This window comes from Roseixanthobacter pseudopolyaromaticivorans (genome assembly GCF_043195145.2).
Taxonomy (GTDB): Bacteria; Pseudomonadota; Alphaproteobacteria; order Rhizobiales; family Xanthobacteraceae; genus NCEH01.
This window is the reverse complement of sequence record NZ_CM195539.1, coordinates 4,252,255-4,295,000: the sequence shown is the minus strand read 5'-3', so window position 1 is coordinate 4,295,000 and position 42,746 is coordinate 4,252,255. Positions and strand designations below refer to the sequence as shown.

Below are 42,746 nucleotides of genomic sequence, written 5' to 3'. Positions count from 1 at the left end.
GCTCGACGGCTATCGCCGTTGCCTCACCGCCCCCGATGCACAAAGCGGCGACCCCCTTCTTCATCCCGCGCCGCTCCAGCGCGTGCAGCAAGGTGACGATGAGGCGCGCACCCGTGGCACCGATGGGATGCCCGAGAGCGCAAGCCCCGCCGTTCACGTTGAGCTTTTCGCGTGGAATGGAGAGATCGCGCTGTGCGGCCATGGCGACGGCGGCGAAGGCTTCGTTGATCTCGAACAGGTCCACGTCATCAACGGCCCAGCCCGTCTTCGCAAGCAGTTTGCGAATGGCAGGAATTGGCGCCGTGGTGAACCAAGCGGGATCCTGAGAGTGTGTGGCGTGGGCCTTGATCTCCGCAAGGATCGGCAGGCCCTCGCGCTCGGCGATCGAGCGCCGGGTCAGGATTAAAGCTGCCGCCCCATCGGCGTTGGCGGACGAGCTCGCGGCGGTGATGGTGCCGTCCGGCCGGAAGGCCGGCTTCAAGCCGGGAATCTTCTCGGGCGAAACCTTCAGCGGGTTCTCGTCATCGGCGACCAGGAGGTCGCCCGCTTTGGCCTTGAGCACATAGGGGGCGATCTCCGCCTTGAAGTCGCCATCGGCAATGGCGCGCCGGGCGCGGGTCAAGGTCTCCACCGCATAGGCATCCTGGTCGTCGCGTGTGAATTGATAGGCCTGCGCGGTTGCCTCACCGAAATCGCCCATGGGTCGGCCGCCTTCATAGGCATCTTCCAGCCCGTCGAGCAGCATGTGATCGAGCACCTGGGCATGGCCGGCGCGATAGCCCGCGCGCGCCTTCGGGAGCAGATAGGGCGCGTTCGACATGGATTCCATGCCGCCCGAGACCACGATCTCCGTCGATCCGGCGGCGATCAGATCATGTGCCAGCATGGTCGCCTTCATGCCCGAGCCGCACACTTTGTTGACGGTGGTCGCGCCGGTCGAATCCGGCAGGCCACCGCCGCGCGCCGCCTGGCGGGCCGGAGCCTGGCCCTGACCCGCGGGCAGCACGCAGCCCATCAGCACCTCATCGATGCGGTCGGCTGAAAGGCCGGACCTTTCGAGGGCGGCGCGGATGACATGCGCGCCGAGCTGCGGCGCCTGGGCGGGCGCGAGCGCGCCCAGGAAACGGCCGAGCGGCGTGCGCACGGCGGCAACGATGACGATGGGATCAGTAAGCGCTGGCATGATGCTGCCTCCGTTGCGAAACGAGGTCCTACTCGGCGGGAACCGGGGCGGGCACGGTGTCCGCGCTCCGGCGTTTGAGGGTGACGAGCAACGCGGCCGCGATCAGGCACAGGGCCCCCGCGATGAAGAAGGCCGGCAGATAGCTGGAGAGCACGGTGCGCGAGAGGCCGGCGCCGAACGCTGCGGTCGCCGCCCCGATCTGGTGGCCGGCGAAGATCCAGCCGAACACGAGGTTCGCCTTGTCCCGCCCGAAGCGCTCGACGGTGAGCTTCACCGTCGGCGGCACGGTCGCCACCCAATCGAGCCCGTAGAACACGGCGAAGATCGAGAGGCCGTAGAAGGTGAAGTCGGAGAACGGCAGATACAGCAGGGAAAGGCCCCGCAGGCCGTAATACCAGGCGAGCAGCCAGCGGTTGTCATAGCGGTCCGACAGCCAGCCGGACCCGACTGTGCCGATGAAATCGAAGACGCCGATCACAGCGAGGATTCCGGCGGCGCTCACCTCCGGCACGCCGAAATCCGCGCACAAGGGAATGAGGTGGGTCTGGATCAGGCCGTTGGTACTGGCCCCGCAAATGAAGAAGGTGGCGAACAACACCCAGAACACGCGGGTTTTCGCGGCGGAACGCAGGGCATCCACCGCCGCCACGGCCACCGATTGGGGCGGGGTCACGAGGGTCAAGGCGGGGGCCTTGTCACCATAAGCCACAAGGCCGAGGTCGGAGGGGCGGTCGCGCATCAAGGCGAGGGCTACGACCCCCACGATCGCCAGCATGATGCACAACAGCGCCAGCGCGACCCGCCAGCCGTAATGTTCGGAGAGCATGGCGAGGGCGGGCATGAACACCAATTGCCCGGTGGCGGAGCTTGCCGTCAGCAGGCCGATCACCAGCCCGCGCCGATGGGAGAACCAGCGGGTAGCGACCGTCGCGCCCAGGACCAGAGCGGTCATTCCGGTGCCGAAACCCACCACCACGCCCCAGAGCAGTATCAGTTGCCACACCTGCGTCATGGCCAGCGAAAGCAGAAGGCCGCCGCCGACGAGGCTCAGTGAACACAGGATGATACGCCGCAAGCCGAAGCGATTGAGCAGCGCCGCCGCGAACGGGCCCATGAGGCCGAACAGCAGCAGGCGCACCGCCATGGCGGCGGAAATCTCGGATGTGGACCACCCAAACTCGCGCTGAAGCGGTAGGAGCAATACGCCGGGAGCGCCCACGGCGCCGGCGCCGCTCAGCATGGTTAGGAAGGTGACGCCGGCGACCACCCAGCCGTAATGAATGCCGCGGGCCGCGAGGAAAGCCGCGAGACGGTTTGACAACATCAGATGGGCTCCGCGACGCCGACAGCGGGTCGGAATGGATTAATGATGACAATCGTCATGTTTGAAGATACAGTATGATCATCATAATTAAAGTCAAGCCAAGTGCTCCTCGAGCCGCGCATCCCTGCCGCCCGAGACATGCAAACGAGGGGAGGGGTTTCGCGTGAAGGTTTCCAAGGAAAAGGCGGCCGAACATCGCGCCGCGATCATCCGCGCCGCCTCACGCCTGTTCCGCGAACGTGGGTTCGAGGTGGGCGTCGCGGAGATCACCCGCGCCGCGGGGCTCACCCATGGCGGCTTCTACGGCCATTTCGCCTCAAAGGACGCGCTCGCGGTGGAGGCCTTCGACGCCGCCTTCGCGCGCAGCATGAAGCGGATCGCCGTGCGCGCCGCCCCCGATGGCGGCGGCTTGCCGCGCTATCTGGAATCCTACCTCTCGGCGGCGCATCGCGACGCCCCGCAGGAGGGCTGCCCCATGGCAGCCGTTGCGACCCAAGTCGGTCACCAGGATACCCAGGTGCAGCAAGGCTTCGCCTCGGGCATCGGGGCCTATATCGCCGCCTTCGAGAGCCTCTTGCCGGAGGATGACGGAGGGAAAGGCTCGAACCGTCGGGCGCGGGCCATCCTCATGGTTTCCGCTTTGGTGGGCGGCATGGCGCTCTCCCGCGCGGTCGCGCAAAGCGATGCGGCCCTCTCCGAAGGGATCCTGGAAGACGTGCACGCGCAACTGCTGGCCCTAGCAGAGCCGGAGATCTCCGCCTGAAAGCCGCACCGGCGGGCCTGGAAAGCGGCCTGCCTCAGGCGGCCGCCGCCAGTTCCTCGTCTTCGTCCGTGGTGCCGGCGTCCACATTCTCGCCTTCCCATTTGGCGACCACGGTGGTGGCGATGCCGTTGCCGAGCACATTGGTCGCCGAGCGCCCCATGTCGAGAAACTGATCCACGCCAAGCACCAGCAGCAGGCCGGCCGCCGGCAGGTGGAACATCTCCAGCGTCGCCGCCACCACCACCAGCGAGCCCCGCGGCACGGCGGCCATGCCCTTCGAGGTGATCATCAGCGTCAGCAGCATGATGATCTGCTGGGTGGTGGAAATTTCCATGCCATAGGCCTGGGCGATGAACATCACAGCGAAGGTCGAATACATCATCGACCCGTCGAGATTGAACGAATAGCCGAGAGGCAGCACGAAGCTGACGATCTTCTCGCTCACCGGCACCTTCTCCAGCTGGCGCATCATGCTGGGATAGGCGGCTTCGCTCGATGCGGTGGTGAAGGCCACAACGAACGGCGCGCGCACCAGGCTGACGACGCGCAGCGCGGTTTTGCCGAGGATTGCATAGCCCACCGCCACCATGACCAGCCACAGGATGAACAGGCTGAAATAGAATGAGGCCATGTATCGGCCGTAGCTCAACAGAATGCCCGGCCCATGCTCGGTGACGGTCGCGGCCATGGCGGCGAACACCGCGATGGGGGCCAGCGACATCACATAGCCCGTGATTTTCAGCACCACGTGGGAGGCTTCCTCGATCAGGCCCACGAGCACCTTCGCCTTGTGCCCGGCTGAAGCGGCGGCGAGCCCGAACAGGATCGCGAACACGACGATCTGCAGCACTTCATTGTTGGCGAGCGCGCCGACCGCGCTGTCCGGCACTGCGTGCTTGATGAAATCACGCAGCGAGAAGTTTGCCTCCTGCACGCCTGTGGCCGTGTTCACGGCCGGCAGCGGAATGTTCAGCGCGTGGCCCGGTTGAAGCAGGTTGACCATGATGAGGCCGATGAACAGCGACACCAGCGATGCGGTGATGAACCAGATCATCGCCTTGCCGCCCACCCGGCCGATGGTTTTCATGTCGCCCATGTGCGCGACGCCGGCCACCAGCGAGGTGAATACCAGGGGGCCGATGATCATCTTGATCAGCCGCAGAAAGATCTCGGTGATGAGGGAGATGTGATCGGCGATCTGGCGGGCCGTGTCGGGGTCGGGCCAGAGCATGTGATTGGTGTAGCCAACGACGATGCCCAGCACCATTGCGATGCCGATATAGACCGTGAGTTTGTGCTTCACGTCGCCCCCCAATCCCGGCCGGCGTCCGCGCGCCAGCTGCCCCCCACAGGCCCGCCGAAAGTCGCATTCCCGTTGAATCCTGTCGAGCCGTTTGCACGCCGAATGTGCCCGCGCCCCGCATTGTCCCGGCGGGGGTGGCGAAAATGGCACGCGAGCAATTCCAGAGCTTTAGCTTCATCAAGCGTTAAGCGCGATCGTCCCCTGCGGATGGACGCGCGCCGCCCGCCCCGGTACACTGCACGGGAAAAGGGAGGCGAACGGGCGAGACATTTTGCGGGATGCTCCACGGCGGCCAATGTCGCGAAACATTGCCCCTTGCGCGGCGGCGCTCCGCGGGTCTTGCCTTTCCAGCCTCTTGTTGCTGGGGTGCCTCGCCGCGCCCGCAGCGATGGCCCAGCCGGCCTCCTCCTCCGGGGCGCCGCCCGCCCAGCCTCCTCAAGCTGCCGAGCCAGCGCCAGCGGATAATGCCGCCACTTTCTTCGACCGCGCCATGGCCTGGTTCGATCCCGATCGCGCCAAGGACGCGGCGCCGGCCGCCGATGCGGTGCCCTATAGCGTCACGTTCGACGTCACGGGCGATGCCGCCCTTCGCTCCAACGTGTCGGACGCTTCCAATCTGGAATCCCTGAAGCGCAACGCCCCTTCCGGCGCCGCCGGCCTGGTGCGGCGGGCGCTGGCGGATCGGGACCGGATCATCGCCGCCCTCTATGCGGAGGGCTATTATGCCGGCACGGTGACCATCCTCGTGGCCGGTCGGCCGCCCGACGCGCCGGACGTGTTCGCCGCCGTGGATGCGGCGCGCGCCGCAGGCCCCGTGCCGGTGGTGGTGAAGGTGGCCACGGGCCCGCGCTTCACCTTCGGCACCATATCGGTGCTGGACGCGGCAACCCGGCGCCCCCTCGCCGAAGCCCCGCCGCCGCGCCGCCTGCGCCTGATCGCGGGCGAACCCGCGCGCTCCACCGCGGTGCTCGGCGCCGAGGGGACCATCGTCGCGAGCCTGCGCGACAGCGCCCATCCCTTTGCCAAGGTGGTGGACAAGGATGTGGTGGCGGACCATGCCGGCCATACGCTGAACGTGACCTTCCTGGTCGCGCCGGGGCCGGTTGCGAGCTTCGGGCCGTTCACCGTGTCCGGCACCAAGACGCTGAAGCCGGAGTTCGTGTCGGAGCGCATCGAGATCCGCCCCGGAGAGCCGTTCTCGCCCGAGCGCCTCGCAGCGCTGCGCAAGCGGCTGCTGACCTTCGAGATCATCGGCGGCGTACGCTTCAAGGAGGCGGATCGCCTCAACGCGCAAGGCCAATTGCCCATCGAGGTGGAGATCAGCGAGCGCGACCCGCGCTATGTCGGTTTCAGCGCCAAATATTCCAACACCGACGGTTCGGCGGCCAACGTCTTCTGGGGCCACCGCAATCTGTTCGGCGGCGGCGAGACGCTGCGGCTCGACGGGCAGGTGTCCTGGTTCGGCAAGGAGCCGGATTCCGTCCCCAATGCCGACCCCTTCGGCTACCGCTTCGCCGCGACCTTCATGAAACCCGGCATTATCACGCCGAACGACGATCTCGTGGCCCAGGCGGCGATCCTGCGGGAAGTGACCAACGCCTATGTGCGGCAGGGCGAGACTTTCGTCGGTGGCATCCGCCATCGTTTCGACGATACGCTAAACGTGCAGGTGGGCGTGGACCTCGAGCAGTCGCAGGTGCAAAACGCCATCAACCTGCGCGACTACACCATCGTCGGCGTGCCGGTCGAAGCCAATTACGACACCACGGATTCGCTGCTCGACGCCTCGCGCGGCATCCGCGCCAGCGCCACCATCGAGCCGTTCGCCATGTTCGGCCAGTCCGGCGCCGGCCCCATGCTGATGAAGGGCTCCATCGCCGCCTACCATGCCCTCGACGAGGACAAGCGCTATATCCTCGCCGGCCGGGTCCAGGCCGGCTCCATCGTCGGCGCGGATTTCTACGACGCGCCGCCCCAGCGGCTGTTCTATGTGGGCGGCGGCGGCACGCTGCGCGGCTATGATTATCAGTCGGCCAGCCCGCGCGATGCGTTCGGCGATATCGTCGGCGGCCTCAGCTTCTTCGCCGCCTCGGTGGAGGCGCGCATCCGCGTCACCGATACCATCGGCATCGTGCCGTTCCTCGACATGGGTGCGGCCTTCGCCTCCGAGACGCCGGACTTCGGGGAGCTGCAATATGGCTACGGCATCGGCCTTCGCTATTATACCGCCATCGGCCCGATCCGCCTCGATCTGGCCTTCCCCGTGAATCCGCAGGTGGCCGGCACCCATTACGGCCTCTACGTCAGCCTGGGGCAGTCCTTCTGATGGCGATCTTCTCCCGCATCCTCAGAGGCCTCGCGCTGGCCGTGGCGGTCGTGCTGGTCGCAGGGGTGGCGTTCGCCCTGCTGGCCTTCGGCATCGTCCAGACCCCGCCCGGCAAGGCCTTCCTCGCCCGCTTCGCCTCCGAGCTTGCCTCCGCCAACGGGCTGCGCGTGACACTCACCGGCCTGACTGGATTCGTGCCCGGCGACATCGCGCTCGCGCGGGTGGAACTGGCCGATCCGAAGGGCAATTTCCTTGAGCTGGAGGACCTGCGGCTGCGCTGGTCGCCGCTCGCGCTGCTGTCGGGAACGGTGGATGTCGCGCTCGTGCAGGCGGCGCGGGTGAACGTGCTGCGGGCGCCCGATCTTCCCCCGCCCGCCACGCCGGCGGCGCCGTCGGGTCCGGGGGGCGGCATGGCCTTGCGCGTGATCGTGGACCGCCTTGCGCTCGACCGGATCGATCTCGCCGAGCCGGTTCTGGGCCGCAAGGCGCAATTGCAGTTCGAAGGTGGCTTGCGCCTGATGGAGCCCGCAAAGGGCATTTCGCTCAAGTTCGATCTGGAGCGGCGCGACGAGCCGGGCTCGGTGGCCGGCACCATCCGCTATGTGCCCGACGGCCGCACGCTCGACCTCGACCTGACCGCCCGCGAGCCGGCGGGCGGCCTCGTCGCCCGCATGGCGGCCCTCGAAGGCCTGCCGCCGCTGGATGCGCAGGTGAAGGGGGCCGGGCCGCTCGAAAAATGGAGCGGAACCCTCAACGCCACCGCCGGTTCGGTGCTGCGGCTGGACGGCACCGCCGATATCGTGGCGCAGGGCACCTCCCATCTCGCCACGCTCGCGATCACGGGCGATCTGCAAAAGGCGCTGCCGGCCAATGTTGCGCCCCTGTTCGCGGGCCGCACGGCGCTTGCCGCCACGGTGCTCGTCGATCCGGCGCTGACCGTCTCGATCCGCCGATTCACGCTCGCTTCCGCCGGGCTGGCCGCATCCGTGGGCGGCACGCTGCAGACCGCCGAGGGGACAGCGGATCTGAATTTTTCCGCCACCGCCGGAAATGCGGCCGCATTTTCCGCTCTGCTTCCCGGCATCGGTTGGGACGCGCTGAAGGCGGACGGCACGGTGAGCGGGCCGCTCGCGGCGCCCCGCGCCAGGGTCACCGCCTCCGCACAGGGCCTGACCGGCGCGGGCTATGGCGCGCAAACCCTCACCCTCACAGCCCGTACCACCGACGATGGAGCGGGGGGACTGACCTTCCGCGCCGACGCGACGGCGGATGGCTTGTCCGCCGCCGATCCCGCCGTCGCCAAGGCGCTCGGCCCGCGCGGCACGCTCGCGCTTTCCGGCGTGCTGCCGAACGCCGGCGCGCCCGAAGTGCGCGACCTCGCGGTGGCGCTAAACGGCCTCGACCTGAAATTCACCGGCCGCGCGGGCGCCGACATGATCGACGGCACGGTGCGCATGCCGCGTCTCGATCTTGCCGCCCTCGCCCCGCTCGCGCATCAGCCGCTGCGTGGCGTGATCGCCCTCGATGCCGAGGTGAAGCGCGCGGGGCCGCGCGGGACCATCGCTCTGAAGCTGAACGGCTCGTCCCGTGACGTGGAGACGGGCATGGCCGCCGTGGACGGTCTCGTGGGCGGCGCGGCGCAGGTGGCGGGCGGCCTCTCCTATGCGGGGGATGGCGCGCTCACGGTGCAGGACCTCAAGCTGGATGCCCCCGGCCTCGCCCTTGCGGTGAACGGGAAGGTGGATCGCCGCGCGGCGGACCTCATCGGCGAAGTGGCGCTGCGCGACCTGTCGCGCCTGGATTCCCGGCTCGAAGGCGCAGCCAACGGGCGCGCGGCCTTCTCCGGCACGCTCGATGCGCTCAATGTGACTGCGCGCCTGGCGGTGGATCAGGGCAAGGCCATGGGCCAGCCGATCTCCGGCCTCACATTGGATGCGGACCTGAAGGATCTCACCGGCCGGATCGGCGGCAATGCCCGGCTCGCCGGCCAGGTGGGCGGCAAGCCGGCGCGCGGTTCGGCGACCCTCGCCACCGGTGCCGATGGCAGCCGCGCCTTGAGCGGCCTTGATTTCGCGGTCGGCTCCGTGAGCGCCCAAGGCGCGCTGACCGCCGCCGCGAGCGGCCTTCTGACCGGGCAGGTTTCGTTCTCCGCCGGAAATCTTGCGGACGTTTCCGCCTTCGCCCTCACCGAGCTTGCCGGCCGCGCGGAGGGCACTGTCGTGCTCGACGAGATGGCGGGCACCCAGCGCATCGCCTTGCGGGCGGATCTCGACAATGTCCTGGCGGCCGGGCAGCGGGTGCAGGGCGCCCGCATCGACCTGTCCATCGCCGACCCGCGCGCCGGCACCGGCGCGCTGCGCGGAACGGTAGACGCCACCGGCATTTCCGCCGGCTCGCTCCAGGTCTCGCGGGCGCGCATCGTTGCCAGCGAGGCCGGCGGCGGCACCGCATTGACGTTGAACGCCGATGCCCAGGGCGCCACCATCACCGCCGGTGGGCAGCTGACCGCCTCGGCGCAGGAACAGGCGTTCCGCCTCGATACGCTGCGCATCATCCGCACCGGCACCAATGTCACGCTCTCCGCGCCCGCCACGCTGACGGTCCGCGGCGGCACGGTGGCGGTGGATCGCTTCGCGCTCGCCACGGGCGGGGGAAGCGTTGCGGTGCAAGGCAGCGCGGGCGATACGCTCGACCTTACAGTCGATATCCGCGCCTTGCCCCTGGCGCTGGCTGCGCTGGCCGACCCCGCGCTGAACCTTTCCGGCACGCTGAACGGCAGCGCGCGCATCACCGGCCCTGCCACAGCCCCCACGGGGCGCTATGACCTTGCCGTGCTGCGGGCCACCAGCCCGGACATCACGCGCGCCGGCGCCGGCCCGTTCGATTTGCGGGCGAACGGAACGCTCGACGGCGGCAGCGTGCGCATCGCATCCACCATTTCCGGGCCCGCGCTCTCCGGTGTTGCCATCAATGGCACCGTGCCGTTCCAGGGCAATGGGCTGGATCTTTCCATGCGCGGGAACATCTCGCTCGCCATCGCCAACGCGGTTCTCGCCACCTCCGGGGCCCGCGCGACCGGCACCGCGACGGTGGACGCCAATGTGCGCGGCAGCTTGGCCGATCCGCGCGCGGGCGGCACCGTGCGCATCGCCGGCGGGCGCTACGAGGATGCGGTGAGCGGGGTGACGCTGGACAAGATCCAGGCCGTGATCACCGGCACTGACCGGTCGGTCACGCTCTCCTCCTTCCAGGCGGCGACGCTCAACGGCGGGTCGATCCGAGGCAATGGCAATGTGACGCTTGATGCCCGCGCCGGCTTCCCCGGCCGGCTCGACCTGACGTTGAACAATGCGGGGCTGGTGAACAGCGAGATCGTGCGCTTCGTCGCCGACGGGCAAATCGCCATCGGCGGCGCGTTTGCCACCCGGCCGACCATCGGCGGCCAGATCAATGTGCGGGCGCTGGATATCAATATTCCCGACCGTCTGCCGGGCGGGGCGCGGGCGCTGAACGTGAAGCATGTGAACGTGCCGCCGGGCAAGACCTTCACGCAGCCCCCCGCGCCGCCGCGCCGGCCGGCTGGCCAGGGGCAGGGCGCCCGGCCCGGTGCCTTTCTGGCGAGCCTGGACCTCAGCGTGAACGCGCCCAACCGGGTGTTCGTGCGCGGCATGGGTGTGGATGCGGAACTCTCCGGCACGCTGAATGTACGCGGCACCAGCGCGGCGCCGGTGACGGTGGGCGGATTCGAGCTGTTGCGCGGGCGCTTCGACATCGTGGGTCGGCGTCTGGATTTCACCCGCGGCCGGCTGACCTTCAACGGCACCACCGATCCGGACCTCGATTTCATCGCCGAGAGCACCGCCAATGATGTGACCGCGCGCGTCACCATTTCCGGCCGGGCCTCGCAGCCGGAGATCACGTTCTCCTCCACCCCGACCCTGCCGCAGGACGAGGTGGTGGCGCGCCTGCTGTTCGGCCGTTCCGCCGGCCAGCTCAGCGCGGGGCAGGCTTTGCAGGTGGCGCAGACGGTGGCGACGCTTTCGGGAAGCGGCAATGCCGCGCTGTCCAGCCTGCGCCGCTCGCTCGGGGTGGACAGCGTGGATGTTGGCACGAACGCCGCCGGCACGGGCGGCCAGTTCGGCATCGGCAAGCGCTTGAACGACCGGATCTATCTGGGCGTGCGGCAGGGCACCACCTCGGGCTCCAGCGCCGCCACGGTGGATATCGACATCACCCGCAACATCCGCCTGCAGGGGGCGACGGGGGCGGATGGCGGCACCGAAGTGGGCATCGGCGCCCAATGGGATTATTAGCGAATGTCCCGCAAGCGACGGTCCTGGGCGCGTGTGCCGTCAAAATGTTTCACGTGAAATAATGGCTTAGAGAAGACGAACAGCGGTTTTGTGCGCCTTCTCCATGCCTTTCCGGCGGATGAAACCGGCATTTCGGGCGAATGTTCGGACCAATGAATCCGAACGCGCGGGAAGGCATGCGGCGCGCTTGCGCGGCAGGTCCGGACCTTCGATCGAAGCTGGAGGAGCGCCCACGGCGCGAAGCGCCGGCGCCGGCCGATGGCGCTCAGCTGGCCATGTTTCCGCGAACCGCCCGAGGCGATGCGCGCGCCTGCGCTTGAGGCGGCGCGCCGGGATTTCGATCGCGCGGGCCCCTGCGCCCGCGCTTTTTCGCAGTCAGGCAGCCCGGCGGTCGTGGTTCGCGAATACGGGGGCACTCGGGGTGGGCGCGGGCAGAGCGAGGCGTTCCGCCGGGGCCTGATGGGGCCGCAGCAGGCGCGCCAATGTTTCCGGCACCTCGTCGCCGAAGACGTGCACGTGCACCTCTTCCGCGTTCATGCGGCGGGCGGCCCGTCGCGCCGGTTCACCCGCCGGGCCGGCCCACATGGCAATGGGACCCGCCGGCGTGCGCCGCGCGACGATGGCGAGCGCGTCCGGATAGTCCGGCACCGCATCGGCGTCGTAGATGGAAAAGATGTGGCGTTGCCCGTCCGCGTCGCGCCAGAATCGATAGCGCGGGCCCAAAGGACCACCCGTCAGCCCGGAGAGCCGGCCGGCATCGAACAAGGGGATAAGGAGCGAATCAGTCGCGTTCATGAGAACGAAACTAGAACAGCCCGAATCCGCGATCAAGAGTTTTCCACAGGGCCGAATTATGGGGATAAATCGTCCGCCCCGGCGGCCGCGCTGCGGTCGATCTTCGGGGCGTTCGGGCCAAGCTCCTGCAATCCCTCTTCGAGCAGGCGATCGGAGGCGGTTTCGATCACCTCCTGCATGCGTTTGAGGAACACGCCGCGCGGCAATCCCGTGGGGATAACCGGCAAAATCTCCACCCGCACCGTGCCCGGGCGGCGGATCATCTGGTTGCGCGGCCAGAACAGGCCAGAATTGAGCGCGATCGGCAGGCAGGGCGCTTTCAGGGTCGTATAGAGGTGGGCGACGCCGAATTTATAGGCCGGGGGCGCGCCGGGCGGGCGACGCGTGCCTTCGGGGAAAATCAGGATCTGGCGGCCCTCGCCGATCTTCTCCAGCGCCGCGTCGGTCATGCCCCGCAGCGCCGAGGAGCCCGCGCTCCGGTCGATGGGGACCATCTCGGCCTTGGCGAGGAACCAGCCGAACAGCGGCATCGACATCAGCTCACGCTTCAGGATGAACACCGGATCGGCGAACAGCGGCAGCAAAGCGATGGTTTCCCACGCCGACTGATGCTTGGCGACCACCAGGAGCGGGCCTTCGGGAATGTTCTCCCGGCCGGTGATCTCCACCTTCATGCCCACCACCACGCGCAGCAGCAGCATGACGATGCGGACCCACAGCATGATGAAGCGGTCCCACAACACCCGCCGGGGGAGAATGGCCATCAGCGGCAGGAGCAGAAGCATGACGATGATTGTGATGCCGTAAAACAGCACCTGAAACAGGATGGACCGCAGAACAATCACGCTTCGTCCCCTGGCCCCGTCGTGCGTGCCTTTCGGCGGATCAGCGATTGGCCGAAACCTGCGCGGGCGCGGGCGGCGGCGAATCGAGGGGCGCAACCGCCTGAGCCGGGCGGATCTTGGCCTTCGCCATCATGTACTTCAAATATTCCTTCACGAGGAGCTTCACCATCTGCGGATCGCTCCACCATCCCCGTTCGCTCATGCGGTCGCTCACCACGGGATAGGCGACCAGCTCCACATCCGGCAGGGCGCGCGAGAGCTCGAACAAGGCGCGCGGCATGTGCCAGGTGGAAGTGACCACCATGAGCGAGCGGAAGCGCTTGGCCCGCGCCCATTCCGCGGCCTCGATGGCATTGCCCCAGGTGTTGAGCGCCTTGTGGCCGAGATCGACGCAGCATTCCAGCAGGGCTTCGCTCACCGGCAGCGCGCGCCGCAGTTCGCCGGGCGAGGTGCTGCGGTTCACGCCCGTGATGAGCAGCCGCTTGCCGTGCCCCTCCGCGAGCAATTGCACGCCGTCCGACACGCGCGACTGGCCGCCGGTCAGCACCACGATGGCATCCACCGGCTTCAGCGCGACAGGCTCCCGAGCGGCGATGCGGGCGGTGAACAGAAAGAAGCCCCCGGCAAGGGTCAAAGTGGCGCTGCCGATCAGCAGGCCGATCGCGAGCAGCGCCATGCGGCGCCGCGAGCGCCGCCGCCTGCCCTGGGCAGCCGGGCCGATGCTGGAGTCTGGCGCTGCTTCAGAAGCCATCATCAGCGCAGCATGTCTGTGGAATAAGGCGTGGGCGAGGAGAAATTTTGAGCCGCCTCACTGGATCGTCCTCAACGTCCGGTAAACGGTCATGCGCGAGGTCAAGGCGGTGACGCCCGCGACCAGCAGCACCAGCACCGCGATTCCGGCGAATCCCAGCAGGCCGGGATAGAGCCAGGTGAGGATGGAGGGATTCTCCGGATCGCCGCCGAAGCCGAGGCGCGGCAGGCTGGCGATGGCCAGGAACACGGCGCTGGCGCACAGGCCGCCCAGCAGCCCGCCCTGGGTGCCGATCTTCAGGAAATGGCGCTGGAACTGGGCGGCGATGAAGCCGTCGCGGGCGCCGACGAAATGCAGCACCTCCACGATGGTGCGGTTGGTCGCCACCGCCGCGCGGGTGGCGAACACCACCGACAGCACGGTGGCGATGGCCACCAGCACCAGCAGGCCGATGCCGGTCGCCATCACGCCTTCGGCCATGGAGCCGAGCCGCCGCGACCAGGAGCGGTGGTCGTCGAGGCTGGCGGTGGGGATCTTGTCGGTGAGCGTGCGCCGCAGGCGCGCGAGGTCCGCCGTCTGGCTCGGATCCAGCCGCAGCACGATGATGCGCGGCACCGGAAGGTCGGAAAAATCGAGCCCGGTGCCGAGCCAGGGTTCCAGCAGCCGCCCCGTCTCGTCCTGGCTCAGCACATGGACCTCGCCGATGCCGGGGGTGCGCTGGGCGATCTCGGTGGCAACCTTCACCTGGGCATCCACCGCCGCCGGGTCGCCGGCGCGGATCTGGATCGTCACCTCGCGGGCCACGTCACTGCGCCAGGTTTCCGCCGTCGCCCGCACCGCCATGACGGTGCCGAGCGTGAGGCTCGCCAGGAACGTCATGATCGCCACCACCGCCACCAGCGCGCGGCCGGCAACGGTGGCGCGCGGCACGATGGAGCCCTGCGCCTTGCGGCTCGCCTTCCTGCGGGCTGGGGCGGGTGGGGTTTTCGCCTCCTTCTCGGCGGGCTGCGGGCTATTCATAGACATAGAGCCGCCCGTCCGCGATCACGAGGCGCCGCGCGTCGAACTGGTCCATCAGCGCGATGTCGTGGGTGGCCAGCAGCACCGAGGTGCCGGATTTGTTCAATTCCACGAACAGACGCAGCAGGCGGCGCGCCAAGGTGGGGTCCACATTGCCCGTGGGTTCGTCGGCCAGCAGGAATTCGGGCCGGCCGATCAGCGCGCGGGCGATGGCGGCGCGCTGCTTCTCCCCGCCCGAGAGCACGGGGGGCAGCACGTTCATACGGTCGCCGAGGCCGACCCAGTGCATCAATTCCGTCACTTCGGCGCGGTAGCTGGTCTCCTCCTTGCCGAGCACGCGCAGCGGCAGGGCGACGTTCTCGTAGGTGGTGAGATGGTCCAGCAGGCGGAAATCCTGGAACACGATGCCGATGCGCCGGCGCAGCACCGCCACCTCGTCGGGATCGAGCGAGGATACGTCGCGCCCGAACAGGGTGATGAGCCCCCGCGTCGGCTTCAGCGAAAGGAACAGCAGGCGCATCAAAGTGGTCTTGCCGGCGCCCGACGGCCCGGTGAGGAACTGAAACGAATTGGGCTCGATGCCGAAGGTCACATCCTTCAGCACTTCCGGACCCATGCCGTATCTCAGGCCGACATTCTCGAAGCGGACCAAAGCCCCCACCTTAAGCGAATCGGACGTCTTGCGCCCGCCAACCATAGACCGTGCCGGCGGGCGAGGCGAAAGGCCCCGCCGCATCCGGCGCTTGCAGGCCGAGTCTGGACGCTTGCCCGCGCCCGGTCCATGCTCGCACGAAATGAGAGGAACCATGTCGCTCCCTACGGTTAAAGTTCTGTTCGATGAGAACCGCATCGCCGCCCGCAATCGTGAGCTGGCGTTCGAAATCGCCGCCCTGGAACCGGAAAAGCTGCTGGTGGTGGCGGTGCTGAAGGGCTCGTTCATGTTCGCGGCGGATCTGCTGCGGGCGCTGCATGGCTCCGGCCTGACGCCGGAAATGGAATTCGTGCACCTCTCCTCCTATCGCGAGGCGACCGTCTCCTCCGGCCAGGTGCAGATCCTGCGCGATGTGGAAAGCGACGTGCGCGGGCGCGACGTGCTGCTGGTGGACGACATTCTGGAATCCGGCCGCACCCTGGCGTTCGCGAAGGACCTGCTTGTTGCGCGCGGCGCGCGGCGCGTGCTGGTGTGCGTGCTGCTCGAGAAGCCCGGCAAGCGGGCGGTGCAGATCGAAGCGGATTTCGTCGGCTTCGAGAGCCCGGATGTGTTCGTGGTGGGCTACGGCATGGATGTCGCCCACGCGTTCCGCCAATTGCCGTTCATTGGCCATATCGAGGGCTTGGAATGATCGCTTCGCCTTCGCCCGCCGACAGCGAGGGGGTGCGCAAGTTCGATCCCGCGCGGGCCGGCGAATACCAGGCCCAGAGCCGGATCGCGCTCGCGGGCTATGACGCCTGCCACGAATTGTCCGCCTGCATGCTGGCGGCCGCCATCGGCACGGGCGGGGCGGCGCACATTCTGGTGGCGGGCGCGGGCGGCGGGGCGCAGGAGGTGCTGAGCGCCGGCGCGCTGGAGCCGCACTGGCGCTTCACCGCCATCGACCCCTCCGCGCCCATGCTGGAGCTGGCGGTGGCGCAGGTGCTGCGCGCCGGCCTTGCCGAGCGGACCACCTTCCGCCTCGCTCTGGTGTCCGATTTGCCGCCCGAACCGCAGTTCGACGGGGCGACCTTGATCGGGGTGCTGCACCATCTGCCGGGCCGGGAGGCGAAGCGCGCGATCCTGGCCGACCTCGCGCTGCGGCTGAAACCGGGGGCGCCGCTGATCCTCGCCGGCAACCGCTTCGCTTATGCCGAGCATCCCTTGCTGCTGAAGGCCTGGGGCGAGCGCTGGCGCATGCATGGCGCATCCGCGCTCGAGGTGGAGGCGAAGCTCGGCAAGATCCTCCAGGGGGCTGATCCGCCGCATTCGGAAAGCGAAGTGGCGCAGCTGCTGGACGAAGCCGGGTTCGAACCGCCGACCTTCTTCTTCTCCAGCCTGTTCTGGGCCGCCAGCCTCTCGCGCCGCAAGATGTGAGCCACCCCGCGCAACGCGTCGGGGACTTGCGGAACGGCACTCCTCCCTCACCCGTCCGCTGCGCGGCCGACCTCTCCTCGTGGGGGAGAGGTGAAGGGGCGGCTCAGCTCGGGACGTGAACGGCGAATCCGGGAAGATTCGACCTCTCCCCGGCGGGGAGAGGGCTGGGGTGAGGGGGCAAGCGACCTCCCCTCAGGCGCGGGTTAGAAATTCTCCAGCAGCCGCTCGATATAGTCGAGTTCGAGCTGCGGCCGGTTGGTCTGCTCCAGGCGGCGGCGCAATTCCTCCAGCACCTGGCGGGCGCGCTGGACATCCACCTCCTCGGGCACTTTCACGGAATAATCGTCGCCATAATCCTGGCTGCGCAGCGGCCGGCCCATGGGGTCGGTGCGCTGGGCGCCCTGGCCGGACGGGCCACCGGGGCCCTGGCCGTTGGGATTGGACTGCTGGCCTTCCGCCATGGCCTGGGCGCCCTGGCGCAGGGCCTGGAGCGCGCGGCCCTGGGAATCCAGCGCGCCCTGGGCATTGCCCTCGCCGAGCGCGCGCTCGGCATCGCGCATGGCCTGTTCGGCCCGGCCGAAGGCGCGGCCCGCGCGGCCAGCGGCGCTCTCGCCGCCCTGGCCTTCGCCCGCCTGCCCCTGGCCCTGGCCTTGTCCCTGACCTTCGGCCTGATCCTGCCCCTCGCCTTCGCCCTGTCCCTGGCCGCGCTGCTGCTCCATGCGGCGCATCTCGTCGAGCATCTGGCCGAGGCGGCGGCGCAGGCCCTCCTGGCCTTCCTGAAGCGGGCCGAAGGCGCCGTTCTCGCCCTCCTGCCCCTGTTCGCCGCCTTGCTGCCCTTGCTGTCCCTGGCCCTGCTGCTGGCGCTGCTTATAGGTGCGGTCGCGCAGGCGCTGCTGCTCCTGGATCATATTGCCCAGCTCGCTCTGGCCCTGCTGCCCCTGCTGGCCGGCTTGGCGATTGCCCGGCTTGAGATTGTCCATCATGGCCTGCAGCTCATCGAGAAGCTGCTTGGCGGCATCCTTTGCGCCGCTGCGGGCAAGGTTCTCGATGCGGTCCAGCATGCGCTGGAGGTCCTGCGGGCGGATGACGCGGCTGTTCTGGTCGAGCGGGCGGGCATCGGCATTGCCGTTGCGCTGCGCTTCCTCGGCGAGCTGGCGCATCATCTTGTCCATGGCGGCGCGCAGATCCTGCGTGAGGCGCTTGATTTCCTCATCGCTGGCGCCACGCTCCAGGGCATCGCGCAGGGCCTGCTGGGCGTCGCGCAATTCCTTCTGAGCGGCGCTGAGATCGCCGTCCTCTATGGCGAGCGCCATGTCCCACAGATAATCCACCACGCCGCGCAGATCATCGTCCGAGCGGGCATTGTGCAGCCGCCAATAGGCGCTGCGCAGGCCGAGATATTGCCCCGGCTCGATGCCGAACTGGTCTGGCGCAAGCGCCAGGGCGGAGAGAATATCCTGCACCCGCCGGCTGGCGCCCGCATCGAGCGCGAGATGCTGGCGCTCCTCGATCAGCGCGCGGGCGAGCGGCTTGGTGAAGGTGCGGGCGGGCAGGCGGAAGGTCTTGGTCTCGCTCTCGCCCGTGTTGCCGGCTTCGTCCGTCACCTTCAGCGTCAGGCGCACCAGGGCGCCGGCCCAGGGATGGGCCACCAGGTCCTTCTGGGTCTGCGCCGCGCCGGTCTTGCTGCCGGCGCCGGGCAAGGCGAGGTCGAAATCGGGCGCCTCCACCAGGGGCTTTGCCGCCACCGGGGCGGGCGCGCCGGGACGCGGGAAGAAGGGCGGAGGCGGCGGCGCGGCCTGGAACACGGCGCGCGCGGACTTGGCGCCGTAATCGTCCTCGATGCGATAGGCGAGCACCAGCTGGTTGCGCTGGCCGCCCTGGGGGTCCTTGGCGAAGGTAATGGTCGGCTTGGCGTCCGGCAGCGCCGTGAACTTCCACGTCACGCTGCGCCGGTCCGGCCCGGCGAGCGAAACGGTGCCCGCCTGGCTGATCTCGAACCGCCGTTCCGGCGGCGGGGCCGCCGGGCCCTCGGGTGGCCGCTGCGCGGCGTCCTCCTGCGGCTTCAGTTCGGCGATGCCGCCTTCGGTCTTGAGCGCGGAGGCATCGAGCCCGACGGCGCGCACCACCAGCACGCTGCCGGCGGGCACCGAAAGGGCGGCGGCCTGGAAGGTCGTGGGATCGTCCGAACGCAGGCCGGGCAGCACCACCGGCGGGCGGCCGGTATAGGCCGGCGGGTCCACCCAGGCATCCAGGCGATAGGGCGTGCGGATGACGGCGCCGGACCAGTCGAAGGCGCTTTCGATGCGGCTCCAGCGCTCGCCGCCGGCGAGGAAGAAGGTGGCGAACAGCGCCAGCACCGCCAGGGCCCGGAGCGCGCGGGGATCACGCGCGGCAAGCCCCGGCGCCGGCAGGCCGGCCTTGAGATTGCGTGCGGCCGCCAGCGTCTTCGCCACATGGGCGCGCCACAAGGCGGCGCTGATGGGATCGTCGGCGCGGGTGGCGAGGGCATCGGAAATGGCAGTTGCCGGGCGATGCGCGAGATGGCTCTCGCGGTCGAGGCGGGAGAGCGCCTCCTCGCGGCGCGGCCAGCGCATGCGAACGAGCGGATACAGGCTGGCCAGGAACGCGAGGGCGAACAGCGCGAAGCCGACCATGCGCACCAGCGGTGGCACGACCAGCCAGAAGCCCGCCCAGGACACGGCGAGGAACGCGGCGAGCACGACCAGGGCTGTGGCGATCACCGGCCAAGCCCGTTCCCAGGCCAGCACCCTGCGGGCGCGCATCACCGCGCGATCAAGAAACGCCGTCGCGTTGCCGTCCGCCTCGGGTCGCGCGGGTCCGCGCGGCTTCTTCACTTCCGGTGTCCCGCTCACGCGACCTCCGAACACCAGCCCCAAAGAACGGAGCTTAGCACGGCTGTCGGTCCTGGCCAGCGTGAGCGCCGCGCTCGGTGCTCACGTCTCGTTCAGATCGCGGGCCGGCGCGGCACGATGGGGCGAAAGGCCCGCAATCGCTCAGAAGCCCCGCCGTGCGGGCCGCGTCGCCGCGGTGGTGGAGACGATGCGCCGCACCGCCTCGGCCCGGCTGAAGAACGGTCCTTCCAACGGGGCGCCTTCCGGCGACATCACCCACCAGCCCGCCTGCGCCTGCGGCGTGTGGCGAAAGCGCGGATGGGAGAAGGGGAGGCTGCCGGCCGGCGGCTGCACGGGGCGGGGATGCATGGCTCACATCCCCCAATAATAGGGCGCGCGATAATAATCGTGCACGCGGGTTTCATAATCGCGGTCCCAGGTCGGCTGGTCCTCGACGCCATAGGTCGGGGCGCCTTCCATCTGCGTGCGGCTGAGGTTTACCACATAGCCGCCCTGGACCGGGTCGTAATCCAGCGTGGACCAGGGCAAGGGATGGTATTTCTCGCCGATGCCCAGGAAACCGCCGAACGACATCACCGCATAGGCCACCTGGCCGGAGCGCTTGTCGAGCATGAGATCATGGATCGAGCCCAGATGGTCGCCCGCCGGATTGTAGACCGCCGTGCCGGAGACCTTGTCGCCGGCGATCAGCGAAGTGGTTTCGTCGCGAATGTCCATGACATTCTCCTTGAAGACATTTCTCCATTATGAAACGTCCTGCGCCCGCCAATGTTCCGCTGCGGCTTGCGCGCGTGGTGCAAGTCACGACAAGAAAAACCCGGCGTCACAGCGCCGGGTTCTTCATTTCATCGCAAAAGAAAGCGTTGGTCAGCCGACCCAATAGCCCTGCAGGCCGTAATGACCGTGCAGACGCTGCTCGGCGGCGCGACGGGTGTCGAAATCCTGCTCGTCGGGCCAGGGCGGGGCGTCCTGCAATTGGGCGATCGTCACGCCGGTGACATAGCCGCCCTGGCGCGTATCGTATTTCAACGCCGCCCAGGGGACGGGATGATGGTCGCCGCCAAGGCCCAGCACCGCGCCGAAGGTCAGCACTGCATAGGCCACCTTGCCGCTGCGCTTGTCGATCATCACATCGCTGATGAACCCGATGTGCTCGCCCTCGGTATTGTAGACGTCGGTGCCGCTCACCTTGCTGGTGGAGATCAACGACGTGGTTTCCTGCCGCGTGTCCATGGAGCTCTCCTCTCGGATATCTTCCCCAAGGAACACCGCAGCCGGCGCCGGAGTTCCGCTTCCCCTCACGCGATGCGGGACACGTGATTGTCAAAACGCGGGCCGCCGGTGTGGCGGGCGAGGATGCGGGGCGCGCGATCCTCCACCGCGATCAGGATCACCTCGCCATAGCCGCTGGTGGCCAGGAACCGTCCGGCTTCGGCGGTGGGGGCAAGGCCGCAGCCGTCCGGGAACGGCACGAAGCCGAGATAGCGTCCCGTGCGCTCCCAGAATGCCACCCGCCCGCCACGCGGGCTCGCCGCCGCCGCGATCCGCCCCGAGGCATCGAGCGCCACCGAGCCGATATAGCCGCGCAGGCCCATCCAGGCCTCGTCCGGCGCCTCGTAGGCGGTGAGGCCCCGCCCTTCGTCAATGGCGAAGAGGAGCGGCTTGCTGGAGGGCACCAGGGAGATTTCCTGCGCCGCCACCACCGCGCCCGCCGCATCGCGCGCCAGATGGCGCAGCGAGAGCGAGGCGAGATCGCCGCCGGGCGCGAACACGGCGCGCGCGCTGCCGTCCGGGCCGAGGAGGGCGAGATTGGCGCCGGTCTCCTCGCAGCCCACGGCGGCCGGCGTGCCCGGCTCCACGCCGCCATTGGCGATGATGAGGCTGTCGCCCATGTGCAGCATGTCGTGTGGGCCGGGGCCGCGGGTGGGCCATTCGGCGACGATTTCGAAATGCCCCGCGATGCTGCGCAGGGCGAGCGTGCCCTGGTCGCTCGCGGGGTCGATCTCCACCGTGAGGAAGCCGGTGCCGTCGGGTGTGAAGCGGCCGTGGCCGGAAAACACGCGGTCCCCGCCGGGGGCGAAGCGCGCGATCTCCTTGCCGGCCGCGCGGTCGAGCACCAGCGCCACCTTGCCGGGCCGCCGGCCCACCGCCACGGCGAGCGGGCCGTGGGCGGCGGGCTCGATGGCGTGCAGGCGGGCGGGGCTCAGGGCAAGCGGGTCGGCGTCCAAGGCGCTGTCGAGGGCGAGCGGGGCAAATCCCCCCTCCACCTGCCCGGTGGCGAGCCAGCCTCGCGCCAGGGACTCCGCGAGGGTCCGCGCCTGCGCGGGCGAAAGATCTTGCGCGTGGGACAGCTCATGGGCACGGGCGAGGTCGAGGCGGGAGGCGGCGGCGAGCGCGCCGGCGCCCAGCAGCAAAGCGCGGCGGGAGATCATGGCTCAATCCCCATCCAGCGCATTGAAGCCGAGCGGCACGCCGAGCTTCGCCGCGAGCGGGTCCACCACCGCTTTTTGCGCCGCTTTCACCTCGGTGACCGCGCTTTCCAGCAGCTTGCGGCGCTTGGGATCCGCGGCGGCGGCGCCGAGATCGGCGGGCAGGGCATCCACCGCCTTTTGCGCGGCGGCGAAGCGGGCGAGCACTTGGCTTTTCGCCGGCTCCTGAAAGTCGGCGGCAAGGAGGGTGCCGAGCGCATTGGCGCTTCTGACCATCTGCTGGAGAACGGCCGCCTCGCGGCCCGAGCGGCGGCCTTCGCCCGCCTGGGGCTTGGCTTCCTCCAGCGATTTGCCGAGCACGGCGATGAGGCCCTGGTCCACCACGCGCTGATAGGCGCCGGCGAGATCGGTGAGGATCAGGCTCGGCACCTGGGCGGGATCGGGCAGGAACACCTTGTCGCCGGTGCCGCTCTTCACCTCCGCCAGCAGGCCGGAGGTCTCGCTGCCCCAGCCAGTGCGGATCTCCTTGGCGATGGTGGCGAGATTGAGCGCGATGGCCGCGCCCAACTGGCAGCGCCGGGCCGCCTGCGGGCCGCTGACCAGATCCTGCGCCGCGTTCGGCTCGAACAGCACGCGCTCCAGCGCTGGCAGGCCCTGCACGGCGGCGCTCAGGCGGGGGAAACGGTCCGTCTGGAGGCGGCTGTCGTCAGGGTCGGCCAGCAACTCGGGGATCGAGCGGGAGACCGCGTTACGCTTGTCCGGAAACAGGTTGAAGCGGTCCGCGCGCAGCGCCAGGATCACCGGGCCGAAGGTGATGAAGCTCACCTGCGCCCAGGCATCCCCGGTCGCGCGGAAATCGCTGACGAGGGTCGCGACGCCCTCCGCCGCGGGCTTGGCGCAGAAGGCGCGCCAGTCTTCCTCCTGCCGAGCGGTTGCGGCGGCGAGCGCGTCATAGCGCGGCAGCAGCCAGGTTTCGATCACAGGCATGGCATTGGGCGCCGCGCCGGCGGGCACGCTGGCGCCGAGCACGCCTATGGCGGACATGAGGGTTCCGCAGACGAGCGCGCGAACACGCGATGGGAAGAACGTTCGAGGCATCGGCGCACCTTCGGGCAAGGAGACTGCGGGACCAGGGTCGTGTCCCGGATCAGCGGGACTAAACGCTCTAACTTATTGTATTGTCGCATTTTCTTCACGCGAGCCGGGGTCCGCTTCGCTCGAAAATGCTCTAGAGACCGGAAACATAGCGGATGAGGGCCTCGCGGTCGTGGGCGGGCAGCTTGCCATAGCGCGCGAGAGCCGAGGATGCCTCCCCGCCATGCCAGGCGAGCGCCGCTTTCACGTCCGCCGCGCGCCCATCGTGCAGCAGGCCGGTGCCGCGCGCGAGCGCCTGCGAGAGGCCGGCGAGCGGCGCGGTGCGCCAAGCCCGCCCGGCGGCGGCGGGTGTGTCGAGCCCGTCGTCGAGCCCGGGGCCGAGATCGTGCAGCAGCACGTCGGTGAATAGGGCCGCCGTGCCGCCGCTCTCCAGCGGCAGGTTCGGCCGGTGGCAGGCGGCGCAGCCGGTGGCGGCGAACAAGCGGGCGCCGGCCGCATCGGCCCGCGCGCCGGGCACGGGAAGGTCCGCCACATAGGCGACGAGGGCATTGAACAAAGCGGGGGAAATCTCGCTCTCCCCCTCGCGCGTCACGCCGTGCGGCGCGGCCCGGCACAGGGGCTGCGCCGGGGTGCAATCGCCCCAAGGTTCCGGGAGGAGCGGCGTCGAGAGGCCGAGATCCAGATGGAACGCCTCGGCGATCTGTCCGGAAAGCGTGGGCTGGGCCGCTTTCCAGCCGAACCGGCCCAGGGTTTCGCGCCCGTCCGCGCCGATGACACGATGGGCACGGCCACGCACGCTGTCGCCGTCGCGGTCGTCCGGGTCCTCCAGCGCCAGGATGGCGGCCTGCGGCACCCGTTCCAGCAGCCCGCGTCCGCGCAGGTCCGGCGCGACGCGCAGGCGTGGCACCGTGTCGGGAGCAAGCGGGCCATAGGCGAGCGCGCTCAGCACCGGCATGCGGGTGACCCGCCCCGCATCGTCGCGGCCCTCGCGGATGCGCACGATCGCCTCGGCATCGAGGCCCTGCACCGCTTCGGTCTGCAGCCGGGCGCCATACACCGGGTCGGGCGCCCCGCCCGTCCGCGCGAGCGCCACCACCAGCCCGTGGCCGAGCGGCGCGCCATCGGCGCCGAGGCGCGCCGTGCCGCGTCCGTCCTTGGGGTGGCAAGCGCTGCAGGAGCGGGCATCGAACAGCGGGCCGAGCCCGTCATTGCCGCGCGTGGAGGAGGGCGCCGGCACCCAGGGCCGGTCGAACACGGCTTTTCCCACGGCGATGTCGAGTTCGTCGGCCCGGCCCGTGCCGGCACCGAGCAGGCAGAGAGCGGCCGCGAACAGGGCGCGGACCAGCGCCCGACGCATCAGGCGATGCTCACATAGCCCATCATCCCCGTCTCCATATGGTCGAGGATGTGGCAATGGAGCACCCAGTTTCCCGGCGCCGCGACGAAGGCGATTTCGGCGGTCTCGCGCACCGCCAGCAGCACGGTGTCGGCATAATGGCGCGGCCGCTTGGACTTGCTGGCCGAGATCACGTCGAACACATGCCCATGCAGGTGGATGGGGTGCAGATGCTGGGTGGGATTGGTGAGCGAGAGCACATAGGAGCGCCCCGCCACCAGGCGGGCGAGCGGCACCGGCATGGGCTTGGTGCCGCCGGTGGGCCAGGAATTCTGGTTGATGGCCCAGAAGGTGCGCGGGCCGGTGCAATATTGATCCACCAGCGCCTTGGCGAGCGGGTCGTCCGGGGACAGGCCGGCGGCCACATTGGCGGCCTCGTCGGTGGCCTGCTGGAGGCTGAGGGCGATTCGCTCGGCCTTGCGCAGGTCCGGCTTCGGCACGTTCGGCGCCGGCAGGGCGATGGGCTTGAACGGGCGCTTGTGGAACGTCGAGGCCGTGGCCTCGATCCGCGCCAGCAGGAAAGGTTCGCCGCCGGTTCGGTAGTCGTAAATCGAGACGCTCTGCCCCTCGGCGGGCATGCGCACGTGCAGGTCCAGCCGCTGGGAGGAGCCGAGGTCGCAGGTATCGAAATCCGCGGGCGGCACGGCGTGGCCGTCATAGGCGATGATGTAGCCCTCGGCCTCGCCGGTGCCGACCTGAACGGTGCGGGTGGAATCCAGATTGAGGATGCGCAGGCGCAGGTCCGCATGCGCGGGCGCGGACAGCAGGGCCGGGCCCACGCCATTGACGCCGCGCACGGTGCCGTAGGTGCCGGCCTTGGAGGCGCCCTCCTCGGTGAGGAAGGGCAGGAAGGCGCCGTCCGGCGACAGCCGCCAATCCTTGATGACCAGGATATGCTCGGCCTGGAAGGGGAGCTTCTCCTCCTCCTCCACGATCAGCACCCCGGCGAGGCCGCGTCCCACCTGGCCGGTCTCGTCGCAATGGGGGTGGAAGAAATAGGTGCCGGCATCGGGCAACGGCACCTCATAGGTGAATTGCCCGCCGTTCGCGGGGATCAGCGCCTGCGTCAGCCCCGGCACGCCGTCTTGCGCATTGGGCAGGCGGATGCCGTGCCAATGCACGGTGGTGCCGACCGGCAGGCGATTGTCCACGGCGACCTTCAGCCGGGTGCCGCGCCGGGCGCGCACGACAGGGAAGATCGTGTCGTTGAAGAGAAAGAGATCCTGCGCCTGCGTGCCCGGCCCGAGCAGGGTGCGCGGGCTGATGCGCGGCGTCAAAGCGAGCGGCTGGATCGGCGCGCGCGGGTCGGTGGCCGCGGCGGCCTGCCCAAGGCGCTGCGGCAGGAACCCGCTGAGGGCTCCTGCCGCGAGGCCGGTCAGAAGGGTGCGCCGCGTGAACATCTCGTTCAGTGCGTCTTCACCTTCGAGGGATCGTCCAGGCTCTTGGAGCCTTCCACCTTAATCTTCACGCCGAGGGCGGCGACCGCCTGCTCCAGCGCGCGGGTCTGGGCCACCAGGGCATCGATGCCGCGCTGGATGCGGGCGTTGCCCTCGGTATTCCCCTCGCCGATCATCTGGTCATAGGCTTCCTTGCCGCTGTCGGCGGTGTCCTTGATGTCCTTCAGGGCAGCGAGCGCGGCGTCCATGCGCTCCTTCACCGTGGCCGCCACCTTGGGGTCCTTGGCGGCGACGAGATCGGCCACCGAGGGACCCTGCACCACGCTGCCGTCGAGGCGGGTGTAGCGGCCGTTATAGATGCCGGTGATGCCGACTTCGTCGTAATAATGGGAATTGTGGGTGTTGTCGGAGAAGCAGTCATGCTCCTCCTCGGGGTCGTGCAGGATGAGGCCGAGCTTCATGCGCTCGCCCGCCAGTTCGCCATAGGAGAGCGAGCCGAGGCCGGTGAGGATGATGCCGAGCCCCGCCTTGTCGGACTTCGTGAGCACGAAGGCGCGCGCCTTGCCCTTGGCGCCCCAGTCCGAGACCATCTCCTGCAGATCGGTGACCAGCAGATCGGTGGCGGCCTTGAGATAGGCGGCGCGACGGTCGCAATTGCCGTTGGTGCAGGCCTTCAGGTCATAGTCGGTGGCGGGGCGATTGCCGGCGCCGGCCTTCGTGCCGTTCAGGTCCTGTCCCCACAGCAGGAATTCGATGGCGTGATAGCCGGTGGTGACATTGGCCTCCACGCCCGCCGCCTCGGCCAGCGAGGCGATCAGCTTGGGCGTGATGGTCGAGGTGTCCACCATCTTCTTGCCGACGCGGATCTGCTTGTTGGCGATGATGTTCGCCTTGTAGAGCGGGTTTTCATCGGAGCTGTCGCCATAGGACGGCGCCACATAGTCGATCAGGCCCTCGTCGAGCGGCCAGGCGTTCACCTTGCCCTCCCAGGCATCCACCACCTTATTGCCGAAGCGGAATCCCTCGGTCTGCTGGTAGGGAACGCGCGCGGCCTTCCAGGCGTCGCGCGCCTTGGCCAGGGTCGCGTCGGTGGGGGCGGCGAGGAACGCGTTCACCGCGCCCTGCAGCGTCTTCGCCGCGATCAGGCTGTCGCCATACATGGCCTCGGCCAGATTGGCGTAAGTGAAGAGAACGTCTTTAATCTTGGGTGCCGGTGCGGGTTGCGCGCTGGCGGTAGTAATTGCGGACAGCGCCGCAAATCCCAAGGCAAAGATGAAAGTCTTGGCGCGTATCACAGCAAATGCTCCCGCGTCGCCCGGCAGAAATCGCAGGGCCACCCCGCATCAGCCATAACCGAGGGGGAGATGTCCCGCAAGTTGAGCGCGCAAACTTGGAATGACTACAGGCTGGATGCTTGGCGCATAAAACCCGGACGCGAGGGAAGCGGTCAGGCGCGGCGGCGCAGGATCTTCAGGCGGCCCAGCAGTTCGGCGACCGCTTCGGGCGGCAGCAAAGCGATTTCCTTCGCCAGCAGATTGGCGAGTTCGGTCGCCTCCGGCGTTAGGCCGGCGGTGTCCACAGTGACGCGGGGATGGGACACCTCGGCGAGGCGTTGGAGGTCCTCCGCCTCGTCCCAGATCACATTGAAATAGGCGATCACCCGCTGCACCAGCGGCCAGGTGGGGCGCCCGCGCTTGCCGTTCTCCAGCGCCGAGAGATAGGTCGGCGTCACGCCCACCGCATGGGCCATCTCGCTGAGGGTCACGCCCTTGCGGGCGCGCAATTCGCGCACCCGGCGCCCGAACGGGGTCATGCGCGCACCCTCATGGTTGCGCCGCGCCGCGCCGCCGGCGGATGCGGATATAGAGCGCGCCGTCGCCCCCATGGCGGCGCGCGGCGCTCTCGAAGCCAACCACATAGGGCCGCATGGCGGCGTCGGAGAGCCATTGCGGCACCGCCCGGCGCAGCACGCCGCGCTCCGGCGTGCCGGCCATGAACACGGTTTCCGGATCGCCCTTGCCGGTGATCACCAGCACCAGAGCATGGCCTGCGGCCTGCGCCTCCACCACGAACATCAGCAGCCGGCGATGGGCGGCCGCCTGGGTGAGGCCATGCAGATCAAGCCGGGCATCCACCTCGCCGCCCCGCGTCAGGCGGCGCCGCACCTTGGGTTCGAGCACCGAGAGCGGCGGTGGGGCGGGGGCCTCCAGCGCGCGGCGCGCGGCGGCGGTGCCGGTGGGCCTCAGGATGCGCTTCTTGGCGGGGGGCGCGGCCGGTTCGCTCGCGGGGCTCTCCGCCTCCGGCGTCGGTGGCACAGGCGCTGCAACGGGGGCGGGCGGCGGCGCGAGGGGGCGCGGAGCGGCGCGCAGCGGGGCAACCGAGCGCACCACATGCTGCCAGAGCGCGCGCTCCTCCTCGTTCAGCAGCCGCCTGCGGCCCCGCCGGCTCATGGCGCTTTCGCCCGCACCGGCTGGAGGCGCGGCACCAGGAGAGTGAAGGCCCCGGGATGGCGGATGCGCCCGGCCACCGCCGCGGCGGCATCGCCGGCCCCGAAGAACAGATCGGCCCGTGCCGGCCCGACGATGGCGGAGCCGGTATCCTGCGCGATCATCAGGCGGCGGAAAGGGTCGGCGCTGGTCGCGTGCGCCAGCGGCAGAGGGGCGTCGATGAAGATCGGCGTGCCATAGGCGTGGAGCGCGCGGTCGATGGCGATGGAACGCCCCGCCGTCAGCGGCACGCCCTGCGCGCCCAGCGCCCCCGCATCGGCGGCGAGCGGCACGGCGCGGAAGAACACGAACGAGCGGTTCTCCCGCATCAAATCGCTTCCCGCCTGCGGGTTCTGCTCGATATAGGCGCGGATGGCGGCCATGGACATGGCCTCGCGCGAGACCAGCCCGCGCTGGATCAGCAGGCGGCCGACGGGCGTGTAGGGATAGCCGTTATGGCCGTCGTAATTGAGCCGCAGCGCCTTGCCGTCGGGCAGGCGGATGCGCGCCGATCCCTGGATCTGCATGAAGAACAGATCCACCGGATGGGCAATATAGGCGATTTCCAGCCCGCGCCCGGCGAGCGCGCCGCTCTCGATCTCCGCGCGATCATAATAAGGCACCAGCCCCTCTCCGGCGCGGCGCACCGCGCCGCCCTTGTTGCTGCCGGCCGGGCCGGTGGGGATGAGGTCCGCCGGCCGGCCATAGACCGGCACCTTAAATTCGGGGGTGGGGGTGAGCGAACCGTCCAGCTCGGGCTCGTAATAGCCGGTCAGGAAGCCGGGCGGGTTCTTCTCCGGCACGATGGTGTAGGGCCGGAAATTGGCCTCGAAATACAGCCGCGCGACGGCTGCGGAGGCGGTCTCGGGGGCGAGGGTGCGCACCAGGCGGCGGGCATTGTCGCACGCGGTGCGCAGGCCCGGCACCAGCGCGGGATTGTCCGGCGGGCCGACCTCCGCGGGACGGGCGCGCAGGGCGCCGCAACTGGCGAGGAAGGTGGCGAACGCGGCCGCCTGGTCGTCCTGCGCCCAGCCGGGCAAGGCGGCGTAGCTGATCGGGTCCAGCCGCGCGCCGGCGATCTCCGGCCGGGAGACGGGCGCGAAGACCGGCCGGCCGGCGAGGCCGCTAGCCGCCGCCGGCGGGATTGCGAGCCCGGTCGCGAGGATGAGAGCAAGGCCGGCAAACGCAGCGCGCTGTCTGAAGAAGGCGGGGCGCGCGGTGGCGGTCTGCTTCCGGCGCGCTCGCGCTGTTGGAAGGCCGGACATTACGGAGCGTAGCAAAACGAGGAGGGGTCTGCCGGCCTGCCGGCTTTCGCCTTTTCCAAACCTCCCCCGCAAGCGGGAGAGGGGGCGAAGGAGAGGCGCGCTGTGGGCCGGTTCCGCATCCGTGCCGCCGCCGCGCCGCGCCGGTGTGGCAGCGGCGTCAGCGGCCTGCGGTGGGCGCGCGGGCGCCATCGATGGGCCTTACTGCGCCGCTTCGGTGGCGACCAGCTTCCAATTGGGGTCGCGGGTGCCGAGATCGCGCGCGAAAGTCCACACGTCGGTGACATCGGACACGCTGTCCGGGCTGCCGTCCGCCACCGAGCCATCCTTGGCGCGAGTCACGGAAATCAGCTTGGAAACGAAGCGCACCGTGACCTGGGCGGTGCGGCCGCGCACGTTGGCGTCCACGAGGTCCGCCGTATCGATGGAAACGAAGCGCGATTCCATGGTCTCGCCCCGGCTCTCGCGATCGGCGATGGCGGCGACGAAGCCGTCATAGACGTCCTTGGCCAACAGGTCCTTGAGCTGGCGCCGGTCGCCGTTGGCGAATGCGAGCACGATCAGCTCATAGGCGCCCTTGGCGCCGGAGAGGAATTGCTTCGCGTCGAAATCCGGCTCGATAGCGACGATCTGGTCGAGCGCCAGGGCCACCGGAGATCCCTCGGTCGTCACGCCCTGCCAGCGGAAGCCGGGCGGAGTATCGTCGTTCACCGGCGCGCGGGCGGGCAGGTCGCTGTTGCGCTCCGGCAGGGTCACCACATTGTCGGCGGGGGCCGGTGGCGGGCGCGTGGCATCGCGCGAATAGGGGTCGTAAGGGGGCCGTTCCTTGCCGGTGCGCTGGCCGAGCACCGAGCGCAGACGGAAGAAGATGAAGACCGCGAGGGCCAGGAAGATGATCGTGTAAATGTCGAGCACTGCGCTTCGCCATGCCTCCGGCTGCGCGGACGAGCCGCCACCGCCAATGTTGCCGCCGCTTGAGGCCCCTCGCCATCCCGAAGGACGCCAAGCGACCCCACCCCTGGGACACGACCGACCCTCGGTTCAGATGGATATCCTAACCGGCCGCATTCCGAAACCCGCCTTCTCGGCCAACGCCGCCCCGCGCGGGCGATAAACCGATATCCCTCTATATGTACGTTGTCCGCGCGCCGCCGCCACCCCCTCGGGCGGCCTGACGGTGAATAACCTTAGGGCAGGGTTCCGTGATGCGCCACATGCGCCACCGCGCCGCACGCTCCGTTGACCGCTGCCCCATGGTCACATACTCTGTTTCAAACGATTAAAAGAATTTGCCGCCGCCACCCAAAGGCCACGCCAATCAAGGCCGGGGGAGGCGGCAAAGGGGCCGCTCGAGCCCCCAACGGGAGGAAGCGCATGAAACGATTGCTCGTCGCCGGGCTTAGCCTCGCCATGTCCGCATTGCTGCCGCTGGGGGCCGCCAGGGCGGCCTATCCCGACCGGCCGATCACGCTCATCGTGCCCTGGGGCGCGGGCGGCGGCACGGACGCGGTGGCGCGGATCATCGGCTCGCTGATGGAACGCGACCTCGGCCAGCCGGTGGCCGTGGTGAACCGCACCGGCGGCCAGGGCGTGGTGGGCCATCAGGCGATCGCCGACGCGCCGCCGGACGGCTACACCATCGGCCTGCTGACCGTGGAAATCGCCATGATGCACTGGGCCGGCCTCACCAAGCTGGACCCCTCTTCCTACACCCCAATCGGCCTGGTGAACGAGGATGCCGCCGGCCTCCAGGTGCGCGCCGATTCCCCCTACAAGACGGCGAACGACCTGATCGAAGACATCAAGAAGAGCCCCGGCAAGTTCAAGGCGTCCGGCACCGGGCAGGGCGGCATCTGGCATCTGGCCGTGGCCGGCATGCTGTCCTCGCTGAAGGTGGACCCTGCGAGCGTGCCATGGGTGCCGAGCGCGGGCGCCGCCCCCGGCCTGCAGGACCTGATGGCCGGCGGGGTGCAGATCGTCACCTGCTCCCTTCCCGAAGCGCGCGCCCTGATCGACGCCGGGCGGGTGAAGAGCCTCGCCGTCATGGGCAAGGAGCGCTCCAAGCTGATGCCGGACATCCCGACCCTGAAGGAAGCCACCGGCAGCGACTGGACCATCGGCGCATGGCGCGGCATCGCCGGGCCGAAGGGCCTGCCGAAGGAGATTTCCGACAAGCTCATCGCTTCGGTGAAGAAGGCTTACGAAAGCAAGGAATACCAGGAGTTCCTCACCAATCGCGGGTTCGGCGGGCGGTGGGCGGAGGGCCCCGCGTTCGGCACGTTCATGGCGCAGAGCGACACCGCCCTCGGCGCGGTGATGAAAGAGGTCGGGCTATCGAAATAGCTGCCTGCCGCTCACGGGCTTGTTTCGCCCCTCATGCCAACCCTCTCCCCGGCGGGGAGAGGGGGCGTCGAAAGAGTCCTTTGCTGCAAAGGCGGGACGCTAGATTCACCTTTCCCCGCCGGGGAGAGGTCGGCCGCGAAGCGGACGGGTGAGGGGGCGCCGGCCATGCCGACGCGCGCGCCCCCGTCAGATGGGCCGGAGTGCCGGTAGACCCCCCGCAACAGGGGATCATCCCAATGAACGTTTCATGCGCACCCAAGGACTGCACTATGCGCGTCAATGATCTGATCCTCGCCATCGCCGTGATGATCGGGGCCGCGGCGCTGGCCGCCGCAGCCTCGACTTTACCGCCCATTCCGGGCCAGAAGTTCGGGGCGGACGTCTTTCCCATGGCCATAGCCGGCGGCCTGTTCCTGTGCGGCCTCGTGCTGGCGGTGCAGAGCCTGCGGGCCGGCGCGGGGCCGGCGCTCATGCTCGGTTGGGCAAGGGAGATGCCGGCCCTCCTGCGCGCCGGGGGCACGCTGGCGGCGGTGGCGCTCTACATGGTGCTGGCGCCGCTGACCGGCTTCATCATCGCCTCCACACTGATGCTGCTGGCTCTGTTCCTGATGCTGAAGGTGCGCCCGCTCACAGCCGTGCCGGTGGCGCTGATCGCGACGCTGTGCGTCTATTATTCCTTCGCCCACGGCCTGCGCGTTCCGCTGCCGCGCGGCCTCATCGAGGGCATGCTGTGATGGGCGCCATCGAAGCCGGTATCGGCCTCGTGCTGCATTGGCACGTCATCCTCACCATTTTCATCGCGGCGGCGTTCGGCCTGGTGGTCGGGGCGATTCCCGGCCTCACCGCCACTATGGCCATCGCGCTGCTGGTGCCCATCACCTTCTTCATGGATCCGATCTCGGCGGTGGGCGCCATGATCTCCTGCTCGGCCATGGCGATCTTCGCCGGCGACATTCCGAGCACGCTGATGCGCATGCCCGGCACGCCGGCCTCCGCCGCCTATACCGACGAATGCTACGCGATGACCCGCAAGGGACAGGCGGAGGTGGCGCTCGGCGCCAACGTGCTGTTTTCCGCGCTCGGCGGGCTGTTCGGCACGGCGGTGCTGATCGTCTCGGCGCCGCTGCTCGCGGAGGTGGCGCTGGGCTTTTCCTCGTTCGAATATTTCTGGCTCGCGCTGCTCGGGCTCACCTGCGCCATCTTCATCGGCTCGGGCTCGCCGGTGAAGGGGCTGATCTCGCTGTTCCTCGGCCTGTTCGTGGCGTGCATCGGGCTGGACAATCCCGCCGGCATCCCGCGCTTCACGCTCGGCAATACCGACCTGATGAGCGGGGTGGATTTCATCCCCGCCATGATCGGCCTGTTCGCGGTGTCCGAGGTGATCCGCGCCATGGCCTCCGGCGCCAAGGACTGGGAGGTGAAGCAGACCTCGCTCGGCAATCCGCTGCGCGGCTGGGGCACCATGTTCGTCAAATACTGGCCGCAGCAGATCCGCGGCAACATCACCGGCACCGCCATCGGCATCCTGCCCGGTGCGGGGGCGGATATCGCGGCCTGGGTCTCCTATGCCATGAGCCGGAAATTCTCCAAGACCCCGGAGAAATTCGGCACCGGGCACGTGGAAGGCATCATCGAGAGCACCTCGTCCAACAATGCCGCGCTCGCCGGCGCCTGGGTGCCGGCGCTGGTGTTCGGCATTCCCGGCGACAGCATCACCGCCATCGTCATCGGCGTGCTGTATCTGAAGGGGCTCAACCCGGGGCCGACGCTGTTCCTCAACAATCCCGAATCCATCTATGCGGTGTTCTTCATCTTCATCATCGCCAACCTCGCCATGATCCCGCTTGGGCTCGCCGCGCTGAAGGCGGGCACGGCCCTGCTGCGGGTGCCGCGCCGCATCCTGATGCCGGTGATCCTGCTGTTCTGCGTGGTCGGTGCGTTCGCGGTGAACAATTCGGTCTACGGCATCGTGGTGATGCTGGGCTTCGGCGTCCTCGGCTTCTTCATGGAGGAGCACGACGTGCCGATCGCGCCTTGCGTGCTCGGCATCGTGCTTGGCAAGATGCTGGAGGAAAGCTTCGTCACCTCCATGATCAAGGCCGATGGCGACCTGCTGGGCTTCTTCTACCGGCCGATCTCGGCCGGGCTCGGCATCGTCACGCTCGCGGTGCTGCTGCTGCCGCTCTGGAGCCTGCTGCGCCGGCGGATGGGGGCGCCCCGGCCGGCCTGAGGGGGCAGATTCCAAGGCCGGAAGGGCGGCGTCCTGGCCCCGCCCTTCCGGTGTCTTGCCTTGATTACACCGGAAAGGCCGCCCAATCGTAGGGGCTCGACGTTTTCTGCCCATGGATGCCTGATGCCCGCGACGCTCCTTCTTGCCGATATCGGCGGCACCTCCACGCGCATCGCACGCGCCAGCCATGACGGCACGCTGTTCGACCTGCGGGTGGAAGCGAACGATTCTTATGCCAGCCTGGAAGACCTCTTCGGCGTCTATCTGTCCAACATCGGCGGGCCGCGCCCACGGGCCGGCGTGTTCGCAGTCGCCGGCCCGGTGGACGGCGACGATGTGAAGATGACCAATCGAGACTGGCATTTCTCCCGTCCGGAGCTGGCCCGCGCGCTGGGGCTGGACGCGCTGACCGTGCTGAACGATTTCGCCGCCTTGGCGCATGGGGTGGTTCGCCTCGGCTCGCAGAACCTCGTGACCGTCGGCACGGGCAAGGCGGTCGAGGGCGCGCCGATTCTGGTGTGCGGCCCCGGGACCGGTCTCGGTACCGCGCTGGTGCTGCCGCGGGGCGAGGGCTATGAGGTTTTGCCCGGCGAAGGCGGGCACGTGCGCTTCGGCGCCGTCACCTCCGAGGAGGCCCGGGTGCTGGCCCATCTGGTGCAGGATCTCGGGCCCGTGAGCGTCGAGCATGTGCTGTCGGGGAGCGGTCTGGTGCGGCTGCATCGCATCCTCAGCGGGGAGGTCGCGACCTCCCATTCCATCATCACCGCGGCGCTGTCGGGCCAGCGCAACGAGCGCGAGACCTGCCACGTGTTTTTGCGCCTGCTGGGCCGGGTGGTGGGGGATTTCGCCCTGCTGACCCTGGCGCGGGGCGGCGTGTTCATCTCCGGCGGGGTCGGGGCGGCGATGGCGCAATTGTTCGCCGAATCCCCGTTCCGCGCGGCGTTCGAGGATCACCCGCCCTATCAGGCGCGCCTCGCCGCCATCCCCGTCCGGGTGGTGGTGCATCCCACCCCGGGCCTCGTCGGCGCGGCGGAAGTGGGCCGTCGCCTGCTCGCCACCCTCGAACCCGCCTGAGGTCGGCGCGGAGTATCCGCCCCCTAGGCGCGGCCCGCCATCTGCCGCCAGCGCAGGAATTCATGCACGGTGGGCGACTGCTCGCGCCGCCGGTAGATCATATACACATCCGCCACCAGGGCCGGGGCGATGGGCACGAACACCACGTCGTCGCTGGTGAAGGCGGCGGTGGAGGCCGGCACCAGGGAAACCCCGAATCCCGCCGCGATCAGGCTCGGGATCGATTGGGAATCCACCACCTGCTGGGAGATCCGCGGCAAAAACCCGGCATCCACGCAGCAGCGCTGAAGATAGCGGGCGAATTCCGAGGAATCCGGATGCAGCATCACATGCTCGTCCGCGCTCAATTCGGCGAGGCCGACATGGGGCCGCCCGGCGAGACGATGGCCCTTCGGCAGGATCACTGAGATGGATTCCTGCCACGCCAGCGTGCTCGCCAGTTCCGCGCTGTCGGCCACCGAGCGGTTGAAGCTGATGTCGGTGCGCAGCTCCAGCACCGCCTTCACCTGCAGCGCCGGGGCCTGCTCGAAAATGACCGTGCGCACGTCGGGTGCGTGGCGGCGATAGGCGGAGAGCCATTGGGCGAGGCCGCCGCGCAGGATCGTGCCGGTGGCGCCGATGGCGATGGTGCCGCTGCGCCCGGCGCCGATGGCCTTCACGTGCAGGCGGGTGCGCGCCGCCTGCTCCAGCAAAGCGCGGGCCTGCGCCTCCAGCTCCTGGCCGGCGGCGGTCAGCTCCACCCGGCGGCTGGTGCGGGTGAACAGCCGCGTGTCCAGCTCCGCCTCGAGCTGGGCGATCTGCTGGGAGAGCGGCGGCTGCGAGATGTTCAGCCGCGCCGCCGCCCGGGTGAAGGACAGCTCTTCGGCCACCGCGAGGAAATAGCGAAGCTGGCGCAGATCCATATTCAAAACATATCGATTAAGTCCAACGATATATTGGACCTATCCCTGCTGCGGCGCAACACTGATCCCAATAACCGGGCACTGGCATCGAACTTGCTGCCGTGAAGCACCGGTGGGGAACAATCGCAAAACAGGAACTTCCAGATGACACGGGTGAACAGCTTCCGTTTCGGGTGCGCCGTCGCGGCGCTTGTGGGTGTGTTCGCGGCCGGCGCCCTGCGCCCCGCTTCGGCCGATACTTTGGCCGATATCGAAAAGGCCAAGGTCATCAAGATCGCCGTGCCGCAGGATTTCGCGCCGTTCGGCTCGGCCGGGCTCGATCTCAAGCCGGTGGGCTATGACATCGACATGGCCAATTACATCGGCGAGCAGCTCGGCGTGAAGGTCGAGATCGTGCCGGTCACCAGCGCCAACCGCATCGCCTATCTGCAGACCAAGAAGGTGGACCTGGTCATCTCCAGCCTCGGCAAGAATCCCGAGCGCGAGAAGGTGATCGATTTCTCGGTAGCCTATGCGCCCTTCTTCTCCGGCGTCTACGGCCTGAAGGGCGAAACCTCGGCCAAGTTCGACGATCTCGCCGGCAAGACGGTGGGTGCGACGCGCGGCTCCATCGAGGAGCAGGAATTGACCAAGAGCGCGCCGGCTTCCGCCACCGTGAAGCGCTACGAGGACAATAACGCCACCATCTCCGCCTTCATCTCCGGCCAGGTGGACCTGATCGCTACCGGCAACACGGTGGCCGCCGCGATCGCCGAGAAGAGCCCGGCCCGCAAGCCGGAGCTGAAGTTCATCATCAAGAACAGCCCCTGCTATGTGGGCTTGAACAAAGAGGAGCCTGCCCTCCTCGCCAAGGTGAACGAGATCATCACCAAGGCGAAGGCGGACGGCACGCTCGCCAAGTTTTCCGAAAAGTGGCTGAAGGCGCCGCTGCCGGCGGACTTCTGATCCGCGCTCGTAGCCATTCAACAGCGCTACGCAGAGGGCGGCATCATGGTCTACCATATGAGTTTCGGCGACCTGCTGCCCTATTGGGACGTGCTGGCGCGTGGATTGCTCTACACCATCATCCTCACGGTCGTTTCGACCGTCACCGGCCTCGCCGTGGGAACGGCGGGCGCCTGGGCCCGGAGCTTCGGGCCGAAATGGGCGGCCTATGCGGTCGGCACCTATGTGGAGCTGATCCGTAACACCCCCTTTATCGTGCAGCTGTTCTTCGTGTTCTTCGGCCTGCCGGCGATCGGCGTGAAGATGACGGAATCAGAAGCCGCGTTCCTCGCCATGGTGATCAATCTTGGGGCCTATTCCACCGAGATCATCCGGGCCGGCATCCAGGCGGTGCCGAAGGGCCATCTGGAGGCGGCGGCCTCGCTCGCCATGAGCCGGCTGGAGACGTTCCGCTACGTGGTGCTGAAGCAGGCCTTCATGAAAGTCTACCCTGCGCTTTCCTCGCAGATCGTCATCGTCATGCTGGGGTCGGCGGTGGTTTCGCAGATCTCGGCCGAAGACCTGACCTACGCGGCGAATTTCGTCCAGTCGCGGAATTTCAGGGCCTTCGAAGTCTATCTCGTCGCCGCTCTTCTCTACTTGCTGCTGGCCATCGCCATGCGCGCAATATTGCGTGGCATCGGCCGCGCCCTGTTTCCGAAGGCGTGACCCATGATCGAATTCAGCTTCGCGATCATCCTCGAAAACCTGCTGCTGGCGACGCGCTGGACCATTCTCCTGTCGCTCATCGCCTTCGTCAGCGGCGGCCTGGTGGGACTGCTCGTCCTGTTCGGCCGCGTCTCCAAGCACGAGGTGCTGCGCCTATTCACGGCGGGGTACATCGAATTCTTCCAGGGCACGCCGCTTCTGATGCAACTCTTCCTGCTGTTCTTCGGCATCGCCTTGTTCGGCGTCGAGGTCAGCCCCTGGGTTGCCGCGTGGCTGGCGCTGACCTTCTGGACCAGCGCGTTCCTTTCGGAGATCTGGCGCGGCTGCGTGGAATCGGTGCCGCGCGGCCAGTGGGAGGCCTCCGGCACGCTCGCCATGACCTATCTGGAGCAGATGCGCTACGTCATCCTGCCCCAGGCCATGCGCATCGCGGTGGCGCCCACCGTCGGCTTCTCGGTGCAGGTCATCAAGGGCACGGCGCTCGCCTCCATCATCGGCTTTGTCGAACTGACCAAGGCCGGGACCATGCTCAACAACGCCACCTTCCGCCCGTTCCTCGTCTATTCGCTGGTGGCGCTGATCTACTTCTGCCTCTGCTTCCCTCTGTCCTGGTGTTCCAAGCGCCTGGAGGCCCGTCTCAATGTCGCTCGTTGATATCCAAGATGTCCGCAAGAGCTTCGGTCCCCTCGAAGTCTTGAAGGGCGTATCCATCGAGATCGGTCGCGGCGATGTCGCGGCGATCATCGGTCGCTCCGGCAGCGGCAAGAGCACGCTCCTGCGCTGCATCAACGGGCTGGAGGAATTCCAGGCCGGTGCCATCACGGTCGACGGGATGGCGGTCGGCAAGACCGACCTGCGCACCCTGCGCCGCCATGTCGGCATGGTGTTCCAGCAGTTCAACCTGTTCCCGCATCTGACTGCGGGCCAGAACGTGATGCTGGCGCCCACGGTGGTGGCCAAGATGCAGAAGGGCGAGGCGCGCGACACCGCCGCCGGGCTGCTGGAAAAGGTCGGCCTGGCCGGCAAGTTCGATGCCTATCCAAGCCAGCTCTCAGGCGGCCAGCAGCAGCGCGTCGCCATCGCCCGGGCGCTGGCCATGCAGCCCACCGTCCTGCTGTGCGACGAGATCACCTCCGCGCTCGATCCGGAACTGGTGAACGAGGTGCTGCGCGTGGTGGAGCAGCTCGCCAGTGAGGGCATGACGCTGATCCTCGTCACCCACGAGATGCGCTTTGCCCGCGATGTCGGCACCAAGCTCATTTTCATGCACCAGGGCCGGGTCCACGAGGAGGGTGCGCCGAAGACGCTGTTCGCCAATCCGCAGACCCCGGAATTGGCGCAATTCGTGACCGGCGCGCACTGAAAATCATGCGCGCGCATCGGTTCGCAGGAGGAGAGGCCGCAATCATGAAGCCTGCGCGCGAGGCGCTGCCCGAAGCCATGGCCAAACGGATCGTCGCGCGGATCGACGCGCTGGCCGCCCTCTCGCAGGATCCCGGCGCCATCACGCGCGTGTGCTTCTCGCCCGAGCATCGGCAAGCCGCCGATCTGATCCTCGGCTGGATGCGGGAAGCGGGCATGACGGCCCGCATGGACGAGATCGGCAACGTTGTCGGCCGCTACGAGGGCACCTCGCAGGGCCTGCCCTGCCTGATGGTGGGCTCGCATTACGACACAGTGCGTGATGCCGGCCGGTGGGATGGGCCGCTTGGCCTGATCACCGCCATCGAATGCGTCGCGCGCATCGCGCAGGCGGGAAAGCGTCTGCCTTATGCACTGGAGGTGATCGGCTTTGCGGACGAGGAGGGCGTGCGTTTTTCCTCCACTCTGCTCGGCAGCCGCGCGGTCGCCGGCACGTTCGATGAGGGCGTGCTGGAGACGCGCGACGCCGCGGGCGTGAAGGCGCGCGACGCGATCGCGGCCTTCGGGCTCGATCCCGCCCGCATCCGCCGCGCCGCCCGCCGCCGCGCCGATATCCTCGCCTATCTGGAACTGCATATCGAGCAGGGCCCGGTGCTGGAGGCGCAGGATCTGCCGGTGGGTGTCGTCACCGCCATCAGCGGCGCGAGCCGGTTCGCGGTCGATCTCACCGGCATGGCCGGCCACGCCGGCACCGTGCCCATGGGTCTGCGGCGCGATGCGCTGGCCGGCGCCGCCGAATGCATCCTCGCCATCGAGGCGCTGTGCCGCGATGCCGGAGAGAGCGTGGTGGGAACGGTGGGCCAGATCCAGGCCGCGCCGGGCGCCACGAATGTCATTCCCGGCGACGTGCGCTTCACCATAGACCTTCGCGCCGCCACCGATGCGCAGCGGCGCGAGACCGTCTCCGCCGTGGTGGAGGCCATCGATGAGATCGCCGCGCGCCGCCAGCTCAAGGCGCGCATCACCAAGACCCACGACAATTCCACGGCGCAGTGCGCGCCCTGGCTGTGCGCGCAGCTCGGCGCGGCCATAGCGGCATCGGGCTATCGCGTGCATTCCCTCCCGAGCGGGGCGGGGCATGACGGCATGGCGATGATCGACATCACCGACATCGCCATGCTGTTCGTGCGCTGCCGCGGCGGCGTCAGCCATCATCCGAGCGAGCATGTGGAGACCCACGACGTCGCCGCCGGCGCGAAGGTGCTGCTGCATGCCATGGAACACTTCACCCCAAGGGCGTCATGACCGACCAATTCAAGACCGCGATCGTCGAAAGCCTCGCCGCCCGGAAGGAAGCCGAGATCCAATTCCTGGCCGAGCTGGTGCGCATGCCGTCCGACAATCCGCCGGGCGATTGCGCGCCCCATGCGGCGCTGGCCGCACGGCTGCTGGAGGAACTGGGCTTCACAGTGGAGCGCCATGCGGTGCCCGAGGCGACCGTGCGCGACGGCGGCATGGTGAGCGTTACCAATCTCGTGGTGCGCGAGCGCTTCGGGGAGGGGCCGACCATCGCGCTGAACGCCCATGGCGACGTGGTGCCGCCGGGGCTTGGCTGGACGTTCGATCCCTATGGCGCGGAGATCGCCGACGGATTCATGTATGGGCGCGGGGTGGCGGTCTCCAAGTCGGATTTCGCCACCTATGCTTTCGCGCTGCTCGCTTTGCGCGATGCCGCGCGGGCCGGCGCGCGCTTCGCCGGCACGGTGGAGCTGCATTTCACCTATGACGAGGAGATGGGAGGCCTGCTCGGCCCGGGCTGGCTGCTGGCGCAGGGCATCTCCAAGCCGGATTATGCGCTCTCCGCCGGTTTCTCCTACGACATCGTCACCGCCCACAACGGCTGTTTGCATCTGGAGGCGGAGATTCTCGGCCGCTCCGCCCATGCCGCCATGCCGGAAACCGGCGCCGACGCGCTGGAGGCGGCGACCGGCGTGCTGGCCGCGCTCTATCGCCTGCGGCACCAATTGCGCGACCAGGTCTCGCCCTTGCCCGGCATCGGCGCGCCGGGCCTGACGGTGGGGCTGATTTCCGGAGGCATCAACACCAATGTGGTGCCGGACAAGGTGACGCTGCGCATCGACCGCCGCATCACCCCACAGGAGGACGCTGCCGCAGCCGAGGCGGACCTTGAGGCGCTAATCGTCCGCGAAGCCTCGGCCTTTCCCGGCATCTCCTGCCACTTTCGCCGCCTTCTGCTGGCGGAACCGTTCGTGCCCATGCCGGGCCAGGATCGTCTGGTAGCGGCGATCCAGCGCGCGGCGCTGGGCGTCATGGACCAGCCGGTGGGAACGAAGGGCGTGCCGATCTACACCGACGCGCGGCTCTATTCGGCGGCGGGCATTCCCACCGTGCTCTACGGCGCGGGCCCGCGCACCCTGCTGGAGGCGAACGGCCATCGCGCGGACGAGAAGCTATCGCTTGCCGATCTGGAGCGCGCGACCCACGTCGTCGCCTTGGCGCTGGCGGACCTGCTCGTCGCCCGGTGAGTGCTCCGCCGGCTTCGCCGGTGGGCTCCGTTAGCGCCGGTAGTCGGCGAGGAAATTGGTCAGGCTTTTTGCGTCCAACGGCCGGCTGAACAGATAGCCCTGGATCTCGTCGCAGCGCAGCTTGCTCAGCAGGTCCATCTGCTGGCGGGTCTCCACTCCCTCGGCGATCACCTTCAGCCCGAGGGAGTGGGCAAGCGAGATGATCGCGTCGACGATCATCATCGTATCGCGCCGCGGCGTCATGCCGGAGATGAAGGAGCGATCGATCTTGAGCGACGAGACCGGCAGCTGCGCCAGATATCCCAGCGAGGAATGGCCGGTGCCGAAATCATCGATGGCCACCTGAACGTCGCGGGCGCGCAATTGCTGGAGCTGCGCCACCGTGCGATCGATGTCCTCCATGGCGGCGCTTTCGGTCAGCTCGATCTCAAGCCACGGCGCGGGCCAGCCCGATGCGGGCGCCGGCGCCATCTCGTCGAGAATGGCCAGCACGTCCTCGACGAAGTTCGGCTCGCGCATCTGCACCGCGGACACGTTCACCGCCACCGGAAGATACGGCAAACCCGCCGCAAGCCAGGAGGATTGGTCCTCCATGGCGCGGCGGATCACCCACAGGCCGACATCCACGATCATGCCGTTTTCTTCCAGAAGCGGCACGAACTGGCTCGGCTGCACCATCGTATGCTCGCTGTCGCGCCAGCGCAGCAGGGCTTCCAGGCCGATGATGTTTCCGGTCGAGATTTCCAGCTTGGGTTGATAGTGGAGTTGAAACTCGCCGTCCGAAATGGCCTGGGCGAGGCGCATTTCCACCTGCATGCGGCGGGCCATCTCCTCGTGCATGCGCGGCTCGAAGAAGGAGATGCGCGCGCCCGAATTGCGCGCCCGGCGCAACGCGGTCTCCGCATTGGCCAGTAGGGCGTCGGCATCCTCCCCATCGTCGGGATAGATGGAAACGCCGGTCTGAATGGTGAGGGTCACCGCGTGCGTGCCCACCTCGAACGGTTTGG

38 protein-coding genes (2 of these 38 only partly in view) are annotated in these 42,746 nt (G+C 68.6%); 15 read left to right on the top strand and 23 right to left on the bottom strand.

The features are described 5' to 3' along the window. Positions 1-1,183, bottom strand: the 5' portion of a protein-coding gene (locus V5F68_RS20110) for an acetyl-CoA C-acyltransferase (protein WP_394015791.1). Its footprint begins 11 nt before the window's first position; the window shows 1,183 of its 1,194 coding nt (coding positions 1-1,183); it begins with the start codon at positions 1,181-1,183; the stop codon falls past the left edge of the window. 28 nt (positions 1,184-1,211) lie between these two features. Continuing rightward, positions 1,212-2,507: an MFS transporter gene (locus tag V5F68_RS20105; protein WP_394015792.1), complete on the bottom strand. Its 1,296-nt coding sequence runs from the start codon at positions 2,505-2,507 to the stop codon at positions 1,212-1,214. Positions 2,508-2,670: 163 nt separating this feature from the next. Here V5F68_RS20105 and V5F68_RS20100 point away from each other — a divergent pair, with 163 nt between their 5' ends. After that, a complete protein-coding gene (locus V5F68_RS20100; protein WP_394015793.1) occupies positions 2,671-3,270 on the top strand; it encodes a TetR/AcrR family transcriptional regulator in 600 nt (199 codons plus the stop codon). Positions 3,271-3,304: 34 nt separating this feature from the next. Here the strand turns inward: V5F68_RS20100 and V5F68_RS20095 are convergent, their stop codons facing one another. Continuing rightward, the gene (locus V5F68_RS20095; protein WP_394015795.1) at positions 3,305-4,573 is read right to left on the bottom strand and encodes a dicarboxylate/amino acid:cation symporter; all 1,269 of its coding nucleotides are present in this window, start codon (positions 4,571-4,573) and stop codon (positions 3,305-3,307) included. Between the two features lie 388 nt (positions 4,574-4,961). Here V5F68_RS20095 and V5F68_RS20090 point away from each other — a divergent pair, with 388 nt between their 5' ends. Both V5F68_RS20090 and V5F68_RS20085 read left to right on the top strand, forming a co-directional pair. Then, on the top strand, positions 4,962-6,899 hold the full coding sequence (locus V5F68_RS20090) for an autotransporter assembly complex protein TamA (protein WP_394015796.1): 1,938 nt from the start codon (positions 4,962-4,964) through the stop codon (positions 6,897-6,899). Next, positions 6,899-11,212: a translocation/assembly module TamB domain-containing protein gene (locus V5F68_RS20085; protein WP_394015797.1), complete on the top strand. Its 4,314-nt coding sequence runs from the start codon at positions 6,899-6,901 to the stop codon at positions 11,210-11,212. Before V5F68_RS20090 ends, V5F68_RS20085 begins: the two co-directional genes overlap by 1 nt. A gap of 375 nt (positions 11,213-11,587) precedes the next feature. Here the strand turns inward: V5F68_RS20085 and V5F68_RS20080 are convergent, their stop codons facing one another. The 5 genes from V5F68_RS20080 to ftsE form a co-directional block, all read right to left on the bottom strand. Then, entirely contained in the window at positions 11,588-12,007 is a 420-nt protein-coding gene (locus V5F68_RS20080; protein WP_394015798.1) for a hypothetical protein, read from the bottom strand. Between the two features lie 56 nt (positions 12,008-12,063). Then, a complete protein-coding gene (locus tag V5F68_RS20075; RefSeq protein ID WP_394015799.1) occupies positions 12,064-12,852 on the bottom strand; it encodes a lysophospholipid acyltransferase family protein in 789 nt (262 codons plus the stop codon). A gap of 40 nt (positions 12,853-12,892) precedes the next feature. After that, complete coding sequence (locus tag V5F68_RS20070; RefSeq protein WP_394015800.1) at positions 12,893-13,528, bottom strand: YdcF family protein; 636 nt, start codon at positions 13,526-13,528, stop codon at positions 12,893-12,895. A gap of 132 nt (positions 13,529-13,660) precedes the next feature. Further along, entirely contained in the window at positions 13,661-14,629 is a 969-nt protein-coding gene (locus V5F68_RS20065) for a cell division protein FtsX (RefSeq protein WP_394015801.1), read from the bottom strand. After that, positions 14,616-15,275: a cell division ATP-binding protein FtsE gene (gene ftsE / locus V5F68_RS20060; RefSeq protein WP_348844549.1), complete on the bottom strand. Its 660-nt coding sequence runs from the start codon at positions 15,273-15,275 to the stop codon at positions 14,616-14,618. The genes V5F68_RS20065 and ftsE overlap by 14 nt, the downstream gene beginning before the upstream one ends. A gap of 154 nt (positions 15,276-15,429) precedes the next feature. Between ftsE and hpt the strand changes: the two genes are divergently transcribed. After that, on the top strand, positions 15,430-15,966 hold the full coding sequence (hpt, locus tag V5F68_RS20055; protein ID WP_348843723.1) for a hypoxanthine phosphoribosyltransferase: 537 nt from the start codon (positions 15,430-15,432) through the stop codon (positions 15,964-15,966). Continuing rightward, complete coding sequence (locus V5F68_RS20050; RefSeq protein ID WP_394015802.1) at positions 15,963-16,691, top strand: SAM-dependent methyltransferase; 729 nt, start codon at positions 15,963-15,965, stop codon at positions 16,689-16,691. Before hpt ends, V5F68_RS20050 begins: the two co-directional genes overlap by 4 nt. Before the next feature lie 203 nt (positions 16,692-16,894). Here the strand turns inward: V5F68_RS20050 and V5F68_RS20045 are convergent, their stop codons facing one another. The 13 genes from V5F68_RS20045 to V5F68_RS19985 form a co-directional block, all read right to left on the bottom strand. Beyond that, complete coding sequence (locus V5F68_RS20045) at positions 16,895-19,564, bottom strand: TIGR02302 family protein (protein ID WP_394015803.1); 2,670 nt, start codon at positions 19,562-19,564, stop codon at positions 16,895-16,897. Between the two features lie 141 nt (positions 19,565-19,705). Then, on the bottom strand, positions 19,706-19,912 hold the full coding sequence (locus V5F68_RS20040; protein WP_394015804.1) for a hypothetical protein: 207 nt from the start codon (positions 19,910-19,912) through the stop codon (positions 19,706-19,708). Positions 19,913-19,915: 3 nt separating this feature from the next. Continuing rightward, positions 19,916-20,281 (bottom strand): PRC-barrel domain-containing protein, encoded by a 366-nt coding sequence (locus tag V5F68_RS20035; RefSeq protein ID WP_394015806.1) that lies wholly within the window; start codon positions 20,279-20,281, stop codon positions 19,916-19,918. Between the two features lie 150 nt (positions 20,282-20,431). After that, positions 20,432-20,797: a PRC-barrel domain-containing protein gene (locus V5F68_RS20030; protein WP_348843728.1), complete on the bottom strand. Its 366-nt coding sequence runs from the start codon at positions 20,795-20,797 to the stop codon at positions 20,432-20,434. 65 nt (positions 20,798-20,862) lie between these two features. After that, positions 20,863-21,996 (bottom strand): DUF1513 domain-containing protein, encoded by a 1,134-nt coding sequence (locus tag V5F68_RS20025; protein WP_394015807.1) that lies wholly within the window; start codon positions 21,994-21,996, stop codon positions 20,863-20,865. Positions 21,997-21,999: 3 nt separating this feature from the next. Beyond that, positions 22,000-23,037, bottom strand: a complete 1,038-nt coding sequence (locus V5F68_RS20020) for an imelysin family protein (RefSeq protein WP_394015808.1) — start codon at positions 23,035-23,037, stop codon at positions 22,000-22,002. Positions 23,038-23,221: 184 nt separating this feature from the next. Further along, positions 23,222-24,445, bottom strand: a complete 1,224-nt coding sequence (locus V5F68_RS20015) for a di-heme oxidoredictase family protein (RefSeq protein WP_394015809.1) — start codon at positions 24,443-24,445, stop codon at positions 23,222-23,224. Next, a complete protein-coding gene (locus tag V5F68_RS20010; RefSeq protein ID WP_394015810.1) occupies positions 24,445-25,884 on the bottom strand; it encodes a multicopper oxidase family protein in 1,440 nt (479 codons plus the stop codon). The genes V5F68_RS20015 and V5F68_RS20010 overlap by 1 nt, the downstream gene beginning before the upstream one ends. A gap of 5 nt (positions 25,885-25,889) precedes the next feature. Continuing rightward, a complete protein-coding gene (locus V5F68_RS20005) occupies positions 25,890-27,176 on the bottom strand; it encodes an imelysin family protein (RefSeq protein ID WP_394015811.1) in 1,287 nt (428 codons plus the stop codon). Between the two features lie 152 nt (positions 27,177-27,328). Further along, positions 27,329-27,694, bottom strand: coding sequence for a helix-turn-helix domain-containing protein (locus tag V5F68_RS20000; RefSeq protein ID WP_348843734.1), 366 nt, complete (start codon positions 27,692-27,694; stop codon positions 27,329-27,331). Between the two features lie 10 nt (positions 27,695-27,704). Next, on the bottom strand, positions 27,705-28,331 hold the full coding sequence (locus tag V5F68_RS19995; protein WP_394015812.1) for a Smr/MutS family protein: 627 nt from the start codon (positions 28,329-28,331) through the stop codon (positions 27,705-27,707). Beyond that, positions 28,328-29,632: a murein transglycosylase A gene (gene mltA, locus V5F68_RS19990; RefSeq protein ID WP_394015813.1), complete on the bottom strand. Its 1,305-nt coding sequence runs from the start codon at positions 29,630-29,632 to the stop codon at positions 28,328-28,330. Before mltA ends, V5F68_RS19995 begins: the two co-directional genes overlap by 4 nt. 198 nt (positions 29,633-29,830) lie before the next feature. Beyond that, the gene (locus V5F68_RS19985) at positions 29,831-30,544 is read right to left on the bottom strand and encodes a Tim44/TimA family putative adaptor protein (RefSeq protein WP_394015814.1); all 714 of its coding nucleotides are present in this window, start codon (positions 30,542-30,544) and stop codon (positions 29,831-29,833) included. Positions 30,545-31,003: 459 nt separating this feature from the next. On the opposite strand from V5F68_RS19985, the gene V5F68_RS19980 reads away from it, so the two are divergent. The 4 genes from V5F68_RS19980 to glk all read left to right on the top strand — a co-directional run bounded on the left by V5F68_RS19980 (position 31,004) and on the right by glk (position 35,276). Continuing rightward, a complete protein-coding gene (locus V5F68_RS19980; protein ID WP_394015815.1) occupies positions 31,004-31,972 on the top strand; it encodes a Bug family tripartite tricarboxylate transporter substrate binding protein in 969 nt (322 codons plus the stop codon). Between the two features lie 269 nt (positions 31,973-32,241). After that, the gene (locus V5F68_RS19975) at positions 32,242-32,706 is read left to right on the top strand and encodes a tripartite tricarboxylate transporter TctB family protein (RefSeq protein ID WP_394015816.1); all 465 of its coding nucleotides are present in this window, start codon (positions 32,242-32,244) and stop codon (positions 32,704-32,706) included. Beyond that, a complete protein-coding gene (locus V5F68_RS19970) occupies positions 32,706-34,202 on the top strand; it encodes a tripartite tricarboxylate transporter permease (protein WP_394015817.1) in 1,497 nt (498 codons plus the stop codon). The genes V5F68_RS19975 and V5F68_RS19970 overlap by 1 nt, the downstream gene beginning before the upstream one ends. Positions 34,203-34,325: 123 nt before the next feature. Beyond that, positions 34,326-35,276 carry a glucokinase gene (gene glk / locus V5F68_RS19965; protein ID WP_394015818.1) on the top strand — a complete coding sequence of 317 codons (951 nt, stop codon included), beginning with the start codon at positions 34,326-34,328 and terminating at the stop codon, positions 35,274-35,276. A gap of 23 nt (positions 35,277-35,299) precedes the next feature. Here glk and V5F68_RS19960 read toward each other — a convergent pair whose 3' ends face one another. Further along, the gene (locus V5F68_RS19960; RefSeq protein ID WP_394015819.1) at positions 35,300-36,178 is read right to left on the bottom strand and encodes a LysR substrate-binding domain-containing protein; all 879 of its coding nucleotides are present in this window, start codon (positions 36,176-36,178) and stop codon (positions 35,300-35,302) included. 144 nt (positions 36,179-36,322) lie between these two features. On the opposite strand from V5F68_RS19960, the gene V5F68_RS19955 reads away from it, so the two are divergent. Genes V5F68_RS19955 through V5F68_RS19930 form a run of 6 tightly spaced genes read left to right on the top strand, consistent with a single transcriptional unit; the run spans position 36,323 to position 41,739 of the window. Further along, on the top strand, positions 36,323-37,123 hold the full coding sequence (locus V5F68_RS19955; RefSeq protein WP_394015820.1) for a transporter substrate-binding domain-containing protein: 801 nt from the start codon (positions 36,323-36,325) through the stop codon (positions 37,121-37,123). Positions 37,124-37,168: 45 nt separating this feature from the next. Then, positions 37,169-37,831 (top strand): amino acid ABC transporter permease, encoded by a 663-nt coding sequence (locus V5F68_RS19950; protein WP_394015821.1) that lies wholly within the window; start codon positions 37,169-37,171, stop codon positions 37,829-37,831. 3 nt (positions 37,832-37,834) lie between these two features. After that, on the top strand, positions 37,835-38,485 hold the full coding sequence (locus V5F68_RS19945) for an amino acid ABC transporter permease (protein WP_394015822.1): 651 nt from the start codon (positions 37,835-37,837) through the stop codon (positions 38,483-38,485). Then, positions 38,472-39,194, top strand: a complete 723-nt coding sequence (locus V5F68_RS19940; protein WP_394015823.1) for an amino acid ABC transporter ATP-binding protein — start codon at positions 38,472-38,474, stop codon at positions 39,192-39,194. The genes V5F68_RS19945 and V5F68_RS19940 overlap by 14 nt, the downstream gene beginning before the upstream one ends. Before the next feature lie 44 nt (positions 39,195-39,238). Then, the gene (locus tag V5F68_RS19935) at positions 39,239-40,498 is read left to right on the top strand and encodes an allantoate amidohydrolase (RefSeq protein WP_394015824.1); all 1,260 of its coding nucleotides are present in this window, start codon (positions 39,239-39,241) and stop codon (positions 40,496-40,498) included. Further along, on the top strand, positions 40,495-41,739 hold the full coding sequence (locus tag V5F68_RS19930; protein ID WP_394015825.1) for a M20/M25/M40 family metallo-hydrolase: 1,245 nt from the start codon (positions 40,495-40,497) through the stop codon (positions 41,737-41,739). Before V5F68_RS19935 ends, V5F68_RS19930 begins: the two co-directional genes overlap by 4 nt. Before the next feature lie 30 nt (positions 41,740-41,769). On the opposite strand, the gene V5F68_RS19925 is transcribed toward V5F68_RS19930, so the two are convergent. Further along, a protein-coding gene (locus V5F68_RS19925) for an EAL domain-containing protein (protein ID WP_394015826.1) crosses the window boundary here: on the bottom strand, positions 41,770-42,746 show its 3' end. Its footprint extends 2,377 nt past the window's final position; 977 of the gene's 3,354 nt are visible here — the last part of the coding sequence; the start codon falls outside the window, past its right edge; it ends in the stop codon at positions 41,770-41,772.

Bases quoted from the DNA above. Each gene is read 5' to 3' on its own strand.
- V5F68_RS19950 (WP_394015821.1), top strand. From the start codon at position 37,169: ATGGTCTACCATATGAGTTTCGGCGACCTGCTGCCCTATTGGGACGTG.
- V5F68_RS20000 (WP_348843734.1), bottom strand. From the start codon at position 27,694: ATGACCCCGTTCGGGCGCCGGGTGCGCGAATTGCGCGCCCGCAAGGGC.
- V5F68_RS20065 (WP_394015801.1), bottom strand. From the start codon at position 14,629: ATGTCTATGAATAGCCCGCAGCCCGCCGAGAAGGAGGCGAAAACCCCA.
- V5F68_RS20020 (WP_394015808.1), bottom strand. From the start codon at position 23,037: ATGTCCGCCATAGGCGTGCTCGGCGCCAGCGTGCCCGCCGGCGCGGCG.
- V5F68_RS20025 (WP_394015807.1), bottom strand. From the start codon at position 21,996: ATGATCTCCCGCCGCGCTTTGCTGCTGGGCGCCGGCGCGCTCGCCGCC.
- V5F68_RS19935 (WP_394015824.1), top strand. From the start codon at position 39,239: ATGAAGCCTGCGCGCGAGGCGCTGCCCGAAGCCATGGCCAAACGGATC.
- V5F68_RS20035 (WP_394015806.1), bottom strand. From the start codon at position 20,281: ATGGACATTCGCGACGAAACCACTTCGCTGATCGCCGGCGACAAGGTC.
- V5F68_RS19960 (WP_394015819.1), bottom strand. From the start codon at position 36,178: ATGGATCTGCGCCAGCTTCGCTATTTCCTCGCGGTGGCCGAAGAGCTG.
- hpt (WP_348843723.1), top strand. From the start codon at position 15,430: ATGTCGCTCCCTACGGTTAAAGTTCTGTTCGATGAGAACCGCATCGCC.
- V5F68_RS19940 (WP_394015823.1), top strand. From the start codon at position 38,472: ATGTCGCTCGTTGATATCCAAGATGTCCGCAAGAGCTTCGGTCCCCTC.
- V5F68_RS19975 (WP_394015816.1), top strand. From the start codon at position 32,242: ATGCGCGTCAATGATCTGATCCTCGCCATCGCCGTGATGATCGGGGCC.
- V5F68_RS19945 (WP_394015822.1), top strand. From the start codon at position 37,835: ATGATCGAATTCAGCTTCGCGATCATCCTCGAAAACCTGCTGCTGGCG.
- V5F68_RS20080 (WP_394015798.1), bottom strand. From the start codon at position 12,007: ATGAACGCGACTGATTCGCTCCTTATCCCCTTGTTCGATGCCGGCCGG.
- V5F68_RS19970 (WP_394015817.1), top strand. From the start codon at position 32,706: ATGGGCGCCATCGAAGCCGGTATCGGCCTCGTGCTGCATTGGCACGTC.
- V5F68_RS20050 (WP_394015802.1), top strand. From the start codon at position 15,963: ATGATCGCTTCGCCTTCGCCCGCCGACAGCGAGGGGGTGCGCAAGTTC.
- V5F68_RS19930 (WP_394015825.1), top strand. From the start codon at position 40,495: ATGACCGACCAATTCAAGACCGCGATCGTCGAAAGCCTCGCCGCCCGG.
- glk (WP_394015818.1), top strand. From the start codon at position 34,326: ATGCCCGCGACGCTCCTTCTTGCCGATATCGGCGGCACCTCCACGCGC.
- V5F68_RS20105 (WP_394015792.1), bottom strand. From the start codon at position 2,507: ATGTTGTCAAACCGTCTCGCGGCTTTCCTCGCGGCCCGCGGCATTCAT.
- V5F68_RS19955 (WP_394015820.1), top strand. From the start codon at position 36,323: ATGACACGGGTGAACAGCTTCCGTTTCGGGTGCGCCGTCGCGGCGCTT.
- V5F68_RS20015 (WP_394015809.1), bottom strand. From the start codon at position 24,445: ATGCGTCGGGCGCTGGTCCGCGCCCTGTTCGCGGCCGCTCTCTGCCTG.
- mltA (WP_394015813.1), bottom strand. From the start codon at position 29,632: ATGTCCGGCCTTCCAACAGCGCGAGCGCGCCGGAAGCAGACCGCCACC.
- V5F68_RS20040 (WP_394015804.1), bottom strand. From the start codon at position 19,912: ATGCATCCCCGCCCCGTGCAGCCGCCGGCCGGCAGCCTCCCCTTCTCC.
- V5F68_RS19995 (WP_394015812.1), bottom strand. From the start codon at position 28,331: ATGAGCCGGCGGGGCCGCAGGCGGCTGCTGAACGAGGAGGAGCGCGCG.
- V5F68_RS20070 (WP_394015800.1), bottom strand. From the start codon at position 13,528: ATGGCGCTGCTCGCGATCGGCCTGCTGATCGGCAGCGCCACTTTGACC.
- V5F68_RS19980 (WP_394015815.1), top strand. From the start codon at position 31,004: ATGAAACGATTGCTCGTCGCCGGGCTTAGCCTCGCCATGTCCGCATTG.
- V5F68_RS20030 (WP_348843728.1), bottom strand. From the start codon at position 20,797: ATGGACACGCGGCAGGAAACCACGTCGTTGATCTCCACCAGCAAGGTG.
- V5F68_RS20090 (WP_394015796.1), top strand. From the start codon at position 4,962: ATGGCCCAGCCGGCCTCCTCCTCCGGGGCGCCGCCCGCCCAGCCTCCT.
- V5F68_RS20085 (WP_394015797.1), top strand. From the start codon at position 6,899: ATGGCGATCTTCTCCCGCATCCTCAGAGGCCTCGCGCTGGCCGTGGCG.
- V5F68_RS20010 (WP_394015810.1), bottom strand. From the start codon at position 25,884: ATGTTCACGCGGCGCACCCTTCTGACCGGCCTCGCGGCAGGAGCCCTC.